Here is a 56585-nt window from a genome sequence, read left to right on the forward strand (position 1 = left end):
AGATGTGTATAAGAGACAGATTTAATATTGACAAACACATATGAGGATGATATATTGAACACAACAAAATTGTATCCAATATACGATATTCAATATTCGGATATTGGGAGATCAAACCAAAATAAAAGGAGGACGAAAATGAAAAAGCAGTTAGTATCCATCTTGGCAACAGTAGGTATGACATGTACACTTTTGGCCGGATGTAGCTCTCCGGCGCCAGAGGAAAGCGGAAGCACTGAAGATGGAAGCAGTGCAGAGAGCGAAGTTAGCACGGAAGGGTTATCCAAAGCGACAGTTGTAGATGCAGAGTCTCTTCCAATTCAGGGAATTGGGGCGCAGGTTACATCTGATGTAGAGGCAAATGAAGACTACAAAATTGGTTATATAGCAAAGAACACCACCAACCCCTATATGGTTGCACAGTCCGAAGGAGTAAAGAAAGCCGGAGAGGACATGGGATTTGAGGCGGTGACACAGGCTCCTTCTACAGCAGACTCTGTGGAGGAGCAGGTTAAAATCATGGAAGATATGATCCAGCAGGAGATGGATGTGATTATTGTACACTGCGCAGACTCTAACGGCATTATGCCTGGCGTGAGAAAAGCAGAGGATGCAGGCATTCAGGTAATCACTATCGGTACTCCGGCAGCTGAAGATACATTTTTGAGGACTGGTGTAGACTACAAAGAGACTGGTGAAGTGGTAGCAAAAGAGATTGCGGAGGCTTTGAACGGAGAGGGAAAAGTCATTATTTTGGAAGGACCGGCAGGAGCTGCTAATGCTATTGAGCGTCTGGAAGGAATTAATGAGACTTTTGAGGATTATCCGGACATTGAAGTAGTGGCCTCTCAGACAGCCAATTTTAAGAGAACGGAAGGTATGTCCGTAACGGAGAACCTGCTTCAGCAGTATACGGATGTAGATGCTATTATCGGTTGTAATGATGAGAGTGCCCTGGGCGCAATGCAGGCAGTGAAAGCGGCTGGAAAGGATGATGTGCTGATCGCCGGATTTGACGGAAGTGTAGATGCTACAAATGCAGTGGCATCTGGAGAAATGTATTGTACATACAATACTGATCCTTATGGCTCTGGGTATCTGGCATGTGCTTACGCTGTCAATTACTTAAATGACGGGACAGAACCGGAAGGAAAGTTTATTCCCTTCCCGACTGCAGCCAATGATCCGCTGATCACACCGGATACTGTCAAGGAATATCAGGATAATATCGCATGGTGGAAGGTAATCCAGTAAGAAGCAGATGGAAAGTAGAGGAATGTTTTGATATTTTACCCACTTCGCCCCTGTAGATACTACAGGGGCGAATAAGACAGGGTATCCGAAATACAGCCGAGGTGAAGCAATGGGCAAAACAATTTTAACGGCAAAACATATTACAAAATTATTTCCCGGGATGAAAGCTCTGGATGATGTGGATTTCGATTTGAGGGAAGGGGAAGTACATATTCTGGTGGGAGAAAACGGAGCCGGAAAAAGTACGCTGGCCAAAGTCCTTCTGGGTGCTTATAAAGCGGAAGAAGGCGAAATCACATTTGACGGGAAACCTGTAAAATTCAACGGGACAAAAGATGCGCTGGCAAAAGGAATCGTGGCCGTATACCAGGAGTTTACACTGGTTCCTTATATCAGTGTGGCGCAGAATATTTTTTTGAATCGGGAATATAAGACCAAGCTGGGGCTGATCGACCACAAACGGATGGAAAATGAGGCCAGAGAATTGCTGAAGTCTTTAAATTGTGAATATATCGATGTAAAAGGATTTGTGAAGAATCTGAGTGTAGCAGAACAGCAGATGGTGGAGATCGCTAAGGCTCTGTCATTCAAGCCCAGGGTTATGGTATTTGATGAACCGACAGCAACACTGTCGGAAAGGGAGGTGGAGTCTCTGTTCGCCCAGATCCACCGCCTGAAGGCAGAAGGAATTGGTATCATTTATGTATCGCACAGAATGCAGGAATTTCCTTTGATCGGCGATCGGATCACGATTCTAAGGGATGGCGTTAAGATCAAGACCGTTGGGATTAATGAATGTACAAATGAAGAACTTGTAAATATGATGGTAGGCCGCGATGTGTCACAGGTATATGTCAGAACGAAAAATGATTATGAGGGCATTGTCCTGCAGACGGAAAATCTCTGTGATCACAAGGGGCGGGTCAGGAATGTAAATATCAATGTAAGAAAAGGCGAGATTGTAGGGATTGCCGGACTGGTAGGCGCCGGGCGTACAGAGACGGCCGAGCTGCTTTACGGAATCTCTCCTGTGAAGTCCGGAAAGATTATTCTGGAGGGAGAAGAGGTTCATATCAAGTCTCCTCAGAATGCGACAAAGCTGGGGATTGGACTGGTGAGTGAGGACAGAAAGAAACAGGGGCTGGCTCTGAGCGAGTCGGTTGCTCTGAATACAGTGGCTGTTAGTCTGAAAAAGATTTTCCCTCATTTCTTTATTTCTTATAGAAAGATCAATGAAGTGGCTCTGGGTTATAAGAAACAGCTGCGTATTGCTACCACCAGTGTGAACAAGGCGTGTAAATATCTTTCAGGAGGTAACCAGCAGAAGGTAGTGCTGGCAAAATGGCTTAGCTTTGACCCGGAAGTCCTGATCTTTGATGAGCCCACCCGGGGTATTGATGTGGCCGCAAAGATGGAGATATACGGCCTGATGGATCGGCTGGCCAGTGAAGGGAAGGCGATCATTATGATCTCTTCAGAGCTCCCGGAGGTTATTGGTATGAGCGACAGGATTTATATCATGCGTGAAGGTGAGATTGTGGATGAAGTAAAGAGGGATACACCGGAATTCAATTCTGAAACGATCGGAGAGCGCATGATGTTGGGAAAGGGAGGTGCCGCTAATGCAGAAAACTAGTGTAGCACAGAAATCTGGTGTGTTGCAGCGCATCAAGACGATTCCACCTGTTGTCTATATGCTGGTAGTCCTGATAGTCGTGTTCAGTATCATGGAACCGAACTATCTGTCGTTTTCCAATTTCAGAAACGTGCTGATCCAGGCAACGCCACTAATGATCGTGGCGTTTGCGCAGACATGTATTATCCTGACACAGGGCACGGATCTTTCGCTGGGGGCACAGGTCAGTTTTGTGACTGTGTTTACCGTATATCTTGCTCAAAGGGGCATTATCCTGGAAGTAGCTATGCTGATTTCAGTAATCTGTACACTGCTTATCGGTGCGGTAAACGGTGTGATCGTAGCAAAAGGAAATCTGCCTCCGTTTATCGCTACATACGGTATGCAGAATATAGTAAACAGTATTTCCCTGCTTCTGGCTATGGGATCATCCATATCGTTTCCCAGTTTTACATACAGGCTGGTGACAGAAACAACAATCTTAATGATTCCGCTCATGGTGTGGGTGGCAGTGCTTGTATTTATCATTGTGTGGATCATCCTGAAAAAGACAAAATTCGGGACCAATATACATGGACTGGGGGGTAATAAAGAGGCACTTAGCTTGGCCGGGATCAACCCGGATCGGTATCTGATACAGACCTATGCCTTTGCGGGGCTTATCGCGGGTATAGCAGGCATTATCACTCTCTGTCGGATTGAATCCGGACAGACTACAGTGGCAAACGGATGGGAATTCCAGGCAGTGGCAGCGGCTCTCCTGGGAGGTACATCTCTACGGGAAGGAAAAGGCGGTGTAACTGGGACTATTTTTGGTGTGCTTCTGATCCAGATTATCAAAAATGGTCTGAATGTGGTCGGAGTAACCTCCATATACCAGAACGCTATCATCGGTTCTATCGTACTGGCAGCTATCATTATCGATGCTGTTGTCCGGTTCCGTTCGACGAAGGAATAGGAGGGAGAAGACATGAAAGCTAAAAAAATTTGGGAAAACGTGAAAAGCTCGAAAGTATTTTACAGCCTGATTGGACTGATTATTTTGATCATTGTCTCCTCCATCATTGCACCTAACTTTCGAAGCGTGGACAATCTGATCACAATTTTCCGGCAGGCCAGTGTGCTTCTGGTTTTGAGTTCCGGCCTGACGGCCGTACTGCTCACCGGTGGAATGGATCTGTCAGTTGGGGCTACCGCCGGATTTATCGGCTGTGTCTGTGCCCGGCTCCTGAAATCCGGCGTCCCGGTTTTAGGAGTCGTCCTGATCGGTATTTTGATTGGAATGATTGTAGGGATTATCAATGGTCTGCTGGCCGGCATTCTGCCCAGCTTTATTGCTACATATGGAACAAATTGGGTAATGAGCGGCCTGGCCGTGATTGTAATGCAGGGAGCTGTCATCTATGATCTGCCTGCAGGTTTTACACAGATCGGGGTGGGCTATACGGGACCTATCCCCAACCTTATTATCATTGCGGCTATTGTGGTTGTCATTATTTACATTCTCCTTCAGAGGACAACCTATGGGCGGCAGGTGTATTCCTACGGTTCTAACCCAACTGCTGCCAGGTATGCGGCAGTGCCTGTGAAAAAGATCATGGTATCTGCTTTTATGATGTGTAGCATGACAGCAGGCCTGGCAGGACTTTTGATCACAGCCCGGCTGAATGCGGCAGATGCGGCAATGGGAGACAGCTATGGACTTCAGACAGTGGCAGCTGTCGTGATAGGTGGAACCTCCATGCTGGGAGGTGAAGGAGGAGTTGTGGGAACAGTGATCGGTTCCCTGATCCTGACCGTGATTGTAAATGTGATGAACCTGCTGGGAATTTCTTCTTTTGCTCAGGGGCTTGTGGTAGGTATCGTCATCATTGTTATGGTCCTGTTTGATACGTACACAAAGAAACGACAGGAGAGAAGCGTGGCTTAATATTGAATTAAAATTGGAGACAATTTTAAGATAATCAAACATCTATTTAACAAAAAGAAAGTGAGGAAATTATTATGGCATTAACGATCAGACCTTTAAACTCTGGATATATTCCAACGAAACCACTGGAGTACTGGTATCATTTTTCAGTTAAAAAATATGTGGAGAAACTGGGGATTACTAATGACTCAGATCAGCTCCCGGATTTCACCTTCCTGATTGAAGGGGGAGATAAACTGGTGCTGGTAGATACAGGAATGTCTTGGACAGAACATGCGGATAAATATCACCATGGTCCATCTTTACAGAGACCGGGAATTGATGATATTGAATCTAGGCTGGGCCAGGTGGGATACAAGCCTTCTGATGTGGACATTGTCCTGTTTACTCATCTTCATTGGGATCACGTCTTCTACCTTGAAAAATTTACAAAAGCGCGATTTATCTGTCATGAGAAGGAGTGGGAGTATGCCCATGATCCCATTCCGCTTCACTACAAATCATACTGCCGCCCGATAATTGCCAAAGACGGAGATGTGACTGTGGGAGATGAATTCATAGCTCCTTATGATGTGCCTGGTGTAAAAGAGAGGTTTGAGACGGTCAAAGGAGAGGTGGAGATCGTTCCGGGAGTCAGTGTTTATGAGTCATTCGGACATTGCCCAGGCCATATGACTGTTGTGGTTCAGACAGAAGAAGGACCGTACTTCTGTGTGGGAGATTCTGTGTTTGTTATGGGAAATATTGATACACCGGAGGATATGGTGAAAAACCTTCACTATGACATCTGCCCGCCAGGACGCTATGTAGATATTGTGGCAGCCTGGAAGACAATACGTGATACTGTGCGTAGGTGCAAGGAGGCCGGTGTTGATCCGCACAAACATTTGCTGCTTGCCCACGATGTAATTCTCTCCGCGGCAGTAGAAAAATACGAGGACTCGCATGCTAACAAGCTTCCGGTCATTGGAAAGAAAGATACAGACTTCGTATTTGAAGAGTATAAGAAAGCGATCATTGACAAGGATGCGAAAAAAGCGGCGGAAAAAGCTTACACGAAGTACTTTAGTCTCAGCGAAAAATAAAAGTCAAAGTATTGCATTAAAGGAGTTTATATGGATACAGTTGCAGTTATCGGAAGTTGCGATACAAAGGCAAGAGAAGTCGCATACATGAGAGAGCTGCTGGAGGCGTGGGGCCTGAATGTGCTGGTTATTGACGTGGCAACAGGCCCAGGCCCGTCAGAGAACTACGATATTTCCCGGGAGGCTGTCGCTGAGGCGGCCGGAGCATCGTGGGAGACTGTCAAGACAAAGACCAAGGGAGAAAAAATCGAATTTATGACGAAGGCTGTGGCGGTGATGACACGGAATCTTTACCAGGAGGGAAAGATCCAGGGCATCCTGTCCGCGGGAGGGCTTCAGAATACGGTGATGGCAACCAGCGCCATGCGGGCGCTTCCCATCGGATTTCCCAAGGTTATGGCTACTACAGTGGCATGCGGAAAGAAGACATTTGATCTTGTTGTTGGTGACAAAGATATTGTGGTTATTCCTTCTATCTGTGACTTTACAGGACTGAACATGGTGACCCGGCAGATTATGGCAAATGCCTGTGCCTGCTGCGCAGGCATGGTAAAACATGCAGGAACTCCCCTGAAAAAGGGGAATAGGCTGGTGGTAGGCATCACTCTGATGGGAATTACAAATACGGGCGCCTGCGCAGCGGTAGATGAGCTGGAGAGGATGGGGATTGAGACTCTGGGATTTCACTCTACCGGTGTGGGCGGAGCCATTATGGAGCAGATGGCAGCGGATGGTCTGCTGGATGGGATTCTGGATTTGACGACCCACGAGATCACCCAGGAGTATTTTAAAGCTGGATTTTCTTATGGGGAAGATGCAAAGTACCGTTTGGTCAAGGGAGTACAGCATAAAGTGCCGCTGGTGATATGTCCTGGAGGTCTGGATTTTATTGACTTTGATACGAAAGAATTTCCACCCAGGATGAATGAGAGGATCTACATGTATCACAACGCCAACACGGCACATATTAAAATTCTTCCGGATGAGGCTGAAATTACCACGGAGCGGGTGGTGGAAAGGATCAATAGGATTGACTATCCGGTCAAACTTCTGCTTCCTACAGATGGCATGCGACATAACACCCGCAAGGGGGAGGAACTGTACTGTAAAGAAGTAGATGATATTATTCTGGGAAAGCTTCGGGCAATTAAAAATCCTAATGTGGATATCATTACTGTACCGGGAAATATAGATACGGAGGAGTGGGGCATCCAGGCGGCCCGTTACATGGTGCAGGAGCTGAAGGAGGCAGGAAAATTTACGGAATAAATTACCTGCTTTAGGGCTTTAAATGGGAAAGGAGAAATCTGGGAAAAATGGCAGAAGATGTTAAAAAAATAGCGGAGGAACTTGTCATCGCCTGCAAAAGAGCTTATACTAGAGGCATACAGACAGGAAGCGGCGGAAATGTAAGTGCTCGAATTTTGGGAAAAGATCTGATGCTGGTGAAGGCCAGCGGAAGCTCTTTTGCTGACAGTACACCGGAAGGATTTGTGATCACAGATTTTGACGGTAATTTAGTAGAAGGGGATGGGAAACCTACAAGAGAAGCTTTGCTGCACGGACTTATTTATAGAATGTGTCCGGATGTAAACGCGGTGGTGCATACGCACTCGCCTTATTCGATTGCATGGGCTGTAACGGGAAAAGCTCTGCCTAGAAATACTTGGCATTCCAGGCTGAAGATGAATGCCGATTTGCCTACGCTGGATGTGAAAGCAGCGATGGTACGTAGAGAGGATTTTCCTCTTGTTGAGGAAATCTATAAAGAAAATCCGGATCTCCCAGGATTCCTTTTGAAGGATCACGGGCTTGTGGCAGTGGGAAAAGATGCGATTGCGGCAGAACATACAGCTGAATTGATTGAGGAGACTGCGCAGGTGGCAATCCTGAAGGCGGCCGTTTTGAAGCTTGGCTTGTAGAGTTACAAGGTAAACTATATGAGAGCGGACATGAGAATAACGATGAGTGACTCGGGAAAGGAAATGCTGCAGCATAGTAAACTCCCGGATCTGGTGCTTGACAAGCTGATGGAATGGATTATGGAAGGAAAACTTCTAATGGGCGATAAGCTTAATACAGAGGAGCTTGCCAGTCAGTTGGGAGTCAGCCGTATGCCTATCCGGGAGGCATTGAGCAATCTGGAAAAAAAAGGATTGGCGGAATCTGTTCCTTATGCGGGGACAAGACTGGTAATTCTGACAAGAGATGATGTACGTCAGATTTATATAGCCAGAAAAGCATTGGAGCCGGAGGCAGCTCGCTACGCATGTGAGAAGATAACCGATGAAGAGATAAAAGAACTGGAAAAGATCCATGAGGACTATCAGTACATTGTGAGAAAAGATGAACTGGATGCTGTGGAGGTATATCAGCAGAATCGGTTATACCATTTTTCTATCTATAAAGTGAGCGGGCTGAACAGGATATGCAGTATGATTGAGTCGCTTTGGGATAATCTTTCCTTTTTTAAACTGATTTATGGACAGAAACTTTTGAATACTAGAGAGTCGAGAGAGCGGCTGATAGCAGAGCATCAGAGCTATCTGAATGCTTTGCGGAGTCACGATAGTGAGCTCTTGGCAAAACTGGTGGCGGAGAACCTTCAGAAGAGGATTGATGATATTCCGTATGATATCGAAGAATATTTCCATGAATAAGCAGATATATAGTTGTTAGTAAAAGGTAACAAAAGCCTGGGTACAAAACGGTACCTAGGCTTTTTCGTTAGAAAGGAGTATTTATGGACTCTGTTTTATACACCCTGCCGGAATCAATCCGGGGGCATGATTACGTGACGGCTTACTATTATATCGAATTGCCTAGAGAGACAGATGTGCTGAAAAAAGCAGGAAGGCTGGCTGTGGGGCAAACTATAGGCACCTGGGTGCCGGTGCCTGGGATTACAGAAGAGATTCGGGAGAAATATATGGGAAGGGTAGTCAATGTATTTGATGTACCATCCCTGGATCTGGAGACGCAGGTGACAGAGGAGGTGCGGAAATACATTATACAGATCGCCTATCCTGCGGTTCACTTTGGCGGGGATCTCCCTCTTATGCTGACTGCGCTTTTGGGAAACGATGCCTCCACTTCAGCCCTGGTCAAACTGCTGGATATCGTGTTCCCGGAAGAATATGTAAGCAAATTTCAAGGGCCGCAGTATGGAGTGCAGGGAGTTCGGGATTATCTTGGTATTCAGGGGCGCCCGATTCTCCTGAACATGATCAAACCATGTACGGGCTTAACGCCGGAGGAAGGGGCAAAGATTTTTTATCAGGTGGCTTTGGGCGGCATTGATATTATTAAGGATGATGAACTGCTTGGCGACCCGGAATACAGCAAACCATGGGATCGGGTGAAAGTGTACCGCAAGGCGGCGGAAGCAGCTGCGGATGTGACCGGAGAGCGGGTTCGGTATTTTGTGAATGTCACTAGCGGTGCTGATCACATTATGGAGAATGTGAAGAGAGTTGTAGATGCCGGTGCAGACGGCATTATGGTTAATTTTGCTGCTGTGGGGTACAGCACTCTGAAGCAGATTGCCCAGACAGCAGGAGTGCCTGTTTTGGGACATGCGGCCGGCGCGGGTATGTACTATGAGGGTGAGATGAATGGGATGGCTTCTCCTTTGGCAGCCGGCAAGCTTGCCCGCCTGGCGGGTGCGGATATTGTGATGGTGAATACGCCATATGGCGGATATCCGTTGTGCCATCAGAAGTATATGCAGACCCTATGCCAGTTGACATTGCCCTGGTATCATATCCGCTCCTCCATGCCCTCTATTGGCGGAGGCGTTCATCCCGGGATAGTAGAAAAGTATGTGAAAGAAGTGGGGCGGGATATTGTGCTGGCAGCAGGAGGCGCTGTACAGGGACATCCTGGTGGAGCTACGGCGGGAGCCAGGGCAATGCGCCAGGCAGTAGAGATTGTTGAAGAAGGCGGCTGTTTTGAGGTCAAGGCCAGAGAAAAGAAAGAGTTGGCGGAAGCGCTGGAAAAATGGCCTTATGTGAGTTGAAGAAAGGAAGGAAATATTATGATTAGGGAAATTATGCTCTATACATCAAATGATCTGAGAGATTTTATGCATCTTGCATGCTCTTCTCCTATGGATATTGGTGTCCATACTGTGGATAATCAAATCGCGGATGGAAAATCCGTCCTGGGACTGATGGCTATTGACTATAAAAAACCGGTGAAAGTGGTGTCAGACGATGAAAAATTTATGAAGCAGCTGGACCGCTGGGCCGTGGATAAAGAATCGAAAGAAAAATAAATCTGAAAAGACTACCGTTCTGACGATGAAAAAGATCGCCAGGCGGTAGCCTTTTTCAGTTAGAAATATTTGTTTTCCGATTATTCCACCTTCACGCCGCTGTTGAACTTATCCAGGGCCAGCGCGATGACCACGCCCACCACAATGCAGATGATGTTGACGATGGCGGAACCGGCTGACAGGAAGCCGGAGACGGGGATGATCATGACCGTGGCCGCGATGACAATGCCCACAATGCCGTGGAAGGCGATGGAGTAGTAATTGTCAAAGAGGGCGTTGATAGCCTTGGCCAGCAGGATGACTGTCACCACGGCGCCAATGCCTCCGGGAATGAGGATGGCCATGTCAAAGTGGCCGATGCCCTCCACAAAGGGAGTATAGAGGCCCAGGGGCATCAGCAGGGTGGAGAAGCTCATGCCGGGAGCGATGACGCTTAAGGCCAGGCAGAAGCCGCAGAACAGATACCACCCAAAGCTGGGAGCTACCTCATAGGAGGTCATGTCCAGGCCGATGAGCAGGGCGAAGATCACGCACATGCACACCACGAGGGAGATCCAGGAGCCCTTTGTGCGCCCCTGTTCTCCTGCCTCCCGGAAGAGGGAGGGGAGCATGCCGCCGATGAGACCGATGAAGAGGCACACGGAGGGATCCGGGTACTTGTTGAGGAAGTAGGCCAGAATATTGGCCACGCCCAGGAAGCCGATGACACCGCCGATGAAGACGGGGATCAGCTTTGGAACATGGGTCCTGAAATTTTTAAAGGGGTGGGACAAAAGCTCCATGATGGGCTTGTAGATGCCGAAGATGACGCTCAGGACTCCTCCGGAGATGCCGGGGAGAACAGCGCCCAGGCCGATCAGGGCGCCCTGGATGATGCGGAAGACAAATTGCACAGGTGACATCTTGGTGTCTTGTTTCTTGTTCATTTGACTGTAAATCCTTTCTTGAATAGCGCACCGCCTGATGGCGGAGCAGGTATGTGTTATTATTTCCATATTTATCAGACCATACATTTATACTATTTTTTCTGCTTTTTTTCAAGTATAATAGCTTCAGCTATCAAAGATTGAACAGAGGAGGAGAGCGGGATGGGAAATATATACGATGACCCGTCATTTTTTCAGGCCTACGGACAGATGGACAGGAGCCGGAAGGGGCTGGAGGGGGCCGGCGAGTGGCACCAGCTTAAAAGACTTTTTCCGGAGATAAAAGGAAAGGATGTGCTGGACCTTGGCTGCGGCTACGGGTGGCACAGCGCCTATGCGGCGGAGAAGGGGGCCGCGTCTGTGACGGCCATCGACCAGAGCAGCCGCATGATAGGAGAGGCCAGGAAGCGGAACCCGGATGAGAGGATCAGCTATCAGGTCTGCGCTCTGGAGGAGTACGAATACCCAAAGGAGGCGTTTGACCTGGTGGTGTCAAACCTGGTGCTCCACTATATTGCGGATCTGGAGGGCATATACAGGAAGGTGTACCGGACCCTGAGGAGCGGAGGAGACTTCCTGATCAATATAGAGCATCCTGCGTTTACCGGGAGCGTGAGGGAGGAGTGGATCCGGGATGGGGAGGGCCGGGCCCTGTACTGGCCGGTGGACGACTACTTCTATCCGGGGGAGAGGAGGACTATCTTTCTCGGGGAGGAGGTGGTGAAGCAGCACCACACATTGACGCAGATACTGGGCGGCCTGCTGGCCTGCGGGTTCGCCCTGACAGCGGTGGAGGAGGCCTGCCCGGATCCCGCTGTGCTGGAGCTGCCGGGCATGAGGGACGAGATGCGCCGCCCTATGATGCTGCTGGTGAGGGCGCGGAAAGAGTAGAATTGTTTGGTCAAAGCTCTTGACAGAAGACGAGTACTGCTATATACTTTGAAAGTCAAAATATTTCAGACTAAAAATATTTGAAGCATCGAAATAATAGAAGAAACGAGGAAGCAAAGACATGACCGGAGTGATATGTGGTACAGGCTCCAGTGTTCCTGTACATACGATGGATAACAATGATATTGCGCAGCTTGTGGAGACCAGCGACGAGTGGATACGGGAGAGGACAGGCGTGGTGAGACGCCACATCATCACTGATGAGACTACGGTGTCCATGGCGGCGGACGCGGCCAGAAAGGCTCTTGAGGACAGCGGCACAGCTCCCGAGGAGGTGGACCTGATCCTTGTGTCCACCATTTCCTCCAATGTGATCCTCCCCTGCGCCGCCTGTGAGGTGCAAAGAGAGATCGGCGCGGTGAACGCCACCTGCTATGATATGAGCGCCGCCTGCACGGGATTTGTGTTTGGTTACAGCGCGGCCCTGGCCTACCTGGCGTCCGGCATGTACAAGACTATCCTTGTCATAGGGAGCGAGAGTCTGTCCAACCTGACAAACTGGAAGGACAGAGGAACCTGCATCCTCTTCGGCGACGGGGCCGGAGCCGCAGTGGTGAAGGCCGGAGAAGGAACATTCTACTATCCAGTGACTCACTCCGCGGGGAGCAAGGGCGAGGCCCTCACCTGTACAAGCCGCTATAATAAAAACTGGGAGAGCATCCCCGAGGAGGAGACGCTCATGCAGATGGACGGCCGGGGCGTGTTCAAGTTCGCTGTGAAGAAGGTACCGGAGGTTATAGATGAGGTGCTTGAGAAAAACGGGCTCACAAAGCAGGATGTAGACCTGTATGTGCTCCACCAGGCCAACAAGAGGATCGTGGAGTCGGTGGCAAAGAGGATGGAAGAGCCCATAGAGAAGTTCCCCATGAACCTGCAGGAGTACGGCAACACTTCCTCCGCCAGCATCCCCATCCTGCTGGATGAGCTGAACCGGGAGGGACGGCTGAAGGCGGGACAGAGGATCGTGATCGCCGGATTTGGAGCCGGCCTCTCCTGGGGCGCGGCAGTCATGGACTGGAATAAATAAGTGTGCAGCGCTGCCCGGAGGCGGCGATGGCATAGATAAAATCAAAACGAAAAGGTAAAAGAAAAGGAGAACAAGACAATGCTGGAAAAGATCAAAGAAATGGTAGCAGATTCATTAGGAGTGGACGCAGAGACAATCACAGAGGAGACTTCCTTTAAAGAGGACCTTGGAGCGGACTCTCTGGACCTGTTTGAGCTTGTTATGGCTCTGGAGGAAGAGTACGACGTGGAGATCCCCACAGAGGATCTGGAGCAGATCGCTACAGTCGGCGATGTAATCTCTTACATTGAGTCCCACAAATAGAGAGAAATAAGCGAAATAAAAAAGAAAAAAGAGGTTGTCAATATGAAAACAGAAGTAACGGAATTACTGGGAATTGAATATCCGATTATCCAGGGCGGTATGGCCTGGGTCGCTGAATATCACTTGGCAGCCGGCGTATCAAATGCCGGTGGGCTTGGGCTGATAGGAGCAGCAAGCGCTCCGGCAGACTGGGTGCGCGAACAGATCAGAGAAGCAAAGAAACTGACAGACAAGCCTTTCGGCGTCAATATCATGCTTATGAGTCCCCACGCGGACGACGTCGCTAAGGTCATCGTGGAGGAAGGCGTGAAGGTGGTCACCACCGGAGCCGGAAGCCCGGAAAAATACATGAAGATGTGGAAGGAAGCCGGTGTGAAGGTTATCCCGGTGGTCGCTTCCGTGGCTCTCGCAAAGCGCATGGAGCGCTGCGGCGCTGACGCGGTCGTGGCCGAGGGAACAGAGGCCGGCGGACACATCGGTGAGAACACCACTATGGTGCTTGTTCCCCAGGTGGTGGACGCGGTGAATATTCCCGTCATCGCCGCAGGCGGCATCGCTGACGGAAGAGGCATTGCCGCGGCGTTCATGCTGGGAGCACGGGGCGTGCAGCTGGGCACACACTTTGTTGTCACAGACGAGTCCCAGGTACATGAGAATTACAAGGAGCGCATCATCAAGGCAAAGGATATCGACTCCCGCGTCACAGGCCGCACTACAGGACATCCGGTGCGCGCTCTTAGGAACGACATGACAAAGAAATATCTGGAGCTGGAGAACAAGGGCGCAAGCTTTGAGGAGCTGGAGCTCCTGACGCTGGGCGGACTTCGCAAGGCCGTTGTGGAGGGCGATGTGAAGAACGGAAGCGTTATGGCAGGACAGATCGCCGGCATGGTGAAGGAGAGAATGTCCTGCAAACAGCTCATCGACAAGCTGGTGAGCGAGACAGATGCACTGATCAAAGGAGCGGGCTTTTATGAGTAAGATAGCATTTATTTATCCGGGACAGGGCGCGCAGAAATGCGGCATGGGCCAGGATTTCTACGAGAACAGCGCTTCGGCAAAGGCTGTGTATGACATGGCCGCGGAGGTGCTGAAGGATAACATGGACATTGACATGAAGGATTTGTGCTTTCATGAAAACGATAAATTGGACCTGACAGAGTACACGCAGGCAGCCCTTGTGACTACCTGCCTGGCTATGACAAAGGTCGTGGAGGAGGCCGGCATCCACCCGGATGTGACAGCGGGCTTAAGCCTTGGCGAGTACTGCGCCATCGCGGCGGCCGGCGGTATGAAGGATGAGGACGCCATCCGCCTTGTGAGAAAGAGAGGCCTCCTCATGCAGAACACAGTTCCTGCAGGGGAGGGGGCCATGTGTGCCATCATGGGCATGACAGGTGAAGAGATTGAGAAGGTGACAGATACCATGGAGGGCGTATCCATTGCCAACTACAACTGTCCGGGGCAGATTGTCATCACCGGAGAGACAAAGGCGGTGGAGGCTGCGGCAGAGAAGCTGAAGGAAGCCGGAGCGAAAAGGACTGTCATGCTGAACGTCAGCGGTCCCTTCCACTCACCCATGCTTGAGAAGGCAGGCGAAGAGCTGGCAGAGGTGCTGCAGGGCGTAGAGCTGTCTCCCCTGAAGGTGCCCTACGTGACAAACGTGACGGCCCAGGAGGTGACGGACATCAGCCAGACAAAAGAGCTGCTGGCCCGCCAGGTCAGCTCCTCCGTGCGCTGGCAGCAGAGCATGGAGAACCTGATCGCGGCAGGGGTGGATACCTTTGTGGAGATCGGTCCGGGCAGGACTCTGGCCGGATTTATGAGAAAGATCAGCCGGGATGTGACCGTCTACAATGTGGGCACATGGGCTGACGTGGAGAAAGTGGCAGAGAGCCTGAAGTAAAGTTGAAGAGCAAGAAGGAGGCAGGGGCGTGATCCGCCCTGTACGAGAAAATGTTAGATGGAAAGATTGCAGTAGTAACAGGGGCATCCCGGGGCATCGGAAGAGCCATCGCTCTGGAGCTGGCATCCCGGGGAGCTTTCGTGGTAGTCAACTACAACGGTTCAAAGGACCGAGCGGAGGAAGTAAAGAAGGAGATCGAGGCAGCCGGCGGAAAGGCTGAGGTGTACCAGTGCAATGTGTCTGATTTTGAGAAGTGCCAGGAGTTCATCCAGGACGTCATCAAGGCCTACGGAAGACTGGATATCCTTGTCAACAATGCGGGCATTACAAGGGACGGACTTCTGATGAAGATGTCTGAGGAGGATTTTGATAAAGTCATCGAGACAAACCTGAAGGGAACCTTCAATACCATCCGCTTCGCGTCCAGACAGATGCTGAAGCAGAGGAGCGGGCGCATCATCAACATGTCCTCTGTCGTGGGCATTGCCGGCAACGCGGGACAGGCCAATTATGCCTCCTCCAAGGCCGGTGTCATCGGCCTGACCAAGGCGGTGGCAAGAGAGCTGGCATCCAGGGGCATCACGGTGAACGCCATTGCTCCCGGATTTATTGAGACAGAGATGACGGCGGTCCTCTCTGATGCAGTGAAGGAGGCGTCTGTGGCCCAGATCCCTCTCGGAAGATTCGGAAAGCCGGAGGACATCGCGAAGACGGCGGCCTTTCTGGCTTCTGACGACGCAGGCTATATTACAGGACAGGTGATCCAGGTAGACGGAGGAATGGCGATATGATGAAGAGAAGAGTAGTTGTGACAGGACTTGGAGCGGTGACTCCCCTGGGAAATACAGCCCCCGAGTTCTGGGCAGGAGTAAAGGCGGGAAAGGTGGGCATCGCGCCCATCACCAAGTTTGACACGACAGACTATAAGGTCAAGCTGGCCGCAGAGGTGAAGGACTTTGTGGCAAAGGACAGGATGGATTTCAAGGCAGCCAGGAGAATGGAGGCCTTCTCCCAGTATGCTGTGGCAGCCGCAAAAGAGGCCTACGACGACGCGGGGCTTGACATTGAGAAGGAGGACTCCTTCCGCGCCGGCGTCATCATCGGCTCCGGGATCGGAAGCCTGCAGCAGGTGGAGTCCAGCTACGAGAAGATCAAGACAAAGGGCCCTAACAAGGTCAATCCCCTGATGGTGCCCCTTATGATCTCAAACATGGCAGCCGGAAATGTGTCTATCCAGCTGGGCTTCCGGGGCAAGTGCACCAACGTGGTGACAGCCTGCGCAACGGGAACCCACTGTATCGGAGACGCCTTCCGGGCTATTCAGTATGGTGATGCGGATATTATGCTGGCAGGGGGAACAGAGAGCGCCATCTGCGCCACAGGCGTGGCCGGATTTACCGCCCTCACCGCCCTCTCCACCAACCCGGACCCGGCCACAGCGTCCCGCCCCTTTGACAAGGACAGAGACGGATTTGTCATGGGCGAGGGAGCCGGCGTGGTTGTTCTGGAGGAGCTGGAGCACGCGAAGGCCAGAGGAGCGAAAATCTACGCGGAGGTTGTTGGATACGGCGCCACAGGCGACGCCTACCACATCACATCCCCGGCAGAGGACGGGGCAGGAGCAGCCAAGGCCATGGAGCTTGCCATGGAGGAGGCGGAGGTTGCACCTTCACAGGTAGAGTACATCAATGCCCACGGCACCAGCACTCATCACAATGACCTCTTTGAGACAAGGGCTATCAAGAAGGCCTTTGGCGACGCGGCCAAGGACGTGCTCATCAACTCCACAAAATCCATGATCGGCCACCTTCTGGGGGCAGCCGGCGGCGTGGAGTTCATCACCCTGGTGAAATCCGTGGAGGAAGGCTTTATCCACCAGACCATGGGAACCGTGGAGACGGACGAGGACTGCGACCTGAACTATGCGGTGGGAGCGCCGGTGGAGAAGGAGATCCACTACGCCATGACCAACTCCCTCGGATTTGGCGGGCACAACGCGACACTGCTGATCAAGAAATACGAAGAATAAAAAGAGGTGCGAGATCATGGAATTTGAGAACCTGTTAAAACTGATCCAGGCAGTCTCTGACTCAGAGCTGACCGGGCTGAAATATGAGGAGAAGGGCGTCAAGCTCCATCTCACAAAGGAAAAAGAGACCATCGTCACAGCTGTGCAGACAGCGGACAGCCCCGCGGCCTTCGCGGCGGGCGCCGTGGCAGCTCCGGCCGTCCAGGTAGCGGCCCCTGCAGCGGCTTCGGCGGCAGCTCCCGGGTCTGCGCCGGCACAGGCGGCATCGGAGGAGACGGCCACAGAGCCCTCTGGCAAGATCGTGAAGAGCCCCCTGGTGGGAACCTTCTATGCGGCTCCTGCTGAGGACGCGGATCCCTATGTGTCTGTGGGAGACACGGTGAAGAAGGGGCAGGTTATGGCCATTGTGGAGGCCATGAAGCTGATGAATGAGATCGAGAGCGACTTTGACGGGACAGTGGAGGAGATCTACGTGGAAAACGGCCAGGCCGTAGAGTACGGACAGCCTCTGTTCCGCCTTTCATAGGAAGGAGACAAAGAGCATGAACCATTTGGATATCAATCAGATCAAAGAGATCATTCCCCACCGCCATCCCTTCCTCCTTGTGGATTATATCGAGGACTATGAGCCGGGACAGTTTGCGGTTGGCTATAAATGCGTTACATACAGAGAGGATTTCTTCAAGGGACATTTTCCCCAGGAACCGGTGATGCCCGGTGTGCTCACTGTGGAGGCACTGGCCCAGGTAGGGGCTGTGGCTATCCTGAGCAAGGAGGAAAACAAAGGAAAGATCGCCTACTTCGGAGGCATCAACAAATGTAAATTTAAAGGGAAGATCGTGCCGGGAGACAAGGTAAAGCTGGAGACAAGGATCATCAAGGCCAAGGGGCCTATGGGAATTGGTGAGGCAGTTGCCAGTGTGGACGGCAAGGTGGTAGTCAGCGCGGAGCTGACCTTTATGGTAGGCTAGACCGGACGGGAGGAATAGATAGAAATGAGCCAGATGATTAAGAAAGTACTGATCGCCAACCGGGGCGAGATCGCGGTCCGCATTATCCGGGCCTGCCGGGAGATGGGCATTGAGACAGTGGCCGTCTACTCGGAGGCCGACAGGGAGGCCCTCCACACACAGCTTGCGGATGAGGCAATCTGTATCGGGCCTGCGCCCTCCACGGAGAGCTATCTGAGTATGGACCGGATCATCAGCGCCACCATCATTTCCGGCGCTGATGCCATCCATCCGGGATTTGGCTTCCTCTCTGAGAACAGCCGGTTCGCGGAGCTGTGCGAGCAGTGCAACATCACCTTTATCGGGCCCGGGTCAGACGTCATCGCCCGCCTGGGAAACAAGCAGGAGGCGAGAAACACCATGATGGCCGCCGGTGTCCCCGTGATACCGGGCAGCAAGGAGCCGGTGTACGATGCGAAGGAGGGCGCCAGGATCGCAGACGAGATCGGCTATCCGGTTATCGTGAAGGCGGCTCTGGGAGGCGGCGGAAAGGGTATGCGCGTGGCGAATACGCCGGAGGAGTTCGAGAGCAGCTTCCAGACAGCCCAGAAGGAGACTCAGATGGCCTTTGGGGACGACACCATGTACATCGAGCATTTTGTACAGCATCCCCGACACATCGAGTTCCAGATCCTGGCGGACAATTACGGACACGTCATCCACTTGGGAGAGAGGGACTGCTCCATCCAGAGAAATCACCAGAAGATGATCGAGGAGTCCCCCTGCGACGCCATCTCCGATGAGCTGAGGCAGAAGATGGGGGAGGCCGCTGTCAGGGCAGCCAAGGCGGCGGGCTATGTCAATGCCGGCACCATCGAGTTCCTCCTTGAGAAGAACGGCAATTTCTATTTCATGGAGATGAACACCCGGATCCAGGTGGAGCACCCGGTGACCGAGTGGGTGACAGGGATCGACCTCATCAAGGAGCAGATCCGCATCGCCTCCGGAAGAGAGCTCTCCTACAGGCAGGAGGATGTGAAGCTCAGCGGCCACGCCATCGAGTGCAGGATCAACGCAGAGAACCCGGAAAAGGGCTTCCGCCCCTCCCCGGGTACCATCACGGACATGTACCTGCCGGGAGGCAAGGGCATCCGCATCGACTCCGCCATCTACAGCGGGTACACCATTCCCCCCTACTATGACTCCATGATCGCCAAGCTGATCGTGTGGGCCAAGAACAGGGACGAGGCCATCCGCAAGATGAGGAGCGCCCTCGGCGAGGTCATCATCGAGGGGATTGACACCAACGTGGACTACCAGTACGAGATACTGAACAACCCGGACTACATCGCCGGAAACATAGACATCGAATTCATCGAAGAGCTTGAGAAAGCCCGGAAAGAAGCGTAAAAATGAAGTTAGAAAACATGTTTAAAAAGACCAGATCCGGCTCTGCCAGAAAGGGCTACATCTCCCTGCGGGAGAGGCGGCCTGAGGTGCCGGAGGGACTGCTGCGCAAGTGTAACAAGTGCGGCAGCGCCATCATCGCCGAGGATGTGAAGCGCGGCTATTATATCTGTCCCAAGTGCGGCGGCTATTTCCGCGTGCACGCCTACCGGCGTATTGAGATGATCGCCGACGACGGGACCTTTGAGGAGTGGGACAAGGATCTTGTGGGCGCCAACCCCATGGACTATAAGGGCTATCCGGAGAAGCTGGCGGCTGTGCAGGAGAAGACGAAGCTGAAAGAGGCGATTGTGACAGGAAAGGCCGAGATCAATGGCCTGGAGACTGTGATCGGCGTCTGCGACGGGCGTTTCCTCATGTCAAGTATGGGGGAGGCCGTGGGCGAGAAGATCGCAAGGGCTGTGGAGCGGGCTACAAAGGAGCGCCTTCCGGTCATCCTCTTTGCCTGTTCCGGAGGAGCCAGGATGCAGGAGGGCATCACCTCCCTCATGCAGATGGCCAAGACCTCTGCAGCCATCAAGCGCCACAGCGACGCGGGACTTCTCTACATTTCTGTTCTGACAGATCCTACCACCGGGGGCGTGACGGCCAGCTTTGCCATGCTGGGAGACGTGATCCTGGCGGAGCCCAAGGCCCTCATCGGCTTTGCCGGCCCCAGAGTCATCGAGCAGACCATCGGCCAGAAGCTGCCAAAGGGCTTCCAGAGATCCGAGTTCCTGCTGGAGCACGGCTTCATTGACCGCATCGTGGAGAGGGAGGAGATGAAGACAGTCCTCTCCGAAATTCTTCAGATGCATCAGAAGACAGGCGCCCCCAGGAGAGAAAAGAGAGACATGCAGCCTGAGCGGCCTGAGGCGGAGACAGCGGCAGGGGAAGAGGAGGACGAACTTTCCGCATGGGACAGAGTCCAGATCTCCCGCATGAAGGACCGCCCGGTTGGCTCTGATTATATCCAGACTCTGTTTACAGACTTTATGGAGTTCCACGGGGATAGATATTTTGCGGATGACAAGGCCATTATCGGAGGCATAGCCAGGTTTCACGGTCAGCCTGTGACAGTCATTGCGCAGGCCAAGGGAACGACCACAAAGGAGAATATAGAGCGCAACTTCGGTATGCCCTCGCCGGACGGATACCGCAAGGCTCTCCGTCTTATGAAGCAGGCGGAGAAGTTCGGCCGGCCGGTCATCTGCTTTGTGGACACGCCGGGAGCCTTCTGCGGCCTGGAGGCCGAGGAGAGAGGGCAGGGCGAGGCCATTGCCAGAAACATCTATGAAATGTCCGGCCTGCGGGTGCCGGTGCTCTCCATCATTATCGGGGAGGGCGGCAGCGGCGGCGCCCTGGCTATGGCAACGGCGGACGAGGTGTGGATGCTGGAGAATTCCATCTACTCCATCCTCTCGCCGGAGGGCTTTGCCAGTATCCTCTGGAAGGACAGCACGAAGGCGAAGGAGGCGGCAGGTGTCATGAAGCTGACAGCCCATGACCTCTACAGGGCGGGCATCGTGGAGAAGGTGTTCCCCGAGCCGTCCCACTACACTGTGCTGAATCTGGAGGAAGTGACAAACCGGATTTCAGAGAGCATAGATGAGTTCCTGGAGAAATATGAAAGCATGTCAGCCGAGGAGCTGACCCAGAGGCGGTATGAGCGTTTCCGCCGGATGTAGGAGTGCTGTATGGAAATAAAACCATTGAAACTGGGCGAGAGAGAAGCCAGGCTGCCACTGATACAGGGCGGCATGGGAGTGGGGATCAGCCTGGGCGGCCTGGCTGGCGCAGTGGCCAGAGAGGGCGGCGTGGGCATTATCTCCACCGCTCAGATTGGCTTCCGGGAGCCGGATTTTGACAGGGACTCCCTGGGAGCCAACCTGCGGGCCGTGAAAAAGGAGCTTGACAGGGCCCGGGCCATTGCGCCTGAAGGAGTAATCGGCTTTAACATCATGGTGGCCAGCCGGTGCTATGAGGAGTACGTGAAAGCTACCGTGGCGGCGGGAGCGGACATCATCATCTCCGGAGCCGGGCTTCCCATGGACCTGCCAAAGGCAGCGGCCGAGGCGGCCAGGGAGGCGGGAAGAGAGACAGAGCCTGCTCTGGCTCCCATTGTCTCCACGGAGAAGGCGGCCCGTGTGGTTCTCCGGTACTGGGATAAAAAGTACAAGAGGATGCCGGATCTTCTCGTGGTGGAGGGGCCTCTCGCGGGAGGACATCTGGGCTTTACCAGGGAGCAGCTGGATCAGTTTGTGGAGCCGGGCCAGGCGGCATCGGAGGAGATTTCCCCTGCCTACGAGGAGGAGATACGGGCCATCTTTAAGACGGTTCTCTCCTTTGAGGAAAAGTATGAGACAAGGATCCCGGTGGCCCTGGCCGGCGGCATTGACAACCGGGAGAGGGCCCGCAAAGCCTTCGATCTGGGGGCGGACGCCATTCAGGTGGCCAGCCGGTTTGTCACCACAGAGGAGTGCGATGCGGACATCCGGTACAAGGAAGCCTACATCCGGGCGGGAAAAGAGGACATTGTGATTGTAAAAAGCCCGGTGGGCATGCCGGGGAGGGCCATCCGGAACCGGTTTATGGAGCGGGTCATGGGCGGAGAGAAAATTCCCCACAGCCCCTGTCACAGATGCCTCCACACCTGCAATCCCGCCGAAATTCCCTACTGCATTACAGACGCCCTTGTCAGTGCGGCAAAGGGAGATGTGGAGAACGCCCTTCTCTTCTGCGGGGCAGGTGCCTGGAAGGCGGACAGGATTGAGACAGTCAGAGAAGTGATCCAGTCACTTTTTATAGGATCATAGAAAGGAAAATGTTCATGGAAGATGCATACAGGGCCATTAACGATATTCTCGTAGGTCTGTTCCACGAGTTATGGGAGCTGGAGGAGAAGGCCATTATCACAGAGGATTTCAAGGATCTGACAAACAATGATATGCACGTCATAGAGGCCATCGGCCTGGGAGAGGGGAACAACATGTCCTCCATTGCCAGGAAGCTGAATATCACCGTGGGCTCTCTGACGACAGCCGTGAACAGCCTTGTGAACAAAGCCTACGTGGAGCGCCGCCGCAGCGAGAAGGACCGGCGTGTGGTCTATGTCAGGCTGACGGAGAAGGGTGTCAAGGCCTACCATCACCACGAGGACTACCATCGCCAGATGACCCAGGCCATCATAAGTAAGCTCTCCGAGGACGAAATTCCTGTCCTTGTGAAGACCCTGGAGGGACTGGAGGAGTTCTTCAGAGGGTACAGCGGAGAGACGGGACAGTAAAATTTAGAGACGAAAACAGAGGGAAGAGTGCCAGGAGAGGTACTCTTCTTTTTTTATCGGGGAAGCAGTATAATAGTACTGCTTTTTAAAAGGTATTATTTTTGAAAATATACTATTGACAATGCATATACTGCGTAGTACGATGTATATGCAAATGAAACAGTAGTGAGGTGAACAGGATGAATTTGGACAAATGGAAATCGCAGATAGTGAGGGGGACGCTAGAGTACTGTATTCTGCTCATGCTGAATAAAAAAGTATATTATGGATATGAGATTTTGCAGGAATTAAGCAAATATCCTATCATTTCTTCAACAGAAAGTACGGTATATCCTTTGCTGAGGCGATTGCAGAAAGAAAACTATCTTCAATCTATATGGCAGGAGTCGGCAGAGGGACTGCCGCCACGCAAATACTATTCTTTGACGGCGGAAGGGCAGGAATATCTGGAGGCAATGAATAAGGAATGGCAAAATTTGTTAAATGTCATGTCAGATCTGAAAGGAGAATAAAATGATGGATACTACATTTGAAAAATACTTGGATACTGTTGATAAAAGCTTAAAGCCGCTTCCAACTTCTGAGAGAGTGGATATTGTAAAAGAGATAAAAAGCTCTATCCTGGAAATGGAAGGCGACAATCTTACGACAGAACAGATATTGAGCAGATTAGGAAGCCCGAAGGATCTCGCAAAAGCATATCTTGGCGATTTGCTTTCCAAAGAAAGCGGGTTTAGCTGGAACAGGCTGCTGATGGTCTGCGCGTTTTACAGCGGAGTAGGACTTACCGGGATGTTTGTTATTCCGTGTCTTGCGATCATGGCTCCGGTATTTATCCTTTGCGGTATTGCAAGTCCGGTTTTGATGGCTGTGAAACTTGTGGATTACATTTGGCATCTCGGATTGCCCTATGTGGAAAATATGGGAATATTTACGGGGATGATGGAATTAAATCCTATTGCAGAATTTGTGATAGCGCTTGTAGTAGGTGTATTCCTCTGCCTTGCAGGGCGTGGCTGCTGGAAGCTGTTGGTCGCATACTGCAAAAAGGTCGGCAAAACAAAATCTGATTTATCCATTTAGGCCGAAAAGTGGTACACTAAAAGAAGTAAAGGAGGCAGTATCATGGAATACAGAAGATTTGAAAATACCATTATCGCAAGAATTGACAAGGGGGAGGAGATCCTGGACAAGGTGAAGGAGATCGCCCTGAAGGAGAACATCAAGCTGGCGTCCGTCCAGGCCCTGGGGGCTATCAGCCAGTTTACAGTCGGCGTGTTCAAAACAGACGAGAAGAAATACCTGGCCAACGAGTTTGAGGGGGCTTTTGAGATCGTGTCCCTGACAGGGACTATCAACACTATGGACGGAGAGTTTTACGCCCACCTGCACATGAGCGCAGGCGATGAGAAGGGGCAGGTCTTCGGAGGCCATCTGAACCGGGCGCGGGTCAGCGCCACCTGCGAGATGGTCATAACAGTCATTCCGGGGAATGTGGACAGAAAATACAGCGAGGAGATTGGATTAAACCTATTTCAGTTTTAAGCGGAGGCGGTGATCGCATGTACGAGGAGGAAGTAAGAAAGCTGCAGGAGATCATAGATGACAGTGAGAGGATTGTTTTTTTTGGAGGGGCGGGCGTCTCCACGGAGAGCGGGATACCGGACTTCCGGAGCGCGGACGGCATCTACCACCAGCACTACAAGTACGCGCCGGAGCAGGTGGTGAGCCACAGCTTCTTTAAGGCCCACCCGGATGTGTTCTATGACTTTTACAAGGAGAAGATGATGTGTCTGGACGCGGAGCCCAATCCGGCCCACAGAAAGCTGGCCCAGCTGGAGGAGGCGGGGCGCCTGACGGCGGTTATCACCCAGAATATTGACGGACTCCACCAGAAGGCGGGAAGCAGGAAGGTGTATGAGCTCCACGGCAGCATTCACAGAAATTATTGCCAGAAGTGCGGCCGGTTCTACGATGCGGCCTACGTAAAGGCGGCTCCTGGCATTCCCAGGTGCGAGTGCGGAGGCGTCATCAAGCCGGACGTGGTCCTCTATGAGGAGAGCCTGGACGCGGTGACAATCCAGAGAAGCATCCAGGCCATCAGCGAGGCGGACACCCTCATCATAGGCGGTACATCCCTGGTAGTCTACCCGGCGGCCAGCTTTATCGACTATTTTCACGGCAGGCATCTGGTGGTCATCAACAAGAGCGCCACGGCCAGGGAGGTGGGTGCTGAGCTTACCATATCCGCTCCCATAGGAGAGATCCTGGGACAGATCACAGTGAAGTGATGCCAAAGCCCATGTTGGGGGAGAGAAAGGAGCAGGCCAGATCCAGAAGGAAAATGAGAAGAAGGGCGCCGCAGAGCACGTTCTTCTGAAGCTCTGACAGGCGCTGGAAACGGCTATCCAGCACAGGGGCGGCGATGTAGATGATGAAGAGGCCTCCTGCGCCGAAGAGGAGCAGTCCCTCCAGGCATACCCGGCCCTGTATCTGGAAGAGCATGCCGCTGTAGTTCCACCAGCGGACCCCGAACAGGGTTTCCAGGAAGAGGCCGGCGAAGTACTCCACCGTGCCGCACAAAAGCAGGATCAGGCCAAAGGACAGGAGAGGGCGGCTCCGCCATCTTTTCAGAAGCACGAGGATGAGCACGCCTCCTGTCCCATAGATGGGGAGCCAGGGGCCGGTCATGAAGCCCCTGTTGAAGAACATGCCGTCCACCACCAGGTGGAGGCCTACCTCCCAGAGCCAGCCTGCAAAGGAAAAGGTAAAGAACATGAGGATCAGGGAGGACGCAGAGTAGTCCGTCTGGTAAGACAGTCCGGGCTTGTGTGTGACCAGTATATTTTCCATGCGACCTATGGCAGCTCTCATAAAAATCCCCTCCTCAAAACTCAGAAAAAACAGTGTTTCTTTTTGTTGTCTCCAGTATAGGAGAAAGATATAAAGATAAAGAGCAGGAAATTATGAAGAATTTCGAAAGAATTTTATAGAAAAGATGAAGGGAAGACCGGCTATGGAAAGACATCTGGATTATTTTGAGATCGAGGGGGCCTACGGCGGGAACCAGGACTGGTTCACCAATATCGTCATGCACATTGGCGGCTGCGGGGCGGCCACAGCCTGCGATACCTGCATTTACCTGGCCCTGCGAAGAGGGATGACAGGTCTTTACCCGGGGGATGTGCGCCATCTCACAAAGCAGGACTACAAGGACTTCAGCATGAAGATGAAGCCCTACCTGAAGCCAAGAGCGGGAGGAATCGACCGGCTGGAGACCTATATAGAGGGATTTCAGGCTTATCTCAGAGATCTGGGAAATGAAGACGGAAAGGCCCTTGTCATGGAGCCCCTCCACGGGGAGAAGGACGTGGAGGAGGCCAAAGAGGCGGTGAGAAGGGAAATCGGCCAGGGGCTGCCGGTGCCCTGCCTTCTCCTCTATCACAGGGACAGAAAGCAGTTCGGGGACTTTACCTGGCACTGGTTCCTCCTCACCGGCTATGAGGAGAGAGGAGGGCGTTTTTATGTGACAGCAGCCACCTACGGGGAGGCGTCGGAGCTGGATTTTGAAGAAATGTGGGATACAGGCTACGAGAAGAAAGGGGGACTGGTGCTGTACTCCCTGGATGAAAAAACGAAAGACAGGCAGTAAAAAAGGACCGCACAGCGGTCCTTTTGATCTGGATGTATCTCAATGGATCTCCTGGTCTGTGAACTAGTCTACAAACTCAAAGCCAACCTTTTCCAGTGTCTCGTCAACCCATGGACGGGGCCACTCGCCGCGGGTGTGGATACCCTCCAGCTGTTTCTCCTCGCCTGCGTGGTAGGCTTTTGCCTTCTCAGCCAGCTCTTTGGCGAACTCAGGCCGGATGGCGATCAGTCCGTCGGAGTCACCGACGATGATATCGCCGGGATTGATGATGATGCCTGCGAAGGACACGGGGAAATTCATTTCTCCGGGACCGTTCTTGTATGGCCCGTTGGGGGTTACGCCTTTTGCGTATACCGGGAAATCCATCTGGCTGAGAGCGTAGCTGTCGCGCACGCATCCATCGATGATGATACCCGCCAGACCTCTGGATTTCGCGTAGCTGCTCATGATCTCTCCGCATAAGGAGCGGCTCATGCTGCCCTTGTTTGCCAGGACGATGACATCCCCCGGCTGAGCCATATCAAGTGCCTTGTGGAACAGGAGATTGTCTCCTGCCGGCGCGTTTACGGTGAAGGCGGTTCCCAGAAGGCGAGCCTTGGGATTTAAGGGATAAATGCTTGCGTCTACCGCAGCAATCCTGCCGCACTGGTCGTCAATGTTGGCTACCGGAATTCCGCGGAAGGCTTCCACCAGTTCCTTGGCCGGTCTCTCAAAGTTTCTCTTAATTCTGCATCCTACTGCCATGTTTCTAACCTCTTTCCTTTTGTTGCTTTATTTTTTCAGTTTTTCAACAGCGTCCTTAATCCTGCGGATTGCCTCCTGAAGATCCTCGTAGCTGCAGGAGTAGGACAGTCTCAGATAGCCTTCTCCCTCGGAGCCGAAAGCGGATCCGGGAACCATGGCCACCTTGGCCTCCTCCAGGAAGTACTCGGCCACCTCCATGGAAGGCATGCCCAGGCTCTTGACATTCACAAAGATGTAGAACGCGCCCTGGGGATTGTTGCAGCTGATGCCGTCGATCTCGTTGAGGGCTTTCACTGCGTAGTCCTTCCGTCTCTGATACTCCTGCCGCATAGCCTCCACATCGTCTGCGCAGTCCCGCAGAGCAGTGATGGCTGCATCCTGTACAAAGGAGGAAGCGCAGGTGATGGTGTACTGGTGTACTCTGACGCAGGCGGCGATAATGCCTTTGGGAGCACACATGTATCCGAGACGCCAGCCGGTCATGGAATAGGCCTTGGAAAAGCCGCCCAGTGTGATGGTTCTCTCCTTCATGCCGGGAAGGGAGGCAATGCTGACGTGTTTTGTGTCATCGTATACGAGCTGGCTGTAAATCTCGTCCGCCACGACAAGAAGGTCGTTCTTGATGGCGATCTGGCTGAGCTTTTCCAGAGTCTCTCTGGAGAGAACCCCACCTGTGGGGTTGCTGGGGTTGACGATGACGATCATCTTTGTCCTGTCTGTGATCTTGGACTCCAGCTCCTCCATGTCGATCTGGTAGTTGTTCTCCTCCTTCAGGCTGTATGTCACAGGGACAGCTCCCAGGGAGGAGGGAACGTGGATGTAGTTCAGCCATACCGGATTGGGGACAAGGACTTCATCGCCGTCCTCCAGGAAGGCTGCCATGGAAGCGTAGGTGGCTTCTCCGACACCCACTGTCACCAGAACCTCATCGGCCTCATACTGCACGTCGTGATGCTCGGTCTCCCACTTGGCGATCTCTTTTCTCAGGGCCGGTATTCCGTAGTTGGAGGTGTAAAATACATGTCCCTCCTTCAGGCTTTCATAGGCGGCCTCCTTGATCTTTTCCGGGGTGTCAAAATCCGGACGTCCGATCTCCAGATGAATGACATTTTCTCCTGCCTGCTGCATTTTCGTGGCTTTCTCCATCACCGCACGGATCTCGGAAAAAGGCAGGCTTTCCATACGTTTCGCTGTCTTGTACTCCATAGCTCTTCCTCCAAACTGAATTGCAAAATGTTTTGTAAACTTACTACTATAGAAAAATCGTATCATTAGAGGAAAGCAAAGTCAATTTCATAATTTGTATCTTTAATATTAAAAAAATTTATATTTAAAAGGTGAAGGATAGTTTTGTCGGAGTGCTGTAAGGAAATACGAGAGGGGTGATTATTGCGCAGGGGAAATGCTTGTGATATAATTTCTAAACAAGCAGAAGAAGACATATTTACAGAAAAGAGGTGGGAGACTTATGGATAAAAACAGTGTCTACAGCGATACACTTCTCCGTGCCTACAGCAGCGGGCTTTTGAAGATCATTTGGAATACAACAGGTTTTTCTATAGGGATCGATCCAAAAAGAAAAGATGCTGTTCCGGAATTAAGGGAGAAGGATTTTATTGATTATGCATTTTCAATTATTAAAATAGTTGTGGATCTGGCGGAAGAGAAAGAACTAAAGGGAATTCCGGACTGTGACCTTGAAACAGCCAAGAAAATCTATGAACAGGAAAGTGACTTAAAAGATCATCTCTATATAAAAAGAAACAGCAAGATCAATTGTTTCAAGCTTCTTGAAAGTCAGATCATTTCTTACAGAAATGAGGAAGATCCGAAAAAGACAGACGCAAATTCTGCGATCATAAAACTGGTGACAGAAAAAGATGATGAGGATGTGTCGTGGGCATTTGAAATTTCCAGAAGAGATCTCGGAGAGCTTATAAACAATCTGGCGGAACTTAAGGAAAAGATAGACGCTGTTTAAAAGGCGGAAAGGGCTGATAAAATGACAGAACTTTTGTTAAGAGATGATGGGAAGGCCTATTGCAGCACACTGCCCCGGCATATATATACATATAGAAGCAGAAACGAATTTCAATCCGGATTAAGTGCAGATTATCAGGAATATAATAAAACTATGAAAAAAAGTATTGTATTTCTGAAAAATGGAAATGGAAGCTATCAGGAGATAGACCAGTATTTTAGAAAAGTGGCCAAAGAATTTGACCGGATAGAGGTAGATGAGAAAAAATTGAGCGGTATGCCGTTGGTGAAGAATACAAGAATACCGGTCAGCCTTATTCTGGCATGTATGAAGGATGAAATGACACTGCAGGAAATCTGCAGGGAGTATGGCCTTGAGGAAGAAGATATAGTAGCGGCCATGGAATATGCAATTGAGATTTTGGATACTCCTTATCAGGAAGGATTGGAATGAAAGTACTATTAGATGAGAACATTACCCGGAAGTCTGTCTCCGTTCTGGAAAAATATGGGCACGATGTTATTCATGTGCTTGACAGGTTTGATCCGGGGAAAAAGGATGAAGATGTTTTTCAATTGGCTTTGAGGGAACAGAGAGCATTGATCACATTAAATGGAAAAGATTTTATAGTTTTTATCCCGCCAAGGTCATCTCTGACACTTCATTATGGACTGATCTGGCTCAGAGGATTTCAGGTCACAAATAAAAGCTATGAGTATGTGATGGATGCCATAGGCAGGTTTTTAAAAAATAAAGGTGATTTTATAAAAAATACATATTATGTTGTGAAGCGCGACAAGGACACTTATAAAATCATACAGCGATTTCCTAAAATAATAAACAATTCAGGAGGTAAATAAACATGGCAAACCCAATCGTTACATTTGAGATGGAAAACGGAGACATTATGAAGGCGGAGCTCTACCCGGAGATCGCGCCCAACACAGTGAACAACTTTATTTCCCTGGTGAACAAGGGCTTCTACGACGGCCTTATCTTCCACCGGGTCATCAGCGGCTTTATGATCCAGGGCGGCTGTCCGGACGGGACAGGCATGGGCGGCCCGGGCTACACGATCAAGGGCGAATTCAGCCAGAACGGCTTCGCCAATGACCTGAAGCACACGGAGGGAGTCCTCTCCATGGCAAGGGCCATGCACCCGGACTCAGCAGGCAGCCAGTTCTTTATCATGCACAAGACCTCTCCCCATCTGGACGGGGCTTACGCGGCCTTTGGAAAGATCATCGAGGGCATGGACATTGTGAACAAGATTGCCGAGACGGCCACTGACTACAGCGACAGGCCCCTGGAGACACAGCGGATGAAGAAGGTGACAGTGGACACAATGGGAGAGGATTACCCGGAGCCAAAGAAGGCGTAAGGGAAGACAGCGGGGAGTGTTTTTGTGGGACAGACAATGGAGAGCACATTAGAGAGACCAGCGGGGAGGATCTTCCTGGCGGAGGACGATGAGGGACAGAGGGAGGAGCTTCAGTATGCCCTGGAACGGGAGGGCTACCAGGTATTCCTGGCGGAGGACTTTGGACAGCTTGCCCAGGAGGCAGAACGGTTTGCGCCGGATCTGATCCTTCTGGACATCCAGCTCCCCGGCGGGGACGGCCTGGCCGCCTGCAGGCAGATCCGCAGCAGGAGCGATATCCCGGTGATCTTCATCACGGGGAGGGGCTCCTCCATGGACGAGCTGACCGGGCTTACCAGCGGGGCGGACGACTACATCACAAAGCCCTGCTGCGTCCCTGTGGTGATGGCCCGCATCCGGGCCGTCCTGCTGCGGTCCGGGAAAAAGGAGGAGCTCCACACTCTGACCGCAGGGGGCTGCACCCTGAACATTCTGGACGCCACAGTCACGGCCCGGGGAACGGCGCTTCTGACAAGAACGGAGCTTCGGATCCTGTACCTTCTCTTCCTCCACAGCGGCCGGATCGTGTCCAGGCAGGAACTGCTGGACGGGCTCTGGGACGACCACATTTATATAGATGACAACACTCTCAGTGTGAATATAGCCCGGATCAGGGAAAAGCTCAAGGACATCGGAGCCGCAGAGCTGATCCGCACGAGGAGAGGACAGGGGTATGAATTATGTGTTTGAACGACTATCTGAAAGATAAAATGCAGTTCCTTTTATTCCAGATCCTGTGTATGATGGCGGCGGCAGGCTTTTTCTGGGCGTGCAAGGTGAAGGCAGGGCAGATGGCCCTGTTTTTTGCTGCCTGGAGCTTTCTGCTGGCCGCCTTTCTTGGGATGGACTTTTACAGGAAAAAGAGATATTTTGACCAGGTGTTCGCAGCCCTGGAGCGACTGGATCAGCCCTGGCTCATCGGGGAGCTGCTGCCGGACTCCCCAAGGCTCACAGACCGGCTCCACCGGGAAATCCTCCGAAGAGCCGGGAAGTCCCTGGTGGATGAGGCCCGCCACCTGGAGAGGGAGCACAGGGAGTACAGAGAGTTTATCGAGGGATGGATCCACGAGGCGAAGAGGCCTCTTTCGGCCATCACGCTGGCGGCCACGGCAGGCGGGGCGGATGGCTCCCCTGCGCCCATGGCTGCGTCGCCCATAGCTGCGCCGCCCATAGACGGACGGCGCATCCAGCGGGAGGCGGAGCTTCTGTCGGCAGCAGTGGATAGGGCCCTCTTCTACGCCAGGTCGGACGGGGTATACCGGGACTATGTCATCCGCCGTATAAAGCTGCTCCCCTGCGTGTACGGGGCAGTGGACAGGTGCCGGTACTACCTTATGGACAACCATATGGAGATCCGGACGGAGGCGCCTGAGGACATGTCCGTCTACTGCGACGGCAAATGGCTGGAGTTTATCCTGGTGCAGCTTCTCATGAACGCGGTTCAGTATAAGAAGGAGGGGAGCGGGCTCATCCTCATCCGCGGGGAGAGCCTGCCCCATGGACAGAGCCTCACCGTGGAGGACAGAGGGATCGGCATCCCTCCGGAGGAGGTGGACCGGGTCTTCGACAAGGGATTTACCGGCACAAACGGCCGGGACAGGGGAGGCGCCACAGGCATCGGCCTCTACCTGTGCAAAAAGCTGTGCCGCCAGCTGGGGATGGAGATAGAGGCCTGGTCGGAGAGGGGATCCTGCACGCGGATCACTCTCCTCTTCCCCGACGGGGGCAGCCTCTTTACCAGAGATGAGTAAGGGGAGCGGGGCGGCCGGCCGAAGTCTTTCAAGATTGTAAGATTAGTGAAGTCTTTCATGCGGGCAGAGGACTCTCCCGCCTGTTATACTGACAGACATACAAGACAGCGGGAAAGGAGAGAACTGTTTATGCGGGAACTGATCCGTGTGGAAGACATTGAAAAATACTATGGGACAAAGGACAATCTGACCAAGGCCCTGGACCGGCTTTCCTTCCAGGTGGACAGGGGCGAGTTCGTGGGCATCATGGGGGCATCCGGCTCCGGAAAAACCACTCTTTTGAATGTGATGGCCACCATCGACCGGGTGACCAGCGGACACATCTGGTACGGCAGGGAGGATATTACAGCCCTTAAGGAGGAGCAGAAGGCGGATTTCAGGAAGAACAATCTGGGCTTTGTGTTCCAGGACTTCAATCTGCTGGACACCCTCACCCTGGGGGAAAATATTTCCCTGGCCCTGTCCCTCACCGGCAAGGGGAAAAAGGAGATACAGCAGCGGACGGAGGACATTATGGGCAGGCTCGGGATCCTGGAGCTGAAGGATAAATTTCCCTTCCAGGTGTCCGGGGGACAGAAGCAGCGGTGCGCCTGCGCCAGAGCCCTCATCAACCATCCGGCTATCGTCTTTGCCGACGAGCCCACCGGGGCGCTGGACTCCCGATCCTCCCGCATCCTTCTGGAGACGCTGGAGAAGATGAACCGGGAGATGGCGGTGACCATCCTCATGGTGACCCACGACGCCTTCTCTGCCAGCTGGTGCCGCCGTATTCTCTTTTTAAAGGACGGCCGGATCTTTCACGAGCTGAGGAGAGGGGAGAAAAAGAGAAAGGATTTCCTGAGCGAGATACTGGACGTCCTCTCCCTGACAGGAGGTGAGACGGATGCTGGGTAAGCTGGCGTTTCGGAACATGAAGCGGTCTCTTCGGGATTATTCCATATACCTCTTTACCATGATCCTCATCAGCGCCCTCATGTTCTCCTTCAACTCCATGATTTTCTCGGAAAATGTCCGGAGACTGTCGGCGGAGGCCGGCTTGTTTGGAGCCATGATCGGAGTGGCCACCTTTTTTGTGGTGCTCATCGTCATCTGGCTGATCCACTACATGGTGAAATTCATGGCGGGGAAGCGGAGCCGGGAGTTTGGTATCTACATGCTCCTGGGCTTTCACAAGAGACAGATCGCCAGGCTGTTCCTGCGGGAAAACCTCCTTCTCGGGGTAATCGCCTTCGCAGCCGGCATCCTGCCGGGACTCTTCCTGCAGCAGGTCATGCTGACCGCGATCTACGGTATGCTGGACATAAGCTATGACCTCTCCATGGACTGGGGCTGGGAGACCTTTGCCCTTACCGGGGGAATCTATTTTGGCTCCTATGTGCTGGCCCTTCTGCGGAACCACAGGCGGTTCCGGAGGATGGACATCCGGGACATGCTGGACGAGGAGAGAAGGGGCGAGGAGGCAGGTCAGGGAGGGGACCGCTCCTGGTGGATCTTTGCGGGCTCCCTTGTCTATTTTCTCATCTTTGCTTTTCTCCTTCTTGACGGACGGATCACCATGGAGACCGTGTGGCCTCTGCTGGCCGGCCTGTCGGCGGCTGTGTACGGCCTGTTCGCCGGCCTGTCCGGCTTCCTTGTAAAATACATCCGGGCAGGAGGAGCGGGGCTATGGCGCCATGAGCGCATTTTCGTGCTGCGCCAGCTGGCCTCCAAGGTGCGGACCATGCGGTTTACCATGGGGACTCTCACCATCCTCTTTGCCGCCGCCTTTGTGGGGGCCTCCTGCGCCCTCATGCTGAACCAGTTCCAGCTCACCCAGGCAGAGGAAAAGTGGCCCTTTGATGTGATGGTCTACAGCCCGGATCCAGGGTATGATTTCCGGCAGGAGGAGCAGCTGACAGAGGAGTACGCATCGGTGGAGTCCAGCCGCGTTTACCAGATCTACGAGAACGGGTCGTCCCGATGGAATGACTGGCTGGAGAGCCAGGAGACGGGAGCGGACGGGGCCTATTTCCACTATGATACCTACATGAAGCTGAGCGACTACAATGCCCTCCGGGCTATGCTGGGAAGGGAGCCGGTGTCTCTGGGGGATGGAGAGTACCTGGTGCAGACAAAGGAGCGGCTCCGGGAGAACGTAGAGCCCATGACGGAGAAGCCCCTTTCGCTCTCCGGCCCCGGCGGGGAGAGACAGGACTACACATGCGCCGGCATAGAGACAGGGGGCTTTGAGCAGAACGGCCACAACGGCGCGGATTACGTGCTGGTGGTGCCGGATGCGGCGGCGGACCGGATGCAGCCCTACTACGCCCTTTTTGCCGCTCAGGCACAGGGGCGGCAGGAGGGAGATAAAGAGAACCTGCGCTCCATGAGAGAGCTGCGGGCGGCTCTCATGGAGCTGGAGGGGGCCGCGGCAGGGACGGATGACTGGTACGGCTGGGAGGAGACGACAGAGGACTACGGCTACGGGTCAGATATCATGTACGTGTCTAACAGCTTTGTGCTTGTCCGGGAGCCGGAGACCTTTGACATGCAGTTCCTGCTCTCTACCTTCATGTTTCCACTCTTCTATATTGGTCTTGTCTACCTGTGTGTAGCTCTGACCGTGCTGGCTGTGCAGCAGCTCTCGGACGCGGCGAAGCACAGGAGACGGTACGACATCCTGCGGAAGCTGGGACTGGGGGATCGGGAGCTGTCGGGTCTGATCCTGCGGCAACTCTTCATCTACTATCTGTGTCCCTTCCTGGCAGCCCTGGCACTGGGGGCTATGTTCGCCGGGTATATCGGGGAAAATTTCGCCCGCTACTCCGGCGTGACGGCTCCGGCCTGGTCCTATTTCGGCCTGTCCGTTCTCCTCTTTACCGCCGTGTACCTGATCTATTTTGCTATGACCTACATAGAATTCAGGAGAAATGTCACGGTCGGCAGATGACAGAAGAGCCCGCGGAAATGAAAAGGAAGACGGCAAACCTTGCAAAATAGCGCATAATCACGTAAAATAAGACACAGTATGTAAATGCTGTGTCTTATTTTTATGGGAGAATGAAGAGCGTACATGAAAAAGGAAATGATCCAGACAGAGAAGCTTGTATTTGAATATGAAAAGAGAGACGAGGAGGGAGATGTCATCGGCACCTCCCGGGCCATCGACCAGGTGGACCTTGGGATCGAGGAGGGACAGTTTATCGCCATACTGGGCCACAATGGCTCCGGCAAGTCCACCCTGGCCAAGCATATGAACGCCATCCTTGTCCCCACCGGCGGGACCATGTGGGTGGACGGCATGGACACGAAGCGCCCGGAGAACCTCTGGAACGTGCGCCAGAGCGCGGGCATGGTGTTCCAGAACCCGGATAACCAGATCATCGGCACCGTGGTGGAGGAGGATGTGGGCTTTGGACCGGAGAACCTGGGCGTCCCCACGGATGAGATCTGGAAGCGGGTGGAGGACAGCCTGAAGGCGGTGGGCATGATCGAGTACCGGCACCACTCCCCCAACAAGCTCTCGGGAGGCCAGAAGCAGCGGGTGGCTATTGCCGGCGTCATCGCCATGGAGCCCAAGTGCATTGTCCTGGACGAGCCCACTGCCATGCTGGATCCAAGCGGCAGGAAGGAAGTCCTGAAGACTGTGCGGGAGCTGCGCCACAGGAAGCATGTGACGGTCATCCTCATCACCCACTACATGGAGGAAGTAATCTACGCGGACCGGATCTTTGTCATGGATCACGGCCACATTGTCATGCAGGGGACGCCCCGGGAAATTTTCTCCCAGGTGGACACCCTGAAATCCTACCGCCTGGATGTGCCCCAGGTGACCATGCTGGCGGATGAACTGAAGAAGCGGGGGCTGGATATTCCGGCCGGAATACTGAAAAAGGAAGAGCTGGTGGAAGCGCTATGTCGATTAAATTAGAACATGTAAACTATATATACAGCCCGGGCACGGCCTACGAGAAGAAGGCGCTGTCAGACATCTGCCTGGAGATACCCCACGGCGAGTTCGTGGGCATCATCGGCCACACCGGCTCCGGGAAATCCACCCTGACCCAGCACCTGAACGGCCTCATACGGGCCACCAGCGGGACGGTCTGGTACAACGGGGAAAATATTTACGGGGAAGGCTATGACATGAAAAAGCTCCGCGGCCAGGTGGGCCTGGTCTTCCAGTACCCGGAGCATCAGCTCTTTGAGGTGGACGTGCTGACAGATGTGTGCTTTGGCCCGAAGAATCAGGGCCTCTCCCCCAAGGAGTGTGAGCAGAGGGCGGCCCAGGCCCTGCGGCTTGTAGGGCTGAAGGAGAAGTACTGGAAATCCTCGCCCTTTGAGCTGTCCGGCGGACAGAAGAGAAGGGCGGCCATCGCCGGCGTCCTGGCCATGCGCCCCGGCGTCCTTGTGCTGGACGAGCCAACGGCCGGCCTGGACCCGAAGGGGCGGGATGAGATCCTGGACCAGATCGCCTATCTTCACAGGCAGAGCGACATGACAGTTATCCTGGTGTCCCACAGCATGGAGGATATCGCGAAATACGCGGACCGGATCATTGTCATGAATAAGGGGCAGATCCTGTACAACGATACTCCGAAGCAGGTATTTTCCCACTACCAGGAGCTGGAGAAAATAGGCCTTGCGGCGCCCCAGGTCACCTATATCATGCACGATATAAGGGAGGCCGGGTTCGATGTGGGGGTGACGGCCACCACAGTGGAGGAGGCTGCGGACGAGATCATGGAGGCAGTAAAGAAAAGGCGGGGGATAGGATAGATGATACGAGATATTACAATAGGACAATATTATCCGGCCCAGAGCGTCCTGCACCGGCTGGATCCCAGGGTGAAGCTGGTGGGAACCCTTCTCTACCTGATTTCCCTGTTTCTGTTTAACAGTATCCCCGGGTACCTGGTGGCCACTTTGTTCCTGGCCGCCATCATACGCATGTCAAAGGTGCCCTTTTCCTATATCATGAAGGGGATGAAGCCCATCATCATGCTGCTGATGATCACTGTGATCTTTAATCTCTTCCTCACAAGGGGGGGAGAGACCCTGTTCCACGCCTGGATCATTACCATCACGGAGGAGGGACTGCGGACAGCTGTGTTCATGGCGATCCGTCTGATCTACCTGATCGCAGGCTCCTCTCTTATGACCTTTACCACCACTCCCAATGCCCTGACAGACGGCATTGAGAGCCTTCTGCATCCCCTCAATAAGATACACGTGCCGGTTCACGAGGTGGCGATGATGATGTCTATTGCCCTCCGGTTCATCCCCATCCTCCTGGAGGAGACGGACAAGATTATGAAGGCACAGATCGCAAGGGGAGCGGACTTGGAGAGCGGGAACATCATCCAGAGAGTGAAAAATATGATCCCTATCCTTGTGCCCCTCTTTGTGTCCGCCTTTCGGCGGGCCAACGACCTGGCCATGGCTATGGAAGCCCGGTGCTACCGGGGCGGAGAGGGCCGCACGAAGATGAAGCCCCTGCGGTACAGGAGCAGGGACCGGATGGCCTACCTTGTCATGGTGATCTATGTGGTGGCTGTGTTTGTTATCGGAAGATACGTGCCCTTCCACATATGGATCTTCTAGAATGAATGTTCCGGGATGGTTTTTGGGGGATGGATTTTCCGGGTTATGTGTGATTGCCCCAGCATAGTTTAGAGAGGAAAAGAGACTTGAGACGGATAAAGCTGACAGTTGCCTACGATGGCACCAACTACTGCGGCTGGCAGATCCAGCCCAACGGGATCACCATTGAGGAGATTCTCAATAAAAAGCTCAGCGCGCTCACAAAGGAGGACATCCGGGTCATCGGGGCCAGCCGCACCGACTCCGGTGTCCACGCCCTGGGAAATGTGGCGGTCTTTGACACAGAGAGCACTATTCCCCCGGAGAGGATGGCGCTTGCCCTGAACCAGAAGCTGCCGGAGGATATCGTGATCGTAAAGTCCGAGGAGGTGCCGCTTTCCTGGCATCCCAGATACCAGGACCACATCACCAAGACCTACGAGTACCACATTTACAACGCCAGGACAGCCAACCCCATGAAAAAGCGCACCAGCACCTTTGTGTACGTGCCCCTGGATGTGGAGAAGATGAGGGAGGGGGCCGCCTTCCTTGTAGGCGAGCACGACTTTGCCAGCTTCTGCTGTATCCGCACCAACACGGAGGATACGGTGCGCTGTATCCACAGCCTGGAGGTGGAGGAGTTGCCCTGCACGGAAGGCGCTTTCTCCTACAGAGAGGCGGGGGCCAGAGAGATTGTCATTCGGGTCACAGGCAACGGATTTCTCTACAACATGGTCCGCATCATCGCCGGCACTCTGATCCGGGTAGGGCGGGGCTTTTACGAGCCGGAGAAGGTGAGAGAGATACTGGAGGCCAGAGTGCGCACCGAGGCCGGCGTGACAGCGCCGCCCCAGGGACTGGTGCTCATGGAGATACGGTACGGGGAGGAGCGCTAATTTCGGGAGCATTTCTCCGCATCGATAGCCAGAGTCAGCATGAGGGCGCACAGGGCGTCCCCGGGATCATCCACATCTATCACATAGGTGTCTGTCAGGTTGAGGAGCTGTTTAGAAATCCGGGCGATGCGGGCACCTGTCCCGTCCATGATACTGTAATCCCATTCGAGGAAATCTCCCTCCACATGCCAGCCGTTGCAATCGATGTTGTATCTTGGCTTCAGGAAGGAAAGCTCCTTGCTGATACAGCCGACACAGGTGTCTCCCCTGTACAGCTCGAACCTGGGCAGCAGGGAGAACACCTGCTCCTTTACTGTGCCCATCTCACAGCCCGAGGAGTCGAAAATCTTCAGACAGTGGCCCCAGGAAAGCTGTCCCTGTACCACATAGACCGTATTCCCTGCCTCGTCATAGATGTCATAGCTGTCAAACCATGAAAAAAGCCTCTGTTTAAAAAGCAGCTGCATAGATTTACCCTCCTGTCATTTGTCATGTCTGATTTTCTCCCATTATATTTGTATGCCCTGTATATAACAAGAAAAAAATCTCACAAAGATATCGCTCATATTTTGTGCACTATTTCGCCTTGCCAGTAATCATAATCACGTGTATAATGTAAACCACTCACAGAGAAGGTCATTTCTCTGAGGCTGCCTGGCAGCCATTCTTATTTACTATCATCCGGCGTTTGTCCGGGGCGGGTTCCGCCACATGAAATTCCTTTTTCTGAAGTCTGCAGACAGGTGAAAAGGTTGCAGTCCGTTGTTTTTATGTCTATAATGGAGGTGTGACATCTTTATGTGCACGACGAAAAAAGTAAACATGGTAAATGTGGATGACTCAGAATATCCCACTGCTGACCGGGAGTACAAGAAATGTGCTCTATCTTTCCATGAAAAATGACATTTCCTTCCTTGTCAGCGGCACCCTGAACCTGTACGAGCATCAGAGCACCTACAATCCCAATATGCCCATGCGGGGCGTGCTGTACTTTGCAAGGCTGTACGGGAAGATCATTGCCCGGCTTTAGTTTCCCGGCGGAGACAGAAAAATCGAAAAAAGGAGAAAATATCTCCGGCGTCTTGACATGTATAGATGACCGATATATTATATAGATAATCGATATATCGAAAATCTATATAATGAGTCCTGCCTGCGTGACAAATGGCAGGGCAAGGGAGGAGGAGACGACTATGGCAGTAGAGAAGAGTCTGATCTCCGGGAGTACGGCCATGCTGGTGATGAAGCTTCTGGAAGAGAAGGACATGTACGGCTATGAGATGATCGAGACGCTGCGGGAGAAATCAGAGAACGTCTTTGAGCTGAAGGCGGGGACCCTGTATCCCCTCCTGCACACGCTGGAGGAGAAGGGCTGTCTGGTTTCCTATGAGCAGGATGCCGGGGGAAAGACCCGAAAGTACTACGGGCTTACAAAGACAGGGAAAAAGCAGCTTGCGAAGAAGGAGGAGGAGTGGAAGGAGTACTCCCGGGCCGTGGTGAAAGTTCTGGGAGGTGCATGCCATGAATATGCATAGCTACCTGGAAATCGTGGCGGAGCAGATCCGGTGCAAAAGAGCCAGATCTGCGGTCCTGGAGGAGTTGCAGGGGCATATTGAGGACCAGAAGCAGGCCTACATGGCAGACGGTATGACCGGACCGGAGGCAGAGGAGGAGGCCGTCCGGCAGATGGGAGACCCGGTGGAGACGGGAACAGAGCTGGACCGGGTTCACAGGCCCAAGATGGACTGGCTTCTGCTGGGAGTCATTCTGCTTTTAAGCGCAGCCGGGCTCTTCCTGCAGTGGCTGACCTACCAGCAGCCGGACTCCGCCTACAAGGCAGGGGAGATATGGAGACAGGGCAGGTATCTGGCCCTGGGACTTGTGCTGATGCTGGGAGTGTGCCTGGCGGATTATACGGTGATCGGAAAGCACGCCTTTCGTCTCTGGCTGGGAGCTGTGGGTCTGAATGTGATTGGCAGGTATCTGGCCGTGTCGGATTTTGGCATGTCATACCCGTTTAGGATCAACGGAGTCTGGAGTGCGCCATGGCTATGGAATTCTCTTGTTCTTCTGGCCTTTGCGGGAGTTGTGTGGCAGAGTGGCAGGAAAGGGAAAAAGGGACTTGTAAAGAGCGGAATATGCCTGGCAGTTTCCGCCGCCGGGTGGCTCTTCAGCAGTGGGAGCGGCTTTGTGGCGTGTATATTTACGTTGATCGGTGTTATCCTGCTGATTGCGGGAACCGCAAAGGGCTGGTTCGGCGGGAAGGTGCGTCCCCTGTTGATGCGCCTGGGAACGGCCGTGGCCGCCACCCTTCTGTTCGTCTGCATAGCCAGTTGGGCTAGCGGGGCGCTGGGGGAGCGGGACGGTTACCGGGCGGACCGGACAGCGGCCTGGCAGAGCTTTTCCGAGACATCCTATTATCAGGATGCGAGGGAGGATATGAAAGATCTGGCCGCCGCTGACAGGGCGGGGGAAGACCTGACTGGAACCCAGCTTGAGTGGGCACGGTTTGAGGCCAGGAGCACCTTCCTTTGGATGTACATTCTGCGGTACCTGGGAGCGGTGCCGGCCGTTTTGCTGACGCTGCCGGCGGGACTGTTCCTGGCTTTTCTTTTCCGGATCGTTTTCAGGCAGAGAAACCGCCTTGGCTTTCTCCTGGCTCTTGCAGGAACGCTGTTTTTCTCCCTGCAGATCATCTGGTATATTGGTATGAACATAGGACTATTTCCTGTGACAGAGGCCTATATGCCCTTCTACACGCTGGGGGGATCCAATCTCTGTGTGACCGGTCTGTACGCCGGCATCCTCCTCAGTGTCTACAGGAACAGCAGCGTAGTCAGGTGTTGACAGACCGAGCAGGCTGTGCTATTTTTGACAGGAAAGAAAAGATGAAGGGGTGAAAGGATGAAGAATTTCTGCAGATAATATATGAAGTTCATATAGGCGTAACATGTCCCGGCTGCGGCAGTGCCTGTGGCGGGAGAGATTTTGTGCGCATGCAGAAATGAAAATCCTTGTATCCATATAAAAATCTGATCCATATGATCCGCGAGAGAATGTTATGCTGGGACACGGGAATTTTCCCGTGTCCTTTTTGTGCGATACGCCCGGCAATGCCGAGAGAAGACCGGAAGGGAAGAAGGAACGTGAAGGGATGTCTGCGTGCGCTCTGAGAGGAGGAATGACGCTATGTCAATGATACAGGTTGAACATCTGACCTTCTGCTACGACGGAGGGATCGAGCCGGTCTTTGAGGACGTGTCCTTTGTGATAGACACAGACTGGAAGCTGGGGCTCACAGGGAGGAACGGACGGGGAAAGACCACCCTTCTTAAGCTTCTTGCGGGAGAGTACGAGTACAGCGGAAGCATACGGGCCAGCGTGGAGATGGACTGTTTCCCCTTTCCTGTGGGGAATATGTCGGCCAATGTGATAGACGTGATCGAGGAGGCAGACCCGTCCTATGAGCTGTGGAAGGTGTGCAGGGAGCTGACCTGCCTGGACATGGCCCCGGAGATCCTGTACCGGCCCTTTACTACCTTGAGCGGCGGAGAGCAGACGAGAGTTATGCTGGCGGCTCTGTTTGCCAGGGAGAATGCTTTTCTGCTCATCGACGAGCCCACCAATCACCTGGACATGGAGGCCAGGGAGAGACTGATGGGATATCTGCAGGGAAAGAAAGGATTTATCCTTGTGTCCCATGACCGGTATTTCCTGGACGGGTGCGTGGACCACATTCTGGCCATCAACCGGAGGAATATGGAGGTGGTTCGGGGAAATTTCACCACCTGGCAGGAGGAGAAGGCGAAAAAGGATGCCTTTGAGCTGGGAGAAAATGAGAGGCTGAAAAAGGATATACGGCGCCTGGAGGCGGCCGCCGCCCGCACAGAGAGCTGGTCGGAGACTGTGGAGAAGACAAAGAAGGGCGTGCGGATCGGGGGACTTAGGCCGGACCGGGGCGCCATCGGCCACAAGGCGGCCAAACTGATGAAGCGCTCTAAAAATATGGAGAGTCGGATGCGGACGGCGGCGGAGGAAAAGAGAAAGCTTCTGAAAAATGTGGAGACAGCGGAGGAGCTGAAGATCTGTCCCCTCGTGCACCACAAAAAGCGGCTGGTGCAGTTGGAGGACGTGACCCTCTCCTACGGGGTGCGGGCTGTGCTGGAAGGCTGGAGCATGCACATAGACCGGGGGGAGCGGGTGCTCCTTGCGGGGGGAAATGGCTCCGGCAAATCCACAGTGATCCGGGCCATACTGAGCGCCGCCTCGGGGGAGGATGCCTGTCTTGCCGGCGGGAGGATCGACCTGGCGCCGGGGCTCGTCCTGTCCTATGTGCCCCAGGATCCGGGCGGGCTGTCGGGAAATCTGCGGGATTTTGCCAGGGAGCGGGGACTTGACCTGACGCTCTTTATGGCTCTGCTTCGGAAGATGGACTTTTCCAGGCTGCAGTTTGAAAAGCCGATGGAGGACTACAGCCTTGGCCAGAAGAAAAAGGTGCTGCTGGCGGCCAGCCTCAGCCGGCAGGCCCATCTGTATATCTGGGATGAACCCATGAATTATATCGATATTTTTTCCAGGGATCAGATTGCCGGCCTGATACAAAAATACAGCCCCACCATGCTCCTTGTGGAGCATGACAGGGCTTTTGCAGAAGAGGTGTCTACAAGGAGGATACGTCTGTCTTCCCGATCATCAGATTGAGGATTTCAATGTCGGTCTGGCGCATGCCCTCCCGGCCCATATAGCCGATGGCCTTTACGGTTTCCTCGGCGGTGTCCATGGCAAGGCCCTCGCCGGCCTCAAAGCGGAAGCCCTTCATGGCCAGGCTGTGGCCGAGAAAGGCGGCCTGGAGGGAGGAGAAAATCTTGGCGGCGCAGCTTGGCTTTGCGCCGTCACAGGTGATGCCCCCGGCGTTGACAATAGTGTTCACCACTGTGTTCTCAATCTGCTCGGCTGTGCCGCCGCACAGGTAGGTGATGCCGGCGCCCGCCCCGGCGGCCGCACAGACGGCTCCGCAGTAGGCGGAGAGGGGGCCGATGTAGCGCTTCTGATCCTGGGCTGTGAGATTGGAGACGCACAGGGCCCGCAGCAGCTCCTCCTGGGATTTCCCTGTGGAGCGGGCGTATTCAATGACCGGCAGGGAGCAGGTCATGCCCTGGTTGCCGGAGCCGGAGATGATGATGACCGGCAAAGAGCAGCCGCTCATGCGGGCGTCTGACCCGGCAGCGGCCCTGGCGATAGCTCTCCAGCGAACATCCTGGCCGAATTCCTCCAGAACCATCCGGCCGACGCCGGCGCCCCACTGGTGCGCAAGGCCCTCCTCGGAGATGGCCATGTTGTACTGGATCTGGCGTTCCAGGCAGTCTCTTACGTCAGACAGGTTTACCTCCCTTGCGAAGGCGATAATGTCTCCCAGATTGAGGAGGGATTTGTCCGCCTGCTGTTCCCCGCCGGAAGACTCCTTCTCAAAGAGGACGCGGCCATTTTGCTCCATGTAGGTGATGTTGGTGTGCTTCTGCTCAATTCTTACCACAGAGCTGTCCGTCCCCTTGAAGGCGTGGATCTCAATGAAGAGGTTGGGAACCCCTTCCTTGAGAAGGCAGGTGCAGAAGCCCTCCCTCAGCAGCGCGTTTGTGCGCGCCCGGTCCTCCTCCTGCACGCTTTCTAACACTTCCAGCTCCCGGGAGGAGTCCCCGCCGCAGGCTCCCAGGATGACGGCCGCCTCCACGCCCTTCAGGCCGCCGGAGCAGGGCACCTTGACGCCCTTTACATTTTTGATGATATTTCCGCTGCACAGGGCCTCCATGCGCTCCGGGAAATCCCCCAGCAGATCCACGGCTTTGGCGGAGGCGTAGGCCAGTGCGATGGGTTCTGTGCAGCCCAGAGCAGGCACGAGCTCAGTCTTCAGTATTTTTACATAGCTGTCATAGGTTTTCTGGTTCATAGTTTTTCCCCTTTGTATAAAATAAATATTTCTACAGGCTACTATAACAAAAAAGGTGAGGAGGGACAACGAGTCTGACGGTAATTTTTAGGAAAAAGATTGAGAAGGCCGGAGGGCTGTGTTACATTCTAGATAAGATATATACAAGGTCATGGAGAGGAAGATTTTTATGGACAGAAAGGCAAAAATACTTGTGGCGGATGATGAAAAGGAAATCCGGCAGGTGCTGGGGATGATCCTGGCGGAGGAGGGCTATGAGGTGGTGACTGCCGGGGATGGACAGGAGGCGGCGCGGCTGGCCTCCGGGGATATCGACCTCTACATCCTGGACGTGAACATGCCGCAAATGTCCGGATTTGCGGCGGGGATGGAGATCCGGAAAAGCTATTACGCGCCCATCATGTTCCTCACCGCCTACTCCGGGGAGGCGGACAAGAAAATGGGCTTTGAGGCAGGGGCTGACGACTACCTGGTGAAGCCCTTCTCCAACGGGGAGCTCCTCCTGCGGGTGAAGGCTCTCCTGCGAAGGAGCGGAGAGTATGCCAGGATGCAGCGCCAAAGCCCTGCCGGAGAGGAGGAGCTTGTCTACAAGGACCTGCGGCTGGACACGGACCGGCAGTCTGTGTGGAAGGGGGAGGAGCTTATCGTCCTGACCTACACAGAGTACAGGATCCTGGAGCTGCTCATCCGCCACAGGAAGAAGATCTACTCCCTGGACAACATTTACCAGAGCGTCTGGGAGGACGAAGCGGTTGGGGACACTACCATCATGGTGCACATTAAAAATATACGGAAAAAGCTGGGGGATGACTCCAGAAATCCCAGGTATATCAAGACGGCCTGGGGAAAGGGGTACTATGCGGATTAAAAGGAAACCAAGGCCTGAGAAGGCGAGAAAGCTGTCAGGGGAAATATTTGAGTATCTGGTGCTGTCGGTAATCGTCTCCGTCTTTACCTTTCTCTTTTTTTACATTACCTCCCAGTCTCTCGTCCATGTCTATCTGGATCAGAGGCAGATCCGGCTGGAGGGTATCCTCTACGGAGCTCTGGAGATGTGGCTCAGAGGTCTGTGTATCGGTGCGGCGGTGGCGGTCTTTGTGGTTCTCTTCCTACTCCTTCTGGGGCGGCGTCTGTCCTACCTGATCCGGATCATTAACGGCGTGGAGAAGATGCAAAGGCAGGAGGAGGGGCAGCTTCCCTTAGAGGGGGAGGATGAGCTGACCCGGCTGGCCCAGAGCGTCAACTACCTGGCGGCCGCCCAGAGGGAGCTGAGGCGAAAGGAGCAGGAGATGAAGGAGGCCAGGGAGGCCTTTATCCGCTCCCTGTCCCATGATATCCGCACGCCCCTCACCGCCATGCTGTCCTACACAGAGCTGATGGGAAAAAGGGAGCGTATCCCGGAGGAGGAGCTGAGGGGCTATCTGGAGCTTGTTCGGACCAGAACTGTCCAGGTGAAGGAGCTGATGGACCAGCTCCTGGAGGGGAAGGCCGGGATCTGGGAGAAGGTGGAGGACATCCGTTTTCTTGTGGAACAGCTTGCCGGCCAGTGGGAGGAGATGCTGGAGGAGGGCTTTTCCTGCCGGACGGACATTTCGGGGTGCGGCTCCTTTTCGGGGAAAGCGGATATATCGGCCCTGCGCCGCCTGATGGACAATCTGGCCTCCAATGTGGAAAAGTACGCGGATCCCGCCGGGGAGGTGGAGCTGTCTGTAACGAGCAGGGGAAATACACTCATCATTTTCCAGAAAAACCGTGTGCGAGGGGAGTTGGATCCGGAGACGGAAAGCCGCCTGATCGGACTGAAAAATATCCGGCAGACTGCGGAGGCCTTTGACGGCGGGGCGGAGGTTCACTCCGACGGGGGCATCTATCAGATCCGGATCACCCTCCATATTCCTCCCTGTCTTTAGAATTCTTCAGAAACACCTGCCAGGTTTCTTTAAAAAGTCCTGGTATTCTGTATGCCAGAAGGGGAGATGACATCCCCGTTCCGATACAGGAAGAGAAAATCAATCAATATCAGGAGGAATAAAAAATGGCATTAGGAGTTTTGGTAATCTTTTATCTGGCAATTTGTGTGATCAGCATCGGGGGCTTCCTTGCCCTCTATCTGGTAAAAAATGAAAGGGTAAAAAAGGTAGTCTTTTACATTCTGTCTGTGTGGGGGATCGCCCTTGCGGCTCTCCAGGCTGTGTCCCTGCCCATGAACTGGACCGGGCAGCGGGTGGCGACGATGGGACTGGGAGCCCTGTGCGTCGTATCACTGGCCCTGTATCTGACGGCAAAGAGCAGAGGGCAAAGAACAGCGGCCTGCCTGCTCCTCACCATCGCTACAGCGGTGATGATCTTAAGATTTGTGTTCTAAAATAAAAGCGGTATGCAAAGGCCTGCTGTCTGCAGTTTGGCGCGGAGACTGAAATTTTCAGTCTCCGTGTTGTTCTTGGGGGAAGAGTATACTATAATATTTTCAGTACAGGCCGCCCAGGCAGGCGGCGGAAGGAGAAAAAAACTATGCATATCAGAAACGTCAGAGTATACAGGGAAGACAAGAGCTTTGCGGAGGGGGACATCTATATAAAGGACGGGCTTTTTGCGGAGCCTCAGGCTGTCTGCGGCGATCAGGAGGAATCTGTTGACGGGGAGGGGGGCTACGCCATCCCCGGCCTTATTGATATCCATTTCCACGGCTGCATGGGCTATGATTTCTGCGACGGCACACAGGAGGCGATAAAAGGGATTGCGGAGTATGAGGCGTCTGTGGGTGTCACGGGCATCAATCCGGCAACCATGACCCTGCCTGTGGAGGAGCTGGAGGCTATCCTGGCTACGGGGGCGGCCTACGGAAAGACGCAAGAGGAGCACCCGGATCCGGAGAGGGCGGATTTCCTGGGAGTGAACATGGAGGGCCCCTTTATCAGCGAGGCCAAGAAGGGAGCCCAGGATGCCAGGAATATCCTGCTCTGTGACGTAGATATTTTCCACCGCTTCCAGAGGGCGGCCGAAGGAACGGTGAAGTATATCGGTGTGGCCCCGGAGCGGGAGGGAGCGCTGGACTTTGTGGAGGCAGTGAAGGATGAGGTCCATGTGTCCCTGGCTCACACCAACGCGGACTACGATTCGGCAAAGGCGGCCTATGACCGGGGCGCCTGCCATGCGGTGCACCTCTATAACGCCATGCCCGCCTTCACCCACAGGGCTCCCGGCGTGGTGGGGGCTGTGGCGGACAGCCCTCACGTGATGGCGGAGCTGATCTGCGATGGCGTCCATATCCACCCGGCTGTTGTGAGGGCCACCTTCAAGATGCTGGGGGAGGATCGGATCATTTTTATCAGCGACAGCATGCGGGCCACTGGAATGCCTGACGGCCGGTACACGCTGGGAGGCCTGGACGTGGATGTGAAGGGCAATCACGCCACCCTGGTGTCCGATGGTGCCCTGGCTGGTTCAGTCACCAACCTGATGGACTGCGTGCGCACGGCGGTGAAGAAGATGGATATCCCCCTGGGGACAGCCGTGGCATGCGCCACCATGAATCCGGCAAAGAGCCTGGGCGTATATGAGAGCCGGGGATCCATCACTGTGGGGAAGAAGGCGGATCTGGTGCTCCTCGATCAGGATTTGAATTTGAAAGCGGTCATCAAGGACGGAAAAATGCTGACCGGGAAAGGCAGATAGGGGTTTTGGAGAGAGAAAAGACAAAAGCGGGAAGAGGGGGCTGCCTGATCTGCGGTCAGGAGCTCATCTACTATAAAGAGGCGGTGGAAATGACCTGTGCCCTCTGCGGAAAAGAAGAAAAGAGTCATGCCTCCTGTAAGGAGGGCCACTATGTCTGTGATGCCTGCCATGAAAGAAGAGGGCTGGAGGCGATCCGCCGGGTCTGCGAAGAGACTTCTCTTAAGGACCCCATTGCCATCATGCAGGAGATCATGGAGGATCCGTTTATCTATATGCACGGCCCGGAGCACCACGTGATGGCGGGCGCCGCCCTCCTTGCGGCCTACCACAACTGCGGAGGACAGCTCGATCTGGAGAAGGCTCTGGGACAGATGGAGGAGAGAGGCAGCCAGATCCCGGGCGGTGTCTGCGGCTTCTGGGGCTGCTGCGGCGCCGGAATCAGCGCTGGCATTTTCATGAGCATTGTCACCGGAGCTACGCCCCTTGCCGGAAAGTCCTGGGGGCTCTCCAACCGAATGACAGCCAGGGCTCTGGAGGCCATCGGGGAGATCGGCGGCCCCAGGTGCTGTAAAAGAGACACCTTCACTGCCGTGGGGGAGGCGGTCCGCATGACGGCAGAGGAGCTGGGGGTGGAGATGGAGCTGCCGGAGAAGATTCTCTGCACCTTCTCCGGGGAGAACCAGCAGTGCCTGAGGGGGAGATGCCCCTACTATCAGGGAAAGTAAACGGGATGGCAAATAATTTCCGGAATGGGCTTGACAAATAAATCCGGATAGGATAGGATTTCAGTCAGACGGAATAACATACAAAAGGCTTGGAAAAGAACAAGTAGTATCCGGGACACCCGCACAGAAAGCAGCCGGCTGATGAGAGGCGCGCGAAGGAACCGCATGCGAATACATCTTGGAGCTGCACACCGAAGGTCGGGAGACGGAGATAGGCTGTGACGGGTTGGCGCGCGTTAAAGTGCCAGGCTGTAATCCGAAGAGGAGAGACATGTCGATCTGACAGGGGAGCAGCCGGATGAGGCCTGCGCCGCGAGGCGCCGGTAAAGCAAGGTGGTACCGCGAAGGATTGTTCGCCCTTACTGTGTAAAAGCAGTAAGGGCTTTTTTGTATTCTATTCCCGAGAGCCTGACCACCCCACAGAATGAGCAACTGTGGCACAGAAAACAGATAAAAAATAAAAGATAAAGGAGAAGAAAAATGGGAATTTACGAAGAATTGCAGGCAAGAGGGCTGATCGCCCAGGTGACAGATGAGGAGGAGATCAGAGAGCTCATCAACAACGGAAAGGCAACCTTTTACATCGGGTTTGACCCCACGGCGGACAGCCTTCATGTGGGACACTTTATGGCCCTCTGCCTCATGAAGAGACTTCAGGAGGCGGGCAACCGGCCCATCGCCCTGATCGGCGGCGGCACCGGGTACATCGGAGACCCCTCCGGCAGGTCGGACATGCGCTCCATGATGACGCCAGAGCAGATCCAGCACAACTGCGACTGCTTTAAAAAGCAGATGAGCCGCTTCATCGATTTCTCCGAGGGCAAGGCCCTGATGGTGAACAATGCGGACTGGCTGCTGGATCTGAACTACATTGACCTGCTCCGGGAGGTGGGCCCCCACTTCAGCGTCAACCGCATGCTGACAGCAGAGTGCTACAAGCAGAGGATGGAGAAGGGACTGAGCTTCCTGGAATTCAACTACATGATCATGCAGAGCTATGACTTCTACGTACTGTACCAGAAATACGGGTGCAACATGCAGTTTGGCGGGGATGACCAGTGGAGCAACATGCTGGGCGGCACAGAGCTGATCCGCCGCAAGCTGGGCAAGAATGCCTGCGCCATGACCATCACCCTGCTCCTCAACTCCGAGGGAAAGAAGATGGGCAAGACACAGAGCGGCGCCGTGTGGCTTGACCCCGACAAGACATCCCCCTTTGAGTTCTACCAGTACTGGAGAAATGTGGCGGACGCGGACGTCCTCAAATGCATCCGCATGCTCACCTTCCTTCCCCTGGAGGAGATCGACAAGATGGACTCCTGGGAGGGGGCCCAGCTCAACACGGCCAAGGAGATCCTGGCATACGAGCTGACCAAGCTGGTACACGGCGAGGAGGAGGCAAAGAAGGCCCAGGATTCCGCGAGAGCTCTCTTCAGCCAGGGCGATGCGGCCAACATGCCCACCACCACACTCACAGAGGAGGATCTGGAGGACGGCTGCCTGGATATCCTGACCATGCTTGTGAAAGCGGAGCTTGTTCCCTCCAAGTCCGAGGCGAGACGGGCTGTGCAGCAGGGCGGCGTGTCCGTGGACGGCGAGAAGATCACGAATATCCACGAGGTGTTTACCGAGGACGCCTTTAAGGCAGGCATTGTGCTGAAGAAGGGAAAGAAGAATTTCCGGAAGATCGTGATGGAATAATTCATAAAAAGTTTATAATTATGCGACAAAAGGGGCTTTGACAAATCCGAAAAATAGGAATAAAGTATCTCCTGTAAATGGAATAATCAGGAGGTAAAGAGACGTGAAGGACATTTTAGTAACATTTTTAGAGAGATTTACCGACTACCCGTTCCTCGTAAAACTGAATGGGAAAGAGTACAAGATTGGCGAAGGAACACCAGAATTTACAGTGAAATTCAACAAATCTATTCCAAAGACAAAGCTCCTTACAAGCACATCCCTGGCCCTCGGAGAGGCCTACATGGACAAGGATCTGGAGATTGAGGGAGACCTCTACTACGCGCTGGATCATTTCCTGGGACAGCTGGGGAAATTTTCTACAGATGAAAATGCCTTGAAGAAGATCATGCACTCCTCTGTGTCAAAGAAGAACCAGGAGAAGGAGGTCACATCCCACTATGATATAGGGAATGATTTCTACAGGCTCTGGCTGGACGAGACCATGAGCTACTCCTGCGGATACTTCAGGCATCCGGATGACACCCTCTACCAGGCTCAGGTCAACAAGGTGGACTATATCCTGGAGAAGCTGAACCTGAAGGAGGGGATGACGCTCCTGGACATTGGGTGCGGCTGGGGCTTTCTTCTCATCGAGGCGGCCAAGAAATACAAGATCAAGGGCGTGGGCATCACTCTGAGCCACGAGCAGTGCAAAGAGTTTGAGCGCCGGATCGAGGAGGAGGGACTCCAGGATCAGCTGAAGGTGGAGCTGATGGACTACCGGGATCTGCCAAAGAGCGGCTACACCTTTGACCGGGTAGTCAGCGTGGGCATGGTGGAGCATGTGGGCCGCGCCAACTACCAGCTCTTTAACGACTGCGTGAAGGCAGTTCTGAAGGACGGCGGCACATTCCTTCTCCACTTTATCAGCGCTCTTAAAGAGCATGCCGGAGATCCCTGGATCAAGAAATATATTTTCCCGGGCGGCACGGTGCCGAGCCTGCGGGAGATGGTGTCCTGCATGGCGGAGGATGATTTCCATATCATGGACATCGAGAACCTGCGTCTCCATTACAATAAAACCCTTCTGTGCTGGGCGGACAATTTCCACAGGCACATGGAAGAGGAGAAGAAAATGTTTGACGAGCGCTTCCTGCGGATGTGGGATCTCTACCTGAACGCCTGCGCGGCCACCTTCCACAACGGCATCATTGACATCCATCAGATCGTCGCTACGAAGGGCATTAACAACGACTATCCTATGGTGCGCTGGTACTAAAAGGTGTATAATAGAAATCAGAGTTTGCCCGCAGTCAGGGCATATGGATAGGAGGAAGAGAAGATGGCGTTTAAAGAGATGGATATTCATGAGCTTCAGTTCAATCCGTTTGACAAGATCAGCAGACAGTGGATGCTGGTGACGGCGGGAGACCGGATGAAATCCAATACCATGACAGCAAGCTGGGGAGGCGTGGGCATCATGTGGGGAAAGCCCGTTGTGACGGCCTACATCAGACCTCAGAGATACACAAAGGAATTTGTGGACGGCAGCGACCGGTTTACCATTTCCTTCCTTCCCGAGGACAAGCGGGAGGCGCTGAACATCTGCGGCTCCGTGTCCGGCAGGGATGTGGAGAACAAGTGGGAGAAGGCGGGACTTCACCCGTATTTTGTAAATGAGAAGACGCTGGAGGAGACCACGGCAGTGGAGGAGGCGGAGATGATCTTCGTATGCCGCAAGCTGTACGCCCAGGAGATGTATCCCGAGTGCTTCGTGGATACGGAGTGCGATACAAAATGGTATCCCCAGAACGATTACCACACCATGTACATCGGAGAGATCGAGAAGGTGCTGGTGAGAGAATAGGAAAAAGAGTATGGGAAAAGAAGAAGCAGACCTGATTCAGAGGCCTGCTCTTTTTATGATCTCCTGTAAATCCTTCCCGGCTCCGGCGGCGCCTGTCTTCTCGATGCAGAGGGAGGCGCCTGCGTTGGCAAAGCGGGCGCAGTCTGGGAGAGGAAGGCCCTGCCCCAGGGCGTAGAGAAAGCATCCGGTAAAGGTATCTCCGGCTCCGGTGGTGTCGATGCACCGGGCGCGGCTGTAGGCGGGAGACCAGAAGCGATCCGCTTCCGTGCACACGTAGCAGCCCTTTGCCCCTGCCTTGATGACCACGTGCTTCACGCCGCGGGAGAGAAAGGCGTCCCCGATCCGGTCAGGATCCTTCTCCCCGGTGAGGAGAGCCGCCTCCTCGTAGTTGGGAAATACATAGTCAAGGAAGGAGAGGCTTTTCTCCATATCCCGGATGGTCTCTTTGTTCTTTCGTTTGGTCATGTCCGCGCAGACCGTGAGCCCTGCGGCCCTGGCCCGGGAGAAGAGGGCGGCCAGCTCCCGGTTCCCGAAGTGGGGAGAGACAAAGATGCTGGCAAAGCAGAGGATGCTCCCGCCCGCCAGGGCAGCTTCCGGCACATCATCCGGGTAGAATTTCCGCAGCGTGCTGTCCGGACAGGTGATGAAGCTGCGCTCCCCTTCCTGGTCTACCAGGACAATGTTGACTCCTGTGGGGATTTCCGGGTCCCTGCGGATATAGCTGGTGTCGATGTGGAGATCCCCGCATGCCGAGAGAACCAAATCTCCCGCCGGATCCGTTCCCACCTTGCTCACAAGGCGCACGTCCGCGCCCAGATCCGCCAGCACCCTGGACTCGTTCATGGCGTCCCCGCCGGTGTGCATGGCGATGGCCCTGGCCGGGCTGGACCCTGTCTCAAAGACCGAGGCGTCCACCGGCCGTGCCAGAATGTCCAGGATGGCGGCTCCCACAATGACGTATTTTTTCTGGTTCATACGTACCTCCTACGCAGGTTCGCAGGTTCAGACGTAATACTTTTTAAAAGTATTACGTCTGAACCTGCATCAAATGGTGTCCCAAAATGAAAAATGCCCTGTATAAAAGTAATCAAAACACAAGATATTGTATGCTGTACGCCGGCATTTCGAGATTTCCCACAAGGCTCATTTCTGTGTCGGACAGGAGCTCTGTGACTGCGCCGTTCAGGTCGCCGTGGGAAGCGGTAAAGGGGCTGTCGGAGGCGTTGATGGCTACCATGACACGCTCCCTTTCCGTGGCTCGCTCAAAGACGAGCTGGTGGTTGGTGAGAACTACGTTGCGGTAGGAGCCATTGCACAGGGCGTCGCTCTTCTGGCGGATGCGGATGAGCTTCTTGATCAGCTCCGTCAGCTCGTTTGGCTTTGGCTCCTCAAAGCAGGGCCGCAGGGCGTAATCATTGTGAGGAGATTTCTCTCCCGGCTCTCCCCACTCGCTTCCATAGTATATGCAGGGGATGCCAGGCATGCCCATGAGAAGTCCGTAGGTCAGGGGAAGATGATTTTTGTTTGTGAGGATGCTGGCGATCCGGGTCACGTCGTGGTTGTCCACAAAGGTCATAAGATGCTTGCCGCGGTACAGACACCACTGCTCGGAGCCGTACTGCCGCTGCAGGGAGTGGGCGATCTCAAACATGTTCATGGAGTTGAAGCTGGAGTAAATACCCTTGTAGCACTCGTAGTTGGTGCAGCTGTGGAGCATCTCGTCGTTTACGATCCGGTTGTAATCCCCGAAGAGCACCTCGCCGATGAGGGCGAAATCCTCCTTCAGGCTGTCCGTGAAGGAGCGCAGCCTGCGCATGAAATCCGGTTCCAGGCTGTAGGCCACGTCCAGGCGAAGCCCATCGATGTCAAAGGTGTCCACCCAGAATTTCACACATTCCAGGAGATAGTCCACAACAGCCGGGTTTTTCAGGTTCAGCTTGACCAGCTCAAAATGTCCCTCCCAGCCTTCGTACCAGAAGCCGTCATTGTAGCCGCTGTTTCCGTCAAAATTAATGATAAACCAGTCCTTGTAGGGGGAGTCCCACTTTTTCTCCTGCACATCCCGAAAGGCCCAGAAGCCCCGGCCCACGTGGTTAAATACGCCGTCCAGGACGATCCTTACATTGTGCTCGTGGAGATTTTTACAGACCTCGGCAAAATCCTCGTTTGTCCCCAGACGGCAGTCGATCTTCCTGAAATCTCTTGTGTCATAGCCGTGGTTGTCAGACTCAAAGACAGGGTTCAGGAGGATGGAGTCCACACCCAGATCCTCCAGATATTCGCTCCAGTCCATAAGCTTTCGGATACGGGATACACACTCCCCGTCATTGTGCACCGGAGCGCCGCAAAATCCGATCGGATAGATCTGATAGAAAATACTGTTATAAGCCCACATAATATCTGCCTCACTTTCTTGTTTGTTTGCGCTTCGTCTATTTTACTATAAAACAAGGCAAAAGTATAGGATGTTTTATATAATTTTCATATAAAAATGCCGGGCGGCAGAGAAAATGCGTGGATTTTGTCTGTGCCCGGTGTATATTGTCAGATTTAGTTTTGGGTCTTTAAGGTCAGCTGGCGGTGGAGGACATTTTCCCAAGCTCCCTTCCCAGATAGGAGCGGAACCAGAGGAACAGGACCAGGCCCTTGAGAAGACTGGAGATGGTAATGCTCCACCAGATGCCGTTGAGTCCCAGAGAAGTCCGCACGAGAAGCCAGGCGAGGGGGATCCTGGCGCCGGTCAGGACGATGCTGCACACAGAGGGAGGCAGAGTTTTCCCAAGGCCCGCAAACGCGCCGGCCGTGGTGATCTCCACGCTCATGAGAAGCTGAGAGACGCCAAGAATTACCAGGTAGTCCACTCCCATGGGGATGACAGCCTGCTCTGTGATGAAAAGGCGGAATACGGGCTCGGGGAAGCCGATCAGGAGGACGGTGCAGAGGAGGCCCCATATGAGTACAACGCCCATGGCGCTCCGATAGCCCTTCCTGATACGCTCAGGCTTCCCGGCCCCGTGGTTCTGGGCCAGAAAAGAGTTGACGGCAGCGGCAAAGCCATCCGCTGTCATCCAGGAGATGGATTCGATCTGGGAGCCAACCTTCTGAACCGCTACCGCTGCGTCCCCGTAGCCCGCCACCATCCTGGCGATGATCATGGAGATGCCGGTAAATATCATATTTTGCACGCAGGTGGGGAAGCCGATGCGCAGGATAGCGAGAAGCCGGCCATTTCCCGGACGGTCAAAAGGCCGGATATGCCGGAACAGGACACTGTCCCGCAGGGCAAAGGCCACGAACACCAGGGTGACGACAAGCTGGGCAAAAATGGTGGCAATGGCGGCACCCATAACTCCCATGACGGGAAATGGCCCCACTCCAAAGATGAGGATCGGATCCAGTACCATATTGATGACCAGCCCTGTCAGAGTGGCGGCGAAGGAGCAGCGGCTGTTGCCCGCGGCCGTAAAGATCCCGGTAAACGTCTGATTTAAAAATGAAAATACAACACACCCGCAGGTGATCTGAAGGTAAATTTTCGCGTCCTGGATGACCTGGGGACTGTTCAGATGGAAAAATCCGATCAATGGGTCTGCGAACAGGATGGAGCACACGCCAAACAAAAGCCCCAGGGCTGTGGTCATCCACAGGGCGGCGGCCGCAAAGGAGGCTGCCTCTTTTGT

61 protein-coding genes (1 of these 61 running past the window's edge) are annotated in these 56585 nt (G+C 53.7%); 52 read left to right on the forward strand and 9 right to left on the reverse strand.

Going from position 1 to position 56585, the window contains the following annotated elements; translation table 11 throughout:
* Positions 1–27: 27 nt before the first annotated feature.
* The 10 genes from H7U36_RS13400 (at position 28) to H7U36_RS13445 (ending at position 10181) form a co-directional block, all read left to right on the forward strand.
* On the forward strand, positions 28–1254 hold the full coding sequence (locus H7U36_RS13400) for a sugar ABC transporter substrate-binding protein (protein WP_243426770.1): 1227 nt from the start codon (positions 28–30) through the stop codon (positions 1252–1254).
* A gap of 109 nt (positions 1255–1363) precedes the next feature.
* Entirely contained in the window at positions 1364–2890 is a 1527-nt protein-coding gene (locus tag H7U36_RS13405) for a sugar ABC transporter ATP-binding protein (RefSeq protein WP_205156319.1), read from the forward strand.
* Entirely contained in the window at positions 2877–3848 is a 972-nt protein-coding gene (locus tag H7U36_RS13410; protein ID WP_205156320.1) for an ABC transporter permease, read from the forward strand. The genes H7U36_RS13405 and H7U36_RS13410 overlap by 14 nt, the downstream gene beginning before the upstream one ends.
* 12 nt (positions 3849–3860) lie before the next feature.
* Positions 3861–4820, forward strand: a complete 960-nt coding sequence (locus H7U36_RS13415) for an ABC transporter permease (RefSeq protein ID WP_205156321.1) — start codon at positions 3861–3863, stop codon at positions 4818–4820.
* A gap of 74 nt (positions 4821–4894) precedes the next feature.
* Positions 4895–5905: an N-acyl homoserine lactonase family protein gene (locus tag H7U36_RS13420; RefSeq protein ID WP_205156322.1), complete on the forward strand. Its 1011-nt coding sequence runs from the start codon at positions 4895–4897 to the stop codon at positions 5903–5905.
* Positions 5906–5935: 30 nt separating this feature from the next.
* On the forward strand, positions 5936–7174 hold the full coding sequence (locus H7U36_RS13425) for a Tm-1-like ATP-binding domain-containing protein (RefSeq protein ID WP_205156323.1): 1239 nt from the start codon (positions 5936–5938) through the stop codon (positions 7172–7174).
* Between the two features lie 47 nt (positions 7175–7221).
* On the forward strand, positions 7222–7827 hold the full coding sequence (locus tag H7U36_RS13430; protein WP_205156324.1) for a class II aldolase/adducin family protein: 606 nt from the start codon (positions 7222–7224) through the stop codon (positions 7825–7827).
* An 18-nt stretch (positions 7828–7845) separates the two neighbouring features.
* Positions 7846–8565, forward strand: a complete 720-nt coding sequence (locus tag H7U36_RS13435) for a GntR family transcriptional regulator (protein WP_205156325.1) — start codon at positions 7846–7848, stop codon at positions 8563–8565.
* Between the two features lie 83 nt (positions 8566–8648).
* Positions 8649–9923, forward strand: coding sequence for a RuBisCO large subunit C-terminal-like domain-containing protein (locus H7U36_RS13440; protein ID WP_205156326.1), 1275 nt, complete (start codon positions 8649–8651; stop codon positions 9921–9923).
* Between the two features lie 18 nt (positions 9924–9941).
* A complete protein-coding gene (locus H7U36_RS13445; protein WP_205156327.1) occupies positions 9942–10181 on the forward strand; it encodes an HPr family phosphocarrier protein in 240 nt (79 codons plus the stop codon).
* 80 nt (positions 10182–10261) lie between these two features.
* Here H7U36_RS13445 and H7U36_RS13450 read toward each other — a convergent pair whose 3' ends face one another.
* Positions 10262–11107, reverse strand: a complete 846-nt coding sequence (locus H7U36_RS13450; protein ID WP_205156328.1) for a DUF368 domain-containing protein — start codon at positions 11105–11107, stop codon at positions 10262–10264.
* A 162-nt stretch (positions 11108–11269) separates the two neighbouring features.
* Here H7U36_RS13450 and H7U36_RS13455 point away from each other — a divergent pair, with 162 nt between their 5' ends.
* The 17 genes from H7U36_RS13455 to H7U36_RS13535 all read left to right on the forward strand — a co-directional run bounded on the left by H7U36_RS13455 (position 11270) and on the right by H7U36_RS13535 (position 25296).
* Positions 11270–11998 carry a class I SAM-dependent methyltransferase gene (locus tag H7U36_RS13455; RefSeq protein WP_205156329.1) on the forward strand — a complete coding sequence of 243 codons (729 nt, stop codon included), beginning with the start codon at positions 11270–11272 and terminating at the stop codon, positions 11996–11998.
* Between the two features lie 121 nt (positions 11999–12119).
* Positions 12120–13085, forward strand: a complete 966-nt coding sequence (locus H7U36_RS13460) for a beta-ketoacyl-ACP synthase III (RefSeq protein WP_191428734.1) — start codon at positions 12120–12122, stop codon at positions 13083–13085.
* 78 nt (positions 13086–13163) lie between these two features.
* On the forward strand, positions 13164–13388 hold the full coding sequence (gene acpP, locus H7U36_RS13465; protein ID WP_138303904.1) for an acyl carrier protein: 225 nt from the start codon (positions 13164–13166) through the stop codon (positions 13386–13388).
* A gap of 15 nt (positions 13389–13403) precedes the next feature.
* On the forward strand, positions 13404–14369 hold the full coding sequence (gene fabK, locus H7U36_RS13470; protein ID WP_138303902.1) for an enoyl-[acyl-carrier-protein] reductase FabK: 966 nt from the start codon (positions 13404–13406) through the stop codon (positions 14367–14369).
* Entirely contained in the window at positions 14362–15294 is a 933-nt protein-coding gene (gene fabD, locus H7U36_RS13475; protein ID WP_205148308.1) for an ACP S-malonyltransferase, read from the forward strand. Before fabK ends, fabD begins: the two co-directional genes overlap by 8 nt.
* Before the next feature lie 50 nt (positions 15295–15344).
* Positions 15345–16085, forward strand: a complete 741-nt coding sequence (gene fabG, locus H7U36_RS13480) for a 3-oxoacyl-[acyl-carrier-protein] reductase (protein ID WP_205156330.1) — start codon at positions 15345–15347, stop codon at positions 16083–16085.
* Positions 16085–17323, forward strand: coding sequence for a beta-ketoacyl-ACP synthase II (gene fabF, locus H7U36_RS13485; protein WP_191493718.1), 1239 nt, complete (start codon positions 16085–16087; stop codon positions 17321–17323). Before fabG ends, fabF begins: the two co-directional genes overlap by 1 nt.
* A gap of 16 nt (positions 17324–17339) precedes the next feature.
* On the forward strand, positions 17340–17849 hold the full coding sequence (gene accB / locus H7U36_RS13490) for an acetyl-CoA carboxylase biotin carboxyl carrier protein (RefSeq protein ID WP_191493715.1): 510 nt from the start codon (positions 17340–17342) through the stop codon (positions 17847–17849).
* A 16-nt stretch (positions 17850–17865) separates the two neighbouring features.
* Positions 17866–18294 (forward strand): 3-hydroxyacyl-ACP dehydratase FabZ, encoded by a 429-nt coding sequence (fabZ, locus tag H7U36_RS13495; protein WP_138303892.1) that lies wholly within the window; start codon positions 17866–17868, stop codon positions 18292–18294.
* A 33-nt stretch (positions 18295–18327) separates the two neighbouring features.
* Positions 18328–19683, forward strand: coding sequence for an acetyl-CoA carboxylase biotin carboxylase subunit (locus H7U36_RS13500; protein WP_138303945.1), 1356 nt, complete (start codon positions 18328–18330; stop codon positions 19681–19683).
* Between the two features lie 2 nt (positions 19684–19685).
* Positions 19686–21407 carry an acetyl-CoA carboxylase carboxyltransferase subunit alpha gene (locus tag H7U36_RS13505; RefSeq protein ID WP_138303890.1) on the forward strand — a complete coding sequence of 574 codons (1722 nt, stop codon included), beginning with the start codon at positions 19686–19688 and terminating at the stop codon, positions 21405–21407.
* Between the two features lie 9 nt (positions 21408–21416).
* Positions 21417–22535 carry an NAD(P)H-dependent flavin oxidoreductase gene (locus tag H7U36_RS13510; RefSeq protein ID WP_138303888.1) on the forward strand — a complete coding sequence of 373 codons (1119 nt, stop codon included), beginning with the start codon at positions 21417–21419 and terminating at the stop codon, positions 22533–22535.
* A 14-nt stretch (positions 22536–22549) separates the two neighbouring features.
* The gene (locus tag H7U36_RS13515; RefSeq protein ID WP_138303886.1) at positions 22550–23005 is read left to right on the forward strand and encodes a MarR family winged helix-turn-helix transcriptional regulator; all 456 of its coding nucleotides are present in this window, start codon (positions 22550–22552) and stop codon (positions 23003–23005) included.
* A 242-nt stretch (positions 23006–23247) separates the two neighbouring features.
* A complete protein-coding gene (locus tag H7U36_RS13520; protein ID WP_243426773.1) occupies positions 23248–23517 on the forward strand; it encodes a PadR family transcriptional regulator in 270 nt (89 codons plus the stop codon).
* Position 23518: 1 nt separating this feature from the next.
* Positions 23519–24088: a DUF1700 domain-containing protein gene (locus tag H7U36_RS13525; RefSeq protein WP_243127224.1), complete on the forward strand. Its 570-nt coding sequence runs from the start codon at positions 23519–23521 to the stop codon at positions 24086–24088.
* A 42-nt stretch (positions 24089–24130) separates the two neighbouring features.
* Entirely contained in the window at positions 24131–24550 is a 420-nt protein-coding gene (locus tag H7U36_RS13530; RefSeq protein ID WP_205156331.1) for a PPC domain-containing DNA-binding protein, read from the forward strand.
* A gap of 17 nt (positions 24551–24567) precedes the next feature.
* Complete coding sequence (locus H7U36_RS13535; protein WP_138303880.1) at positions 24568–25296, forward strand: NAD-dependent protein deacylase; 729 nt, start codon at positions 24568–24570, stop codon at positions 25294–25296.
* Here the strand turns inward: H7U36_RS13535 and H7U36_RS13540 are convergent.
* On the reverse strand, positions 25283–25879 hold the full coding sequence (locus tag H7U36_RS13540; RefSeq protein ID WP_191493713.1) for a putative ABC transporter permease: 597 nt from the start codon (positions 25877–25879) through the stop codon (positions 25283–25285). The genes H7U36_RS13535 and H7U36_RS13540 overlap by 14 nt on opposite strands.
* Before the next feature lie 142 nt (positions 25880–26021).
* Here H7U36_RS13540 and H7U36_RS13545 point away from each other — a divergent pair, with 142 nt between their 5' ends.
* Positions 26022–26657, forward strand: coding sequence for a cysteine peptidase family C39 domain-containing protein (locus tag H7U36_RS13545; RefSeq protein ID WP_191493712.1), 636 nt, complete (start codon positions 26022–26024; stop codon positions 26655–26657).
* A 63-nt stretch (positions 26658–26720) separates the two neighbouring features.
* On the opposite strand, the gene H7U36_RS13550 is transcribed toward H7U36_RS13545, so the two are convergent.
* Together H7U36_RS13550 and H7U36_RS13555 are read right to left on the reverse strand one after the other, a co-directional pair.
* The gene (locus H7U36_RS13550) at positions 26721–27401 is read right to left on the reverse strand and encodes an RraA family protein (RefSeq protein ID WP_138303874.1); all 681 of its coding nucleotides are present in this window, start codon (positions 27399–27401) and stop codon (positions 26721–26723) included.
* A gap of 27 nt (positions 27402–27428) precedes the next feature.
* Positions 27429–28607: a pyridoxal phosphate-dependent aminotransferase gene (locus H7U36_RS13555; protein WP_205148204.1), complete on the reverse strand. Its 1179-nt coding sequence runs from the start codon at positions 28605–28607 to the stop codon at positions 27429–27431.
* A gap of 262 nt (positions 28608–28869) precedes the next feature.
* On the opposite strand from H7U36_RS13555, the gene H7U36_RS13560 reads away from it, so the two are divergent.
* The 12 genes from H7U36_RS13560 (at position 28870) to truA (ending at position 39011) form a co-directional block, all read left to right on the forward strand.
* Entirely contained in the window at positions 28870–29382 is a 513-nt protein-coding gene (locus tag H7U36_RS13560; protein WP_205156332.1) for a hypothetical protein, read from the forward strand.
* A gap of 21 nt (positions 29383–29403) precedes the next feature.
* Positions 29404–29835 (forward strand): DUF433 domain-containing protein, encoded by a 432-nt coding sequence (locus H7U36_RS13565; protein ID WP_205156333.1) that lies wholly within the window; start codon positions 29404–29406, stop codon positions 29833–29835.
* Positions 29832–30242, forward strand: a complete 411-nt coding sequence (locus H7U36_RS13570; RefSeq protein ID WP_205156334.1) for a DUF5615 family PIN-like protein — start codon at positions 29832–29834, stop codon at positions 30240–30242. Before H7U36_RS13565 ends, H7U36_RS13570 begins: the two co-directional genes overlap by 4 nt.
* A 2-nt stretch (positions 30243–30244) precedes the next feature.
* Entirely contained in the window at positions 30245–30763 is a 519-nt protein-coding gene (locus tag H7U36_RS13575; protein ID WP_191493912.1) for a peptidylprolyl isomerase, read from the forward strand.
* A gap of 36 nt (positions 30764–30799) precedes the next feature.
* A complete protein-coding gene (locus H7U36_RS13580) occupies positions 30800–31492 on the forward strand; it encodes a response regulator transcription factor (RefSeq protein WP_205156335.1) in 693 nt (230 codons plus the stop codon).
* Positions 31489–32553 (forward strand): sensor histidine kinase, encoded by a 1065-nt coding sequence (locus H7U36_RS13585; protein ID WP_205156336.1) that lies wholly within the window; start codon positions 31489–31491, stop codon positions 32551–32553. The genes H7U36_RS13580 and H7U36_RS13585 overlap by 4 nt, the downstream gene beginning before the upstream one ends.
* A 129-nt stretch (positions 32554–32682) precedes the next feature.
* A complete protein-coding gene (locus H7U36_RS13590) occupies positions 32683–33447 on the forward strand; it encodes an ABC transporter ATP-binding protein (RefSeq protein ID WP_205148202.1) in 765 nt (254 codons plus the stop codon).
* Complete coding sequence (locus H7U36_RS13595; RefSeq protein WP_191493915.1) at positions 33437–35482, forward strand: ABC transporter permease; 2046 nt, start codon at positions 33437–33439, stop codon at positions 35480–35482. Before H7U36_RS13590 ends, H7U36_RS13595 begins: the two co-directional genes overlap by 11 nt.
* 135 nt (positions 35483–35617) lie before the next feature.
* A complete protein-coding gene (locus H7U36_RS13600) occupies positions 35618–36463 on the forward strand; it encodes an energy-coupling factor transporter ATPase (protein WP_408610364.1) in 846 nt (281 codons plus the stop codon).
* Positions 36448–37311: an energy-coupling factor transporter ATPase gene (locus tag H7U36_RS13605; protein WP_138303863.1), complete on the forward strand. Its 864-nt coding sequence runs from the start codon at positions 36448–36450 to the stop codon at positions 37309–37311. Before H7U36_RS13600 ends, H7U36_RS13605 begins: the two co-directional genes overlap by 16 nt.
* Complete coding sequence (locus H7U36_RS13610; RefSeq protein ID WP_138303860.1) at positions 37312–38136, forward strand: energy-coupling factor transporter transmembrane component T family protein; 825 nt, start codon at positions 37312–37314, stop codon at positions 38134–38136.
* Between the two features lie 86 nt (positions 38137–38222).
* Positions 38223–39011: a tRNA pseudouridine(38-40) synthase TruA gene (gene truA / locus H7U36_RS13615; RefSeq protein ID WP_138303859.1), complete on the forward strand. Its 789-nt coding sequence runs from the start codon at positions 38223–38225 to the stop codon at positions 39009–39011.
* Here truA and H7U36_RS13620 read toward each other — a convergent pair.
* Positions 39008–39478, reverse strand: coding sequence for an LURP-one-related/scramblase family protein (locus H7U36_RS13620; protein ID WP_138303857.1), 471 nt, complete (start codon positions 39476–39478; stop codon positions 39008–39010). The two genes, truA and H7U36_RS13620, sit on opposite strands and share 4 nt — an antisense overlap.
* Positions 39479–39846: 368 nt before the next feature.
* Here H7U36_RS13620 and H7U36_RS13625 point away from each other — a divergent pair, with 368 nt between their 5' ends.
* From H7U36_RS13625 to abc-f, 4 genes are all read left to right on the forward strand, one after another.
* On the forward strand, positions 39847–40041 hold the full coding sequence (locus tag H7U36_RS13625; protein WP_191493843.1) for a hypothetical protein: 195 nt from the start codon (positions 39847–39849) through the stop codon (positions 40039–40041).
* A 163-nt stretch (positions 40042–40204) separates the two neighbouring features.
* Positions 40205–40546 (forward strand): PadR family transcriptional regulator, encoded by a 342-nt coding sequence (locus tag H7U36_RS13630; RefSeq protein WP_138303853.1) that lies wholly within the window; start codon positions 40205–40207, stop codon positions 40544–40546.
* Positions 40533–41858: a permease prefix domain 1-containing protein gene (locus tag H7U36_RS13635; RefSeq protein WP_138303851.1), complete on the forward strand. Its 1326-nt coding sequence runs from the start codon at positions 40533–40535 to the stop codon at positions 41856–41858. The genes H7U36_RS13630 and H7U36_RS13635 overlap by 14 nt, the downstream gene beginning before the upstream one ends.
* A gap of 342 nt (positions 41859–42200) precedes the next feature.
* A complete protein-coding gene (gene abc-f / locus H7U36_RS13640; RefSeq protein ID WP_205156338.1) occupies positions 42201–43712 on the forward strand; it encodes a ribosomal protection-like ABC-F family protein in 1512 nt (503 codons plus the stop codon).
* Here the strand turns inward: abc-f and H7U36_RS13645 are convergent.
* Positions 43672–44955 (reverse strand): L-cysteine desulfidase family protein, encoded by a 1284-nt coding sequence (locus H7U36_RS13645; protein ID WP_191493837.1) that lies wholly within the window; start codon positions 44953–44955, stop codon positions 43672–43674. The two genes, abc-f and H7U36_RS13645, sit on opposite strands and share 41 nt — an antisense overlap.
* A 169-nt stretch (positions 44956–45124) precedes the next feature.
* On the opposite strand from H7U36_RS13645, the gene H7U36_RS13650 reads away from it, so the two are divergent.
* The 8 genes from H7U36_RS13650 to H7U36_RS13685 all read left to right on the forward strand — a co-directional run bounded on the left by H7U36_RS13650 (position 45125) and on the right by H7U36_RS13685 (position 52905).
* The gene (locus H7U36_RS13650) at positions 45125–45823 is read left to right on the forward strand and encodes a response regulator transcription factor (protein ID WP_138303845.1); all 699 of its coding nucleotides are present in this window, start codon (positions 45125–45127) and stop codon (positions 45821–45823) included.
* Positions 45813–46865: a sensor histidine kinase gene (locus H7U36_RS13655; RefSeq protein WP_205156339.1), complete on the forward strand. Its 1053-nt coding sequence runs from the start codon at positions 45813–45815 to the stop codon at positions 46863–46865. The genes H7U36_RS13650 and H7U36_RS13655 overlap by 11 nt, the downstream gene beginning before the upstream one ends.
* Before the next feature lie 125 nt (positions 46866–46990).
* Entirely contained in the window at positions 46991–47320 is a 330-nt protein-coding gene (locus tag H7U36_RS13660) for a hypothetical protein (RefSeq protein ID WP_191428772.1), read from the forward strand.
* Positions 47321–47466: 146 nt separating this feature from the next.
* Entirely contained in the window at positions 47467–48630 is a 1164-nt protein-coding gene (nagA, locus tag H7U36_RS13665; protein WP_205156340.1) for an N-acetylglucosamine-6-phosphate deacetylase, read from the forward strand.
* 5 nt (positions 48631–48635) lie between these two features.
* Positions 48636–49355, forward strand: coding sequence for a DUF5714 domain-containing protein (locus H7U36_RS13670; protein ID WP_205156341.1), 720 nt, complete (start codon positions 48636–48638; stop codon positions 49353–49355).
* Between the two features lie 480 nt (positions 49356–49835).
* On the forward strand, positions 49836–51056 hold the full coding sequence (gene tyrS / locus H7U36_RS13675) for a tyrosine--tRNA ligase (RefSeq protein WP_138303835.1): 1221 nt from the start codon (positions 49836–49838) through the stop codon (positions 51054–51056).
* Positions 51057–51159: 103 nt separating this feature from the next.
* Complete coding sequence (locus tag H7U36_RS13680) at positions 51160–52317, forward strand: SAM-dependent methyltransferase (protein WP_205148195.1); 1158 nt, start codon at positions 51160–51162, stop codon at positions 52315–52317.
* A 63-nt stretch (positions 52318–52380) separates the two neighbouring features.
* Positions 52381–52905 carry a flavin reductase gene (locus H7U36_RS13685; protein WP_191428769.1) on the forward strand — a complete coding sequence of 175 codons (525 nt, stop codon included), beginning with the start codon at positions 52381–52383 and terminating at the stop codon, positions 52903–52905.
* Positions 52906–52941: 36 nt separating this feature from the next.
* On the opposite strand, the gene H7U36_RS13690 is transcribed toward H7U36_RS13685, so the two are convergent.
* The 3 genes from H7U36_RS13690 to H7U36_RS13700 form a co-directional block, all read right to left on the reverse strand.
* Positions 52942–53880 carry a carbohydrate kinase family protein gene (locus H7U36_RS13690; protein WP_205156342.1) on the reverse strand — a complete coding sequence of 313 codons (939 nt, stop codon included), beginning with the start codon at positions 53878–53880 and terminating at the stop codon, positions 52942–52944.
* Between the two features lie 112 nt (positions 53881–53992).
* Positions 53993–55300 (reverse strand): alpha-amylase family glycosyl hydrolase, encoded by a 1308-nt coding sequence (locus H7U36_RS13695; RefSeq protein WP_205156343.1) that lies wholly within the window; start codon positions 55298–55300, stop codon positions 53993–53995.
* A 175-nt stretch (positions 55301–55475) separates the two neighbouring features.
* A protein-coding gene (locus tag H7U36_RS13700) for an MATE family efflux transporter (protein ID WP_191428766.1) crosses the window boundary here: on the reverse strand, positions 55476–56585 show its 3' portion. Its footprint extends 255 nt past the window's final position; only the last 1110 of its 1365 coding nucleotides appear in the window; its start codon lies off the right edge, out of view; the stop codon is at positions 55476–55478.

Origin of the sequence: Faecalicatena fissicatena, assembly GCF_016900595.1 — a bacterium.
Classification (GTDB): Bacteria; Bacillota; Clostridia; order Lachnospirales; family Lachnospiraceae; genus Claveliimonas; species Claveliimonas intestinigallinarum.

Bases quoted from the DNA above. Each gene is read 5' to 3' on its own strand.
- H7U36_RS13405 (WP_205156319.1), top strand. From the start codon at position 1,364: ATGGGCAAAACAATTTTAACGGCAAAACATATTACAAAATTATTTCCC.
- H7U36_RS13410 (WP_205156320.1), top strand. From the start codon at position 2,877: ATGCAGAAAACTAGTGTAGCACAGAAATCTGGTGTGTTGCAGCGCATC.
- H7U36_RS13415 (WP_205156321.1), top strand. From the start codon at position 3,861: ATGAAAGCTAAAAAAATTTGGGAAAACGTGAAAAGCTCGAAAGTATTT.
- H7U36_RS13420 (WP_205156322.1), top strand. From the start codon at position 4,895: ATGGCATTAACGATCAGACCTTTAAACTCTGGATATATTCCAACGAAA.
- H7U36_RS13425 (WP_205156323.1), top strand. From the start codon at position 5,936: ATGGATACAGTTGCAGTTATCGGAAGTTGCGATACAAAGGCAAGAGAA.
- H7U36_RS13430 (WP_205156324.1), top strand. From the start codon at position 7,222: ATGGCAGAAGATGTTAAAAAAATAGCGGAGGAACTTGTCATCGCCTGC.
- H7U36_RS13435 (WP_205156325.1), top strand. From the start codon at position 7,846: ATGAGAGCGGACATGAGAATAACGATGAGTGACTCGGGAAAGGAAATG.
- H7U36_RS13440 (WP_205156326.1), top strand. From the start codon at position 8,649: ATGGACTCTGTTTTATACACCCTGCCGGAATCAATCCGGGGGCATGAT.
- H7U36_RS13445 (WP_205156327.1), top strand. From the start codon at position 9,942: ATGATTAGGGAAATTATGCTCTATACATCAAATGATCTGAGAGATTTT.
- H7U36_RS13450 (WP_205156328.1), bottom strand. From the start codon at position 11,107: ATGAACAAGAAACAAGACACCAAGATGTCACCTGTGCAATTTGTCTTC.
- H7U36_RS13455 (WP_205156329.1), top strand. From the start codon at position 11,270: ATGGGAAATATATACGATGACCCGTCATTTTTTCAGGCCTACGGACAG.
- H7U36_RS13460 (WP_191428734.1), top strand. From the start codon at position 12,120: ATGACCGGAGTGATATGTGGTACAGGCTCCAGTGTTCCTGTACATACG.
- acpP (WP_138303904.1), top strand. From the start codon at position 13,164: ATGCTGGAAAAGATCAAAGAAATGGTAGCAGATTCATTAGGAGTGGAC.
- fabD (WP_205148308.1), top strand. From the start codon at position 14,362: ATGAGTAAGATAGCATTTATTTATCCGGGACAGGGCGCGCAGAAATGC.
- fabG (WP_205156330.1), top strand. From the start codon at position 15,345: ATGTTAGATGGAAAGATTGCAGTAGTAACAGGGGCATCCCGGGGCATC.
- fabF (WP_191493718.1), top strand. From the start codon at position 16,085: ATGAAGAGAAGAGTAGTTGTGACAGGACTTGGAGCGGTGACTCCCCTG.
- accB (WP_191493715.1), top strand. From the start codon at position 17,340: ATGGAATTTGAGAACCTGTTAAAACTGATCCAGGCAGTCTCTGACTCA.
- fabZ (WP_138303892.1), top strand. From the start codon at position 17,866: ATGAACCATTTGGATATCAATCAGATCAAAGAGATCATTCCCCACCGC.
- H7U36_RS13500 (WP_138303945.1), top strand. From the start codon at position 18,328: ATGATTAAGAAAGTACTGATCGCCAACCGGGGCGAGATCGCGGTCCGC.
- H7U36_RS13505 (WP_138303890.1), top strand. From the start codon at position 19,686: ATGAAGTTAGAAAACATGTTTAAAAAGACCAGATCCGGCTCTGCCAGA.
- H7U36_RS13510 (WP_138303888.1), top strand. From the start codon at position 21,417: ATGGAAATAAAACCATTGAAACTGGGCGAGAGAGAAGCCAGGCTGCCA.
- H7U36_RS13515 (WP_138303886.1), top strand. From the start codon at position 22,550: ATGGAAGATGCATACAGGGCCATTAACGATATTCTCGTAGGTCTGTTC.
- H7U36_RS13520 (WP_243426773.1), top strand. From the start codon at position 23,248: ATGCTGAATAAAAAAGTATATTATGGATATGAGATTTTGCAGGAATTA.
- H7U36_RS13525 (WP_243127224.1), top strand. From the start codon at position 23,519: ATGATGGATACTACATTTGAAAAATACTTGGATACTGTTGATAAAAGC.
- H7U36_RS13530 (WP_205156331.1), top strand. From the start codon at position 24,131: ATGGAATACAGAAGATTTGAAAATACCATTATCGCAAGAATTGACAAG.
- H7U36_RS13535 (WP_138303880.1), top strand. From the start codon at position 24,568: ATGTACGAGGAGGAAGTAAGAAAGCTGCAGGAGATCATAGATGACAGT.
- H7U36_RS13540 (WP_191493713.1), bottom strand. From the start codon at position 25,879: ATGAGAGCTGCCATAGGTCGCATGGAAAATATACTGGTCACACACAAG.
- H7U36_RS13545 (WP_191493712.1), top strand. From the start codon at position 26,022: ATGGAAAGACATCTGGATTATTTTGAGATCGAGGGGGCCTACGGCGGG.
- H7U36_RS13550 (WP_138303874.1), bottom strand. From the start codon at position 27,401: ATGGCAGTAGGATGCAGAATTAAGAGAAACTTTGAGAGACCGGCCAAG.
- H7U36_RS13555 (WP_205148204.1), bottom strand. From the start codon at position 28,607: ATGGAGTACAAGACAGCGAAACGTATGGAAAGCCTGCCTTTTTCCGAG.
- H7U36_RS13560 (WP_205156332.1), top strand. From the start codon at position 28,870: ATGGATAAAAACAGTGTCTACAGCGATACACTTCTCCGTGCCTACAGC.
- H7U36_RS13565 (WP_205156333.1), top strand. From the start codon at position 29,404: ATGACAGAACTTTTGTTAAGAGATGATGGGAAGGCCTATTGCAGCACA.
- H7U36_RS13570 (WP_205156334.1), top strand. From the start codon at position 29,832: ATGAAAGTACTATTAGATGAGAACATTACCCGGAAGTCTGTCTCCGTT.
- H7U36_RS13575 (WP_191493912.1), top strand. From the start codon at position 30,245: ATGGCAAACCCAATCGTTACATTTGAGATGGAAAACGGAGACATTATG.
- H7U36_RS13580 (WP_205156335.1), top strand. From the start codon at position 30,800: ATGGAGAGCACATTAGAGAGACCAGCGGGGAGGATCTTCCTGGCGGAG.
- H7U36_RS13590 (WP_205148202.1), top strand. From the start codon at position 32,683: ATGCGGGAACTGATCCGTGTGGAAGACATTGAAAAATACTATGGGACA.
- H7U36_RS13595 (WP_191493915.1), top strand. From the start codon at position 33,437: ATGCTGGGTAAGCTGGCGTTTCGGAACATGAAGCGGTCTCTTCGGGAT.
- H7U36_RS13600 (WP_408610364.1), top strand. From the start codon at position 35,618: ATGATCCAGACAGAGAAGCTTGTATTTGAATATGAAAAGAGAGACGAG.
- H7U36_RS13605 (WP_138303863.1), top strand. From the start codon at position 36,448: ATGTCGATTAAATTAGAACATGTAAACTATATATACAGCCCGGGCACG.
- H7U36_RS13610 (WP_138303860.1), top strand. From the start codon at position 37,312: ATGATACGAGATATTACAATAGGACAATATTATCCGGCCCAGAGCGTC.
- H7U36_RS13620 (WP_138303857.1), bottom strand. From the start codon at position 39,478: ATGCAGCTGCTTTTTAAACAGAGGCTTTTTTCATGGTTTGACAGCTAT.
- H7U36_RS13625 (WP_191493843.1), top strand. From the start codon at position 39,847: ATGACTCAGAATATCCCACTGCTGACCGGGAGTACAAGAAATGTGCTC.
- H7U36_RS13630 (WP_138303853.1), top strand. From the start codon at position 40,205: ATGGCAGTAGAGAAGAGTCTGATCTCCGGGAGTACGGCCATGCTGGTG.
- H7U36_RS13635 (WP_138303851.1), top strand. From the start codon at position 40,533: ATGAATATGCATAGCTACCTGGAAATCGTGGCGGAGCAGATCCGGTGC.
- abc-f (WP_205156338.1), top strand. From the start codon at position 42,201: ATGTCAATGATACAGGTTGAACATCTGACCTTCTGCTACGACGGAGGG.
- H7U36_RS13645 (WP_191493837.1), bottom strand. From the start codon at position 44,955: ATGAACCAGAAAACCTATGACAGCTATGTAAAAATACTGAAGACTGAG.
- H7U36_RS13650 (WP_138303845.1), top strand. From the start codon at position 45,125: ATGGACAGAAAGGCAAAAATACTTGTGGCGGATGATGAAAAGGAAATC.
- H7U36_RS13655 (WP_205156339.1), top strand. From the start codon at position 45,813: ATGCGGATTAAAAGGAAACCAAGGCCTGAGAAGGCGAGAAAGCTGTCA.
- H7U36_RS13660 (WP_191428772.1), top strand. From the start codon at position 46,991: ATGGCATTAGGAGTTTTGGTAATCTTTTATCTGGCAATTTGTGTGATC.
- nagA (WP_205156340.1), top strand. From the start codon at position 47,467: ATGCATATCAGAAACGTCAGAGTATACAGGGAAGACAAGAGCTTTGCG.
- tyrS (WP_138303835.1), top strand. From the start codon at position 49,836: ATGGGAATTTACGAAGAATTGCAGGCAAGAGGGCTGATCGCCCAGGTG.
- H7U36_RS13685 (WP_191428769.1), top strand. From the start codon at position 52,381: ATGGCGTTTAAAGAGATGGATATTCATGAGCTTCAGTTCAATCCGTTT.
- H7U36_RS13690 (WP_205156342.1), bottom strand. From the start codon at position 53,880: ATGAACCAGAAAAAATACGTCATTGTGGGAGCCGCCATCCTGGACATT.
- H7U36_RS13695 (WP_205156343.1), bottom strand. From the start codon at position 55,300: ATGTGGGCTTATAACAGTATTTTCTATCAGATCTATCCGATCGGATTT.